The following is a 55,558-nucleotide window of genomic DNA, read 5'->3' as shown; positions in this document are numbered from 1 at the left end:
AGCAGGATCGCCGCAGTTTCGAAAATCGGACCTTGGGGTGTCTCCAGAACCGGGATTAACCCATTCGGATTCAGAGCGCGATACGCCACGCCATTTTGTTCGTTCCGGCTGCGGTCGACCAGAACGGTTTCGTACGGCAGGCCCATCTCCTCTAGCACCAGCCGGATCACCAGCGAGGCGTTGTCGGGGGCATAATGCAGGCGGTACGGCGAATCCATGAGCCTTATGTTAGACATGCGTACAATGGGCGAAGCCTTGATTGCGACGTTTCCAATCGGAAACGCGTATTTCAGCGACATGTTAACACAGCGCAGCCGCGAATTGTCTCTCGCAGTCGACCGGAGCATTCCGTATAACGCCGTCAGCAATCTGAGGGGAACCAGCCATGACCGGAGAAATGTCACCCATCGAGACAGCTAAATGTGTTGCCGCACGTCGCGCAGCCGAATTTGTTCAGGACGGGATGCGCGTTGGGTTGGGCACCGGTTCGACCGCGGCGTGGATGGTGCGCCGGCTGGGCGAGAGGGTGCGTGACAACGGATTGCAGATCAAAGGCGTCCCGACCTCGACCGCAACGGCGCAGCTGGCGCGCGAAGTGGGGATCGAGGTCGTCTCGCTGGATCAGGCGGGCTGGCTGGACCTGACCATCGACGGAGCAGATGAGTTTGACGGGGAATTCAACCTGATCAAAGGTGGCGGCGCTGCCTTGTTACAGGAAAAGATCGTGGCCACCGCCAGCGACCAGATGATCGTAATCGCCGATGCCGGCAAAGAAGTTGAGTCTCTGGGCGCGTTCCCCTTGCCGGTCGAGGTGATCCCGTTTGGATGGCAAACCACCCGAACCCTGATCGAAGAGGCGTTGGATGCGATGGACGTGCTTGGCACGTCGGTCACGCTGCGGATGAATGGTGAAGCGCCAAGGGTCACTGACGAGGGCAATCACATCCTGGACCTGCACCTCAAGCGCATCGGTAACGCACGCCATCTGGCATTGATGCTCAATCAGGTGCCGGGCGTGGTCGAGAACGGCCTGTTCATCGACATCTGCGACAAGGTTGTCATCGGTCACGGCGACGGACGGGTTGAAGTGCGCGATCTGAACGAAGGTACTGTGGAGACGGACCAGCCCAGCGACGGCACCGAGAATCTGTTTTCGAATCTGGCGGATTGAGAATCACGCCTCAAAGGTCTTCAGAAAAACGTTTTTTCGGCCCCTAGGGGTTGGCAATCGACATATTGCGCCCAGATATCCAGAGAATTTTGGCAAGTTGAACAAAGGAACCCAGCATGAGCTTTGACTACGATCTGTTCGTCATCGGCGGAGGCTCGGGCGGGGTCCGCGCGGCGCGCGTTGCTGCGGGTGAAAATGGCGCCAAGGTGGCATTGGCCGAGGAAGACCGCTATGGCGGCACCTGCGTGATCCGAGGCTGCGTGCCCAAAAAACTGATGGTTTTTGCTAGTGAATACTCGGGCATAGTCAGCGACGCACAGGCCTATGGTTGGGACATTCAGTCCGGTGCGTTTGACTGGAGTACCTTCCGTGGCAAACTTCATGCCGAGCTGGATCGGTTGGAAGGTATCTACCGCAACATTCTGAAAAATAATGGCGTCGAAAGCTTCGATCAACGCGCCCGCCTGTTGGATTCACACACAGTGGAGCTGACAGATGGCACCCGCAAGACGGCCAAGCATATTCTGGTGGCGACAGGCGGACGCCCGGTTGTACCAGAATTTCCGGGCTCGGATCTGGCAATCACGTCGAACGAGATTTTCCATCTGGAGAAACTGCCCGAAACGATGCTGATCGTTGGCGGCGGCTATATCGCCTGCGAATTCGCCGGGATTATGAACGGTATGGGGGTCCGAACGACCCAATTCTATCGCGGCGCCCAAATCCTGCGTGGCTTCGATGATGAGGCCCGCGGGCTGATCTGTGAAGAAATGTGCCAGAACGGTGTTGATGTGCATCTGGGCACCAATGTGCTCGAGATGAAAAAACAGGGCGACAAAATCTGGGTAAAGGCAACGAACGGTTCAGAGCAACTGTTCGATGTAGTGATGTATGCCACGGGCCGCGCACCGAATGCTGATGATCTCGGGCTGGAAAGTCTGGGCGTCGAACGCGGCCGCAAAGGCGAGATCATCGTGGACGAATACAGCCAAACTGCTGTGCCTTCGATCTATGCTATCGGTGACGTGACCGACCGGGTAAACCTGACGCCAGTTGCCATCCGCGAAGGCATGGCCTTTGTGGAAACCGTCTTCAAAGGTAATCCAACACCGGTGGATCATGAGTTGATCCCAACCGCGATCTTCACCCAGCCCGAGATGGGCACAGTGGGGCTGAGCGAGGAAGAAGCAGCCGAGCAGGAGCCGATCGAGGTTTATGCGACGTCGTTCAAGCCGATGCAGAAGGCGTTTGCCGGAGGCACACAGCGCGTGCTCATGAAGCTGATCGTCAGCCATGCGACGCGTAAGGTGCTGGGTTGTCATATCGTCGCGCCGGGCGCGGGTGAGATGATCCAACTGGCCGGGATCGCCGTGAAAATGGGCGCGACCAAGGAAGATTTCGACCGAACGGTTGCAGTTCATCCCGTGATGGCCGAAGAACTGGTGACAATGCGGCAACCTGTACGCACTGCTTGATTTGCAACTGCGCGCACACAAGTTACAAGGGAACCCGTGTTCACACGGGCCTAAACGAAGGAATTGAAAAACATGGCGGGCAACAGCGGCGGCCCCTGGGGGGGCGGAGGCTCATCCGGTGGCGGAGGAAATCGGGGAAACAACGGGGATGGGCGCAAGCCTCCCGAAGGTGAAGGCCCGCAGATCCCTGAGATCGATGAGCTGATGAAAAAGGGTCAGGAGCAGTTGCGCGTGCTGATGGGCGGGCGCGGCGGCGGTGGCCGTGGCAGCAACGGACAGGGATCCGGTGGCGGCGGACCGGTGTTTACCAAAGGGACCGTAGTGATTGGTCTGGTGGTCGCGGCAGGTCTTTGGGCGGCGGCAAGCTTTTACACCGTTAAACCGGAAGAACAGTCGGTTGAACTGTTTTTGGGAGAGTTTTCGGCAGTTGGGAATCCGGGTCTGAACTTTGCTCCTTGGCCTGTGGTTACCGCAGAAGTCATTCCTGTTACTCGTGAACAAACCGAAGACATGGGCGGCACGCGCGGCAGCGATGATGGTCTGATGCTGACCGGCGACGAAAATGTTGTCGATATCGATTATCAGGTCGTCTGGAACATCAACGACCCGGCCAAATACCTGTTCAACCTGCGCGATCCTCGTCAAACGATCCGCGCGGTGTCGGAATCGGCGATGCGCGAGATTATCGCGCAAAGCGAGCTGGCGCCGATCCTGAACCGGGACCGCGGCATCATTGCCGACCGTTTGCAGGAACTGATCCAGCTGACGATGGACAGCTACGACTCGGGCGTGAACATCATTCGTGTGAACTTTGACAAGGCCGACCCGCCGCAGGACGTGATCGCCTCGTTCCGCGACGTTCAGGCCGCCGCGCAAGAGCGCGACCGCCTACAGAACGTTGCTGATGCTTACGCCAACCGGGTCCTGGCTGAAGCGCGCGGTGAAGCCGCTCAGGTACTGGAAGAAGCCGAAGCCTATCGCGCACAACAGATCAACAGTGCACAGGGTGAAGCCAGCCGCTTTAGCGCTGTTCTCGAGGAATACTCTAAAGCACCGGAGGTGACTCGCAAGCGTCTGTACCTGGAACGGATGGAGCAGGTTCTGGGCGACGTGGACAAGATCATTCTGGACGAAAACTCGACTGGACAAGGGCAGGGCGTCGTTCCGTATCTTCCGCTCAACGAGCTGCGTCGCAATTCCGGTGAGGAGAGCAACTGATGCGTAAAACGACTTTCATTCTGCCGGTCATCGTGATTGCGGTTGTTGGTATTCTGTCTTCGATCTTTATCGTGGACGAACGCGAACGCGCGCTGGTTCTGCAATTCGGTCGTGTCGTCTCGGTCAAGGAAGACCCTGGCCTGGCGTTCAAGATCCCCCTGATTCAGGAAGTTGTCCGTTATGACGACCGTATCCTTTCAATCGACGTTCAGCCGCTGGAGGTGACGCCTCTGGATGATCGCCGTTTGGTGGTAGACGCGTTTGCCCGCTATCGGATCGCGGATTTGAACCAATTCCGACAGGCCGTTGGTGTTGGTGGTATACCTGTAGCCGAAGATCGACTGGATCGAATTTTGCGTGCTGAAACGCGTGAAGTGCTGGGTTCGGTTTCGTCCCGTGATATCCTGAGTTCGGATCGTGCCGCGCTGATGCTGCGCATCCGCAACAGCGCGATTGCTGAAGCACTTGCGCTGGGCGTAACCGTGATCGACGTGCGTCTGAAGGCAACCGACCTGCCGCAGGCGAACCTTGAGGCGACATTCGACCGGATGAAAGCTGAACGGGAACGGGAAGCTACCGACGAACGCGCACGTGGTAACGAAGCTGCCCAGCGTGTGCGCGCGCAGGCCGACAGGACCGTGGTTGAACTGGTGTCAGACGCGCGTCGCGAAGGCGAGATCATTCGCGGTGAGGCAGATGCCGAACGCAACTCGATCTTTGCCGAAGCTTATGGCGCGGACCCGGAGTTCTTTGAGTTCTACCGCTCGCTGACCGCTTATGAGAACGCACTGCAAGGCGGGAACAGCTCGTTGATTTTGAGCCCGGATTCGGAGTTTTTCAACTATCTCAGCTCTCCCACCGGGCGACGGGCACCGGCTGCTGCGGTACCTGAGTAATGGGCATGATCCTTCTGGCCTTCGGGCTGGTTCTGATTGTCGAGGGGCTGGCCTATGCGCTGGCCCCTTCGCTTATCGAGCGCATGCTCGAAGCCCTCAGAGCGATGCCGGAGCAGGCGCGGCGGCTGGTCGGACTGCTGTGCGTGGTCAGCGGTCTGGTGTTGTTGTGGGGTGCGTACCAGGTCGGGTTTTGAAGTAGTATCCTCACTTGCCAGTGATTTAACCGCGATCCCGTGTTGCGGGCTTTGACAAACTGACTACATTGTTTTGCAAGAACGGCTGTGAACACGGTCGACATGAATTCATAAGGAGATCCCCGGTGCAGGCACACGCACGCAGTATTTCCGTCCGGCAGGACGAGATGAGCACGAGGTTGCGGCTGATGTGGTTGGGATTTGCCACGATGTTGTTTGTCTTGGCGCAGACCCTTGCCGCACAGGCCCGGAGCGAAAGCTTGGCGCCGCTGGCCGAAAAAATCAGCCCGGCGGTGGTCAACATCACTACAAGCACTCTGATCGAAGGCCACACCGGTCCGCAGGGGATCGTGCCCGAGGGTTCTCCGTTCGAAGACTTCTTCCGAGAGTTCCAGGATCGGAACGGCGGAGAAGACGAAAACCGGCCGCGTCGCAGCAATGCGCTTGGATCGGGTTTTGTGATTTCCGAAGATGGCTACATCGTCACTAATAACCACGTTATCGCGGAAGCAGACGAAATCCTTGTCGAATTCTTCCCCGGGGATGGCCAGCCTGCGGAGGAACTGCCCGCCAAAGTGATCGGTACGGATGAAAAGACGGATATTGCTTTGCTAAAGGTCGAGGCACCAACGGCGTTGCAATATGTAAAGTTCGGCGACAGCGACACCGCACGGGTGGGTGATTGGGTCATCGCCATGGGTAACCCTTTAGGTCAGGGGTTCTCCGTTTCCGCCGGGATCGTTTCGGCCCGTAATCGGGCGCTGAGCGGGTCCTATGACGACTACATCCAAACTGACGCGGCGATTAACCGGGGCAACTCAGGCGGACCGCTGTTCAATATGGATGGTGAAGTTATCGGTGTGAACACCGCGATTTTGTCACCCAACGGCGGCTCGATCGGGATTGGTTTTTCAATGGCGTCGAATGTTGTTGTCAAGGTTGTCGATCAGTTGCGCGAGTTTGGCGAGACACGGCGCGGTTGGCTGGGCGTTCGCATTCAGGATGTCACCGAGGATATGGCCGAAGCGATGGGTCTGGACAAACCCGGTGGAGCGCTGATCAGCGACGTGCCGGAAGGCCCCGCCAAAGAGGCCGGTCTGCTGGCCGGGGACGTGATCATCAGCTTTGACGGGGTCGAGGTCGAGGACACGCGCGGTCTGGTTCGTCAGGTTGGCGAAACAACTGTAGGCAAGTCCGTGCGCGTTGTTGTTCATCGCGACGGCGGTACCCAAACTGTTTTGGTCACGCTGGGTCGTCGTGAAGATGCTGAGCGCGCCGAGACTAGTGAAGAAGAGGTCCCGCAAGCGGATGAGGGGGAAAACAAGGATATCCTTGGTCTGACGATCTCACCGCTGACAGAAACGTTGCGAGAGGATCTGGGCCTGGATGCTGACGCCGAAGGGTTGGTCGTGTCCAACGTCGACGAGGCGTCCGAAGCGTTTTCGAAAGGTCTGCGCGCGGGCGATGTGATCACCGAAGCGGGTCAGCAGAAAGTGACCTCGATCGATGATCTTGAGGCGCGGATGGACGAAGCGCGAGAAGCCGGGCGGAAGTCCTTGCTACTGCTGGTACGCCGCGGCGGCGAGCCGAGGTTTGTAGCGCTGAGCCTTCAAGAGTAAACGGGTTCATAAGAAACGAAAATCTAGGCCGGGGTTAGCACCTCGGCCTTTTTCATTTTTCAGTGCAGAGCATGATGAAATACGCCCTTAAAATGAGAGAAGCCATATGCCGGGGACGGCATATGGCTCTGGTACAGGGAGAGGCTGGTGGACAGATATCGGGGATGATAAAACCAACCTCCTACGGTAACGTCTACGACCATACGTCAAGAATGACGTCTGGTATGTGAAGCGGTTCACAAGGTCGGAACTTTTTTAAATCAAATCGGAATCGGCCAGCTGCTTCAGAGCATCGAAGTCATGGATTTGCAGGCCGCCGCGGGAAGCTTCGACCACGTTACTGCGTTTCCAGGTCGAGATTGTTTTCGAAACCGCCTCGCGCGTTGCGCCGACAAACTCAGCTAGTTCGCTTTGCGACAGGGTAATGCGCGCAGTTGGGTTATCCTGTTGCCCGGCCAACAGCAGCAGTTTTCGGGCTAGCCGCACCGGCATCGGCAAGAACACCTGCTCGTTCAACTGCGCTCCCATCCAGCGCATCCGCAGACCGGCCAGCCGGATCATGTCGACCGCAAGGTCTGGATGCCGCCGGATTTGTTCCATCACGTCATTCCGGCGCACGCGCAGGACCCGTGATGCCTCGGCAGCCGTGATCGTGGCTGTGCGCGGGCCATTGTCAAAAAGCGCGATTTCGCCGAAAACCTCGCCGGGTCGCATCAGGCTGAGGGACAGTTTGCGCCCGCTCATCGCAAGAAAAGACGCCTCGAGCGTGCCTTCCAGAATGGCGTAGAGCGCGTCGCCCTCATCGTCTTGCTCAAACAAAACGTCCCCGCGGTTCAACACGACTTCAACCGCTTGTGCGGCAAGCATTGCCCTCAGCCTTTCAGATGCTTCGGACAGGAAACCACTGCTGGGAAGGGCCATCATGATGCGAGCGGTACTCCGGTTGAGTGTTTTGAGTGGTCCCTCAACTTTCCACAGCTTTGGCACTAAGCCAAGGAATTTGTCTGATAATCTTGCAAGCGTTTGCTGCACTACTACTGGTCGGGGTCTTCCATATAGCGTTGCAACACGCTGAATTGCAGCATTAGAAAGGCCATAAGGGCGATGGGAAAGGCGAAGGTCTCGATCTTCACCCACAGGTCCGTCGACATGGTTCGCCAGACAAATTCGTTGGCCATGGCCAGCACTGCAAAACACGCGCAGAGACGGCGCGTCAGAATCATCCAACCTTCATTGCGCATCGGCAGCATCTCGTCCAACACGTAAGCCAGATAGGATTTTCCCTGCAGAAGGCCGATGCCGAGGATGATCGAGAAAAAGCCATAGACCAGCGTTGTTTTCATCTTGAAGAACCGCTCGTCATTGAACCAAGCCGTTAATCCGCCAAAAAATATCACCATGAATGCCGTGAAGATCTGCATCCGGCTGAGTTTGCCGGTCAGGTACCAAAGGATGCCCATGGCGGCCAGCATCAGCGGGACAAACAGAATTGTCGCCACGATGAACCCGGAATATTCGACCCCGCCAATCAGAAAACTGTCGTCGCGCAGACGCAGGTAAATGAAGAAAAAGGCCAGCGGAGGCCCAAGCTCCAGCACCTGCTTCAGAAATGGGTTGATGTCTTTTTTACCTGTCATGGTGTGCGTCCTGCTGCTTACCCGCCCATTTCAACTATTACGGCGCCGAGTGCAATCAATGCCATCAGTGCAATGCGTCTTGGACCGACGGTTTCTTTCAGCACCAACCAGCCGATCAATGCCGCGAAGACAGTCGATGTTTCGCGCAGAACGGCGGCCTCGCCGACCTTGTCCAGTCGGGTGGCCAGCATGATGGCGCCAAAGGAAAGTGGGGCGATGATACCCCCCACAAGGCCACGCAGCATCAGCGGGCCAAGCGCCGGGCGGTTGATCATGGCCCGCCATCTAAGCGCTGCATAAATCGGCATCGCCACACCGTCGATCATGAAGAACCAGGCCAGAAAGGTGAACGGGTCAGCGGTGGCGCGAATGCCGTAGGCGTCATAGGTCGTGTAGAGCGCCACGAACAGGCCGGTGGCAACGGCCAGAATCAGAGCGATGCCAAGCGTTTCTCGGTTGGTCTCGAGAAAGTGGAAGTTATATGCTGCCAGTCCGAAGATACCCGCCAGCAGTGTTGCCACACCTAGCCACTGAACCACCGAGAATGTTTCTCCGAACAACAGAAAAGCACCGATGACAGTAAACAGGGGGCCTGTACCGCGCACAACGGGGTAGACCACGGTATATGAGCCCTTGGTGTACGCCATGGCCTGAAGCATTTTGTAGGCGATGTGAATAAGCCAAACGACGGCGAAGATCGGCCACATATAGGGTTCGGGCCACGGAACCACGAAGAACGCCAGAGGAGCGGCCATCAGGCAATAGCAAGCGTCAATGGCGCCGCGCGACAACCAAGGGTCATGGCGCCCCTTTTGCAGTGCACCGAAGACCGCGTGCAGGAAAGCTGCCATCAGTGCCAGGCCAAGGGCCAGCCTGTGGCCGGCTTCTGTGCCTTCAAGGGAGATCAGCCAGTCGCTCAAAAATTGGCCTTTTGCTGGATTGATATGGTGGGGGCTATCTGGCTTTCATCCCTGATGGATACTCCGAACCGGATGAAGGTCAGATCAGGCTGCGTCCAAACCGGTCAAAGCAGCAGCGAAATCTTCTGGGTCGAAAGGGGCGAGATCGTCAATCTGTTCACCTACGCCGATTGCGTGGATCGGCAGTCCGAACTTGTCTGCGAGTGCCACCAGAACGCCACCTTTTGCCGTACCGTCGAGCTTGGTCATCACGAGGCCTGAGACATCGGCCAGATTGCGGAAGGTTTCCACTTGGCTAAGCGCATTTTGGCCAGTTGTGGCGTCCAGCACCAGCAGGGTGTTGTGGGGCGCAGTGTCGTCGACCTTGCGGATAACGCGAACGATTTTTGCCAGCTCTTCCATCAGGTCGGTACGGTTCTGCAAGCGGCCGGCAGTGTCGATCATCAGCAGATCAGCGCCCTCTTCCTGCGCCTTGGTCAACGCGTCGTAGGCCAGCGAAGCCGGGTCCGATCCTTCGGGCGCGGTCAGTACCGGCACACCGGCGCGGTCGCCCCAGACTTGCAGCTGTTCTACTGCTGCGGCGCGGAAAGTGTCGCCAGCGGCAATGACGACCTTTTTGCCTGTCGCCTTGAACTGGCTGGCCAGCTTACCGATGGTCGTGGTTTTACCGGAGCCGTTGACACCGACAACCAGAACCACCTGCGGGCGCTTGGGGTAAATGGGCAGAGGTTTGGCGACGGGCTCCATCACACGGGCCACTTCCTGTGCCAGAAGCTGCTTTATTTCCCGGGCCGAGAGTTTGCGGCCATAACGCCCCTCGGCCATATTGGCGGTGACGCGCAGAGCAGTGTCAACGCCCATATCCGAGGCAATCAGCAGCTCTTCGAGCTGTTCCAGCATGTCGTCATCCAGCGTGCGGCGAACCACTGCCTTGTCGTCGCCGCGGTTGAACAGGCGGCCCAGCAGGCCCTTGCTCTCGGGAACTTCCGGAGGTGTCGGGGCCGGTGTGGGGTCAGCCGGGATTGGCGCAGGAGGTTCAAGCGGTTGCGGGACCGGTTCCGGGGTGGGAACTTCGGGAACCGGCTGCGGCTCGGGCTCGGGATCGGGGATCACCGGGTCGGGTGCCGGGGTTTCTTCGCCGCCATCCTCAACAATCGCCTCAAGCCCTTGCTCGAGGCGCGATGAGGATTTGAACAGCTTGTCCTTCAGCTTGGAAAAAAACGCCATTTTTGGTCTCCGCAGGTGTTCCCTTCACCTAATGCGGAATTGCGGCAGTTGCAAAGGGTCACGAAAAGGCAAACAGGAATCCGGCCTGCGCACCCCAGTATAGCGGCCAGACCAGATAAGGCGTGAGCTTCAGGGCAGGGTGGTCAGCGGGTAACAGGAATTTTTCGGTCGCCAGAATCAGATCCGATGCGATGAAGGCAATTGCCGCAGGAAGCGCCCAGCGTAATGCACCAGCCTCGGGCACTGCCAGAACTGTTACACCCATGCCGAGGATGATCGGAATATAGGCCAGAACCGGCCCCTTTAGCTCACCGGCGCGAGGTGCGAGCAGAGTAGCCATGACGATGCCCAGCAGGATGAGAGACCAGGCGATGCCCGGGTTGTCTAAGATCAGAGTGGCGTCGCTGGCGGGAAAGGTCAGAAACAGTGCGATATAGGCAAGATGCCCGGCGGCAAAGGCACCGATTCCAGCCATAAAGGTCGCATCGGTTTCACGTGACAAAAGTGCATCCCCGACAGCGCACAACGCCAATGCCAATATCAACAGCCACGGTGCGGCTTGCATCAGAGCCAGTACCGCCAGCAGCGCTACCGAAACGGTTTTCGCGATGGTGCGCAACGAACTGGCCGGGCGTACCGTTAGTGGCAGGTAGGCTAGGGCGCAAAAGAAAGCTGCGAAAAAGAGTACCTGTGTCATTCCATCTAACCTTCGGGCTTCGGTGCGCTGCCTCACACTGTCACCCGGTGTGAGATGCAGACTCAAGCTGTGACGTAGAGTTAGCCGTCGGGTCAGGAAAAGGTTGAATGGTGCCGTGGCGCGGCATCTGACAGAATATGGTCATGTTCAAACGCCTGCTGATTCTTGCTCTTGTCTCGGCGCCAGCTGCTGGTGCGCAATCGCCAATGTCCGGTGCCGAATTCGACAGCTATACCAACGGTAAGACACTTTTTTATGGTTATGGTGGCCAGATCTATGGGGTCGAACAGTACCTGCCTAATCGTCGCGTAATCTGGTCGTTTCTGGACGGCGACTGCAAGAAAGGCGTGTGGTACGAACGCGAAGACCAGATTTGTTTTCTGTACGAAGACCGGCTGGACCCCCAATGCTGGGTCTTCACGCGGTCGAGCGGCGGGCTGATTGCTCAGTTCGAGGGTGATCCGGCAGCCACGGAGCTATATGAAGCCGAGGACGTCGAGGAAGAAATGGTATGCCTTGGCCCAGAAGTTGGCGTCTGAGGTTTGATCAGGTCACCTGAAGATCGCGATAGCTAATCATGACGTGTTCCTGAAACGCAGGCCGTTCGGTCAATGTGTCGTAGTACCGGCGCAGGGATTGAAGGCGCGCGCGTTGAATATCAATATCGTAGTAGCGAAACAGGATATGGCCAAGTTGAATATCCGCCAGAGTCAGGTCCGGCCCGGCTAGGTATGTGCTTTCCGCCAGTCGCTCGCCGGCGATTTTCAGTTTGCCTTCAAGGGCCGCGACGGCCTGCTTTACGGCGTCGGCGTCCTGCTTTGATGATGCCGTTCTAACAACCTGCCAAAAGACCGGAACCGTAAAGGCCATAGCAACGTTGATTTTTGCCCATTCGGCCCATTTGTCGATTTCGGCCCGCCGTACAGGGTCCTTGGGCCAAAACGCGTCGCTGCCATATTTGTCCGCGAGAAAACGCAAGATTGGTCCGGTTTCCCACAGTGGTGGGTTTTCACCATCCTGCAATACCGGGATGGTTCGGTTCGGATTAAGGTTCCGGAACTCTTCGGTATCGAGCCCACCGAAGCGGTACCCTACATCATGCCGCTGATACTCCAGACCAAGCTCACCAACACACCACATCAGGGCCTGCACGTTGGATGATGTTTTGCGACCCCAGATCGTCAGCATGGCTCAGAACAACGATCCCTGATCCGGAGTATTCGCTTTGGCTTTTTTCACGGAAGGTTTGGTTGGTGCACCTGTTTGGAGCCGGCCATCGGAGAATTCGATCTCAAGAACCGGATGCTCTGATGCTTGCGCTTTCGTCGTGACGACTTCTCCTTCGGCGCGCACGACAGCATAGCCGCGTTCCAGCGTCGCCTTGTAGCTGAGCGTTTCGCGCAGGCGATCCGTTGCCTCCAATTGTTGGCGCAGGCGGTCCAGGCGTGTGGCCTGGGCAGTGTTCATGCGGTCCGTCAGTTGGTTCAGCATATCGCGCCTGGTTGTCATTTCGCGCTGAATTGGACGGAGTGACAGGCGTGAGGACAAGTTACGCCACCGATCACGGCGGGTTTCCACTAGCCCGCGCAGTGTCGAAGGACGCAGATGCGCCGAAGTATCCAGCAAATTCAGACGGCGGGTCTGAACGCCCCGGAACAGGGCGTTGGGCAGGCGTTCAGACGCCTGATCCAATCGTTGACGCGGTGTGTCCAGCAAAGTTCCGGCGCGCGGCAGAGCGCGGGACAGGTCGCGCAGGCGCTGGCTGCGCCGTTGGACCGCGTCAGCTGCAGAGCGTGACAGGCGGGCGCCCTGTTCACCTGTCCAGGCCAGCAGCTCCATCCGCACAGGAACAGCCAGTTCTGCTGCCGCGGTGGGCGTGGGCGCGCGTCGATCTGACACAAAGTCGATCAGGGTGGTGTCGGTCTCGTGCCCGACCGCCGAAATCAGAGGGATTTCTGAAGCGGCTACAGCGCGGGCGACAATTTCTTCGTTGAAGCCCCAAAGGTCCTCGATCGACCCCCCGCCGCGGGCGACGATGATCAGGTCGGGACGCGGTAGCGCGCCGCCTGGGCTCAGTTGGTTGAAGCCTTCGATGGCGCGAGCAACTTCGGGGGCGCAGTTCGAGCCTTGCACAGCGACAGGCCAGATCAGCACCTTGCGCGGAAAGCGGTCGCGAAGACGGTGCAGGATGTCCCGGATCACAGCGCCGGATGGAGAGGTCACAACTCCGATGATCTGGGGAAGATAGGGCAGGGGTTTCTTGCGCTCGGGTGCAAACAGCCCTTCGGCCTCAAGCTGTTTCTTGCGCTTTTCCAGCAGCGCCATCAGCGCGCCTTGGCCAGCAACGGCGACCTCATCGACGTTCATATTGTATTTTGACTGCGCGCCAAAGGCGGTGAGGCGACCGGTGACAACCACCTCTAGCCCTTCTTCGGGGACAACAGACAGCCCGGAAACCTGACCCTTCCACGTGGTGCAGGCCAACACATTCCGGTCATCTTTGACATCGTAATACAAATGGCCCGATCGCGCCTTGAATACACGCCCGACTTCGCCGCGCACGCGGATTCGCCCGAACGAGCCTTCGAGCGTGCGTTTTACCTCGCCAGAGATCTCGGAGACTGTGTATTCGGGGGTATTTTGACCCGGAACAGGGTCGTCAAGCAGGTCGGACATTTCAGCGCCTTGTGTCAAATGCCTGCCCAGCTTAGAACGCCCCGCAAGCAAGGCCAAGCAGATCGGAGAGCATTCATGAATATCCTCATTCTCGGCAGCGGTGGGCGCGAACACAGCCTGGCCTGGGCGGTTATGCAAAACCCCAAATGCGACCGTCTGATTGTGGCGCCGGGTAATGCCGGGATCGCGCAGATTGCCGATTGCGCGGCGCTGGATATCGAAAACGGCGGGGCGGTTGTAAGCTTTGCTGAAGAAAATGCGATTGATTTTGTAATCGTCGGCCCCGAAGCACCCTTGGCAGCGGGTGTAGCTGATCGTTTGCGTGAAGCTGGCGTTTTGGTCTTTGGTCCTTCGGCCGAGGCTGCTCGGCTGGAAGCATCAAAAAGCTTCACCAAGGAAATCTGTGATGCTGCGGGCGCACCAACCGCGGCCTATGCGCGGTTTTCTGAGGCCAAGCCAGCCAAAGCCTATATCCAGGAACAGGGCGCTCCGATTGTGGTCAAAGCCGATGGTTTGGCGGCAGGTAAAGGTGTGATCGTTGCCATGGACGAACAGACCGCGCTGGATGCCATTGACGACATGTTCGGCGGTGCGTTTGGCGGCGCCGGGGCGGAAGTAGTCATCGAAGAATTCATGGAAGGAGAAGAGGCGTCGCTATTCGTGCTTTGCGACGGAGAGGATATTCTGTCCATCGGCACAGCACAGGACCACAAGCGTGTGGGCGAAGGTGATACAGGTTTGAACACCGGCGGCATGGGCGCCTATTCGCCGGCCCCGGTACTGAGCACGGAAGTCGAAACTCTGGCGATGAATGAGATCGTGCGTCCGACCATGGCCGAGATGAAACGTCGAGGTACGCCGTTTCAGGGAGTTTTGTACGCGGGTTTGATGATCAAGGACGGGCAGCCTCGACTGGTGGAATACAACGTCCGGTTCGGCGACCCGGAATGCCAGGTGCTGATGATGCGTCTGGGGGCTCAGGTGATGGACTTGATGCACGCAGCTGCAGAAGGGCGGCTGGGTGAGGCACAGGTAAACTGGGCTGATGACCACGCGATTACGGTGGTAATGGCCGCCAACGGGTATCCGGGACCGTATGATAAGGGTACTGTGATCAATGGGTTGGATGCTTTGGCTGAGGATAGCATGAATATGGTTTTTCATGCGGGAACAAAATCGGCTGACGGGAAAATTCAGGCGTCTGGCGGTCGTGTTCTGAACGTGACCGCACGGGGTGACACGCTGCACGAAGCCCGGGATCGGGCTTACGCGATGGTGGAAGGCGTCGATTGGCCAGACGGCTTCTATCGTCGCGACATCGGCTGGAGAGCTCTCTGATCGCAGGGCTCCCGCGTCTTGACGCTGCATCAAAGATGTGACGCCAAAGGCCTTTGTCCGGGCAGCCCGCTGATGCGGGCTGCGGTTGTTTAGGATGTGCAGGCCATTGCTTGGTCAATCGCGTCGGGTGTGAAGCGGCCTAGCGCGTTCTGCACCCAGTCCCCATTGAATTTCACACTGACAACGTTGCGCCAGTCAGCACTGGCGACGATAAGTTCCGGGCCTGCGCCACAATCCCGCACACCGCCGCTGATGAAATCTTCGCCGATCCGGTGGTTGGTCAGGCCAGGTAGGGTGGCGATCTCTGTCAGGTTGCCGTCCGCGAACCGCCAGATGCGCAAGGTCTTGGCCAGATGCGGGCGATCGATATAGGCAATTTCGATGTGCCCGTCGTCATCCAGATCTGCCGCACCGATCGGAGAGAGCCAGCGGAAACGGGTGCCGATATGTGGTGTCGAGGCGATCTTGTCTCCGCGGGCGTTGTATATCGCCAACTGAGCGCCCGTTTGGTTATGAGACTCGACAACGACAGCTTCGAACGTGCCGTCTTGATCAATGTCCACCAGTCGTGGGGCGAGATCTTCGAATACCCGGTCCAGTGGCAAACGAATTGTCACTATGGAGCGCTTCAGGACTGAGTTTGTGAGCAGTTCGGCTGTCGCTGATGCGTTTTTGACCGAGAGCTGAAGGGCTCCGTATTCGACATTGTCGCCCAGAACGCCATGTGCATAGCGCGTGGTAGGTTCAAAGTAGCGAGCACTGGTGATTGTATCGGCGACAGCTGCGGGGTTCGTCCCCGCGAGCCACATACACGACAGCAGCAGAGCGCCGCGTGCCCGGCATTGCCACAAGCAAGCGGGCAGGCGCGGCGCCTTGGAATGCATTAGATTTGCTTTTCGGGCATCTGCACGACCAGACCATCCAGCGCGTCGGTGACCTTGATCTGGCAGGTCAGGCGCGAGCGGGCAGGGTCAGGTTCAAAGGCAAAGTCCAACATGTCTTCTTCCATGTCATCCTTGGCCGGAACCTTCTCAACCCAGTCGGGGTGAAGATAGACATGGCAGGTCGAACAGGCACAGGCACCGCCGCAATCGGCCTCGATGCCGGGGATATTATTGTCACGTGCCCCTTCCATGACGGTCAGTCCGTTGGCGACCTCGACTGTATGCTCGGTACCGCCATGCTCGACATAGGTGATCTTTGCCATTGCGTGCGTCTTCCTTTTGCGATGTTCCGCATCTTCTTTAGTCAAGCATTCCGGGTCTTTCCAGCCTCATTTGCAGCCAGACGTAACGTGTTTGTTCAATGCGCGGCTGCGTTTTCCTTTTGTTTCGGTTCGGGCGGTTCATTGCCCGCTCGCGAACCTTGCTGATTGGCGTGAAGTGCAATTCGATTGTGACGTATTCTCTATGATTGAAACGGGAATGATATCTGGCGGTTGTCGGGTGGTTGGATTTGTGCTGATCATGCCCTGTTACGCTGACCAAGATGTGGAGGAAATTTATGGCACTTACGGTACAGGACGCGAAAATTGTTGTTGGAATGAATGATCGCGGTGATGAAGAACATGATATTGCCGCGTGGTTCGGCGAAAGCCAGGCAAAGATTGTCGATGTCATTGATGGCATCAGCCATGGCGCATTGACCGCTGCAAATGATGATGAGTTGCATCCGGTTGGAGCCCCGGGCCCGAAAGCGCTGCGATTGCGCAGTGACGTGATCAGGGCGCTGGACGCACTGGATGGTGATGACCTTGCCAAGGCCAAGATTGCGTTGCGGGAAGGTCTGGCCAAGTTCAATGCGCACGACGCCAAGTGAGTTTCCGCGCGCCGAGTGAATTTCTGTCGGCGCGCGACCTGGCCGCATAAGGGCAGTTTTCGCAGGGTGGTTTCGACTGGACTTCCTTGCCGTTTGTTCTATTTTTGTTCTTATGCTTGTGACTCTCGCTCGCCCTGCAACTCCGGACCGGAACTGGCCCCGCCCTCCCGCTTGTCTACCCGCCTGTCAGTTGGACGCCCCGCCCGAGGGCGCGCTTGTGGCGGTGGCGGGGCTGGTGATCCTGCGGCAGAGGCCGGGGACGGCGAAGGGGGTGATCTTTGTCACGCTTGAGGATGAGACCGGCATCGTGAACGTGGTGGTCTGGCGCAAGATCTACGAACGCTTCCGCCGTGCGGTGATCTCGGGGCGGCTTTTGCGGGTGACGGGCCGGATGCAGCGTGCGCATTCGGTGACCCATGTGATCGCGGAAGAAATCGAGGATATCTCAGGCATGTTGGATGTGCTGGTGCAGGGCGAGGGGTAGGAAAGGCCCCCAGCAATCCCACGCGCGCTAGCGACAAAGTGCTCCGCTGCGATGACGAGCCGTATCAAAATGGAAATGCCCCTTGTGAAACCGATCCGCGTCGGGACCAAGCACCGTGCCGAACAAACCGCAGGCGCCGCTGTGCAGCTTACGCATAACGTCGCTCGAATTTTCAGCGTTCCACCCGTCGCCAACAGTAATCACAGTGCCATCCATTAACACAAACGCAGAAATATCGATTGCTCGACCTCTGGCATGCTCAGAAAGACGCGCGCGAGGCTGATTGTTCTGCGTCCGGCAAGAATAGTGGCCAGCAAGACGCAATCCCTTTAAGCCCCCCCCATGGTCAGCAAAAGCTGGTTTGGCCGTGCCTTCAATCCATGTTTTGAGCGTAATAGCCGTCTCGCAATCCATAAGCGCTAACTGACTGAGCAAGATGTCAGACACCATATGAACCCGAATTGGGTTGGTGATTCCACATCCACGGTATTTTCCTGAAAAAGACTTGCGCTTCTCACCCAGAATTGTCCAATCGCCGCACACCGCGCCTCGTTTTTGCAATTTCTCACGTCCGAGTGCGATCAGACGAAACTTGCAGGGCCGCAACTCTGGCCTCAGAGAAACCACCACCTCCGGCCCTGGTGCAGCCGCGGCTGTCGCGGACGCGTTTACGGTGTGCACGTCACCGTCGCCGACCGGCTCGTATGCAATGAGATCGGAAGGTTGAATGTATGGTCTTTCAGCACAATCCGGCGCGGCACTCGCCATACCACCCGCGCACAGCATCAATATCGCGGTTAATATCCGCATCAAATCGATTTGTCTCGTATCATGACTGGTTCAATCCTACTCTGCCCGACCTAGGTAAACTCACAATGTTTGCTTCGATTTCGGATGGAATATTGATGCATCAGACAGTTTCCGATTTCGAGCGCCACACGCAACTATACTCCCCAATCAAACTATACACGCCATTGCCAGTGATCGCCAAAATTGAGCGATAAAGAAAATTAACGCTATAATCCAAAATGTTACCCGAAACAATTCATCAAGGCAGCCGAAGTCTGTTTCGCTGTAGGTGACAATGCAACTGGTGCCGCGCTCAAGGGAAGTTGGGAACCTGTTCAAAACTGTGAGTCGAGTGTGTTGCTTGTCCAACAGCTACGTAAATATTTGCTTTCGTTACCTATATCACCTCGGAAGAAATCAAGAAACGCATGGAAATGCTGGATTTGGTGGTTCGGAGGTAGGGACGCATAGCTTACGCGTTCACTTCTCACGCTGGTTTCATATGGATTGCGCAAGATCGCGGACCATATGCAGGTGAAGCCCAATTCCATGCGCATCGTCCAGGCTTGGTACACGTGTTTCAACCTCGACCTGAAATCCAACATGGCGATAGAAACCTACGGCTTGATTGTCGGCAGACACATCAAGACAGACCTGAGAACACCCACGCGCAAAAGCCTGCGCCTCGGCAGCCCTTAATAACTGGTTGGCAACGCCCGCACCTTGCATTTCAGGCTTCACAGCAAATTCCAGAATATAATAGGACCCATGCCGCGGCACAGGGAACAAGCGATCCATCCAATACAATGCAGATGTCAAATGTTCCGCCTCTTCGTCCCCCAGCGACTTTGCTTGGTGGACGACTGAAAAGTCGAAATTCGCCGCATATTCGTTTTCAGTGTGCCCAATAAGAAGCCCGACGATATTGCCATGGTTCAAAGCCACAAATGCCTGCTTATGCGAATACAGCCCCTGATCAGCAGGCCACTCGCATTCAATGATCTTGTGCAATACACCCATGTTTTCAAACATGTAGCCGTTTAGCTTTGGGTCTGTGCTCCAAAGAAGATCAGCCAATTCCGCCGGTGACGCAGATTGCAACGCAGGCTGAATCGAAACGGTCATGTTAGGTCCTTCTGCACACCGTGCCCTCAAAATCGGTTTCACGTCTGATGCTGCATAGACACTCAAATAGCATTGGTTTGGATTTAAAGGAAATTCTCCAGCATTGACCGTTGTAGGTATCCCTGTATCGACGTTTCCTTAGAGCGTGCAAAAGTTGGCATTTCCAGGCCGTTGCAATGCGGCCGCTTATTCACCGCTTGAACAGAATTCCTTGCGCCTGCTTGTCCCTGTGATCTCCGCGTAGCTCTGCATGCAGCGCGCGACCCGCTTGCACGCCGGGACGGGCACTTACGGTGTCCAGCCAGCGGGCGAAATGAGGCTTGTCCTCCAGTACCTGCTGCTGACCTTCCCATAGACTGGCCCAACCCCAGATCGACATATCGGCGATAGAGTAGAAATCGCCTGCGACGTACTCGTTTTCAGCCAACCGACGATCCAACACGCCATAAAGGCGCCCGACCTCGGTGCGGTAGCGGTCTTTGGCATAGGGAAGGTCTTGCGGCGGGTCCAATTGCGGCGCGTATTTAAGAAAGTGGTGTGCCTGACCGGCCATCGGACCGACGCCGCCCATCTGCCACATCAGCCATTCCTCGACTGCGATCCGGTCGCGTTCGGATTTACCATAATACCGACCAGTCTTGCGGGCCAGATACATCAGGATTGCACCGCTTTCGAAAACGGAGATCGGCGCCCCATCTGGCCCGTCGGGATCAACGATGGCAGGCATCCGATTATTGGGCGCGATCTTCAGAAACTCGGGGTCAAACTGTTCGCCCTTGCCGATATTGATCAGATGCGTGGTGTAGGGCAGCTCCATCTCTTCCAAAGCGATGGATGCCTTCCAGCCATTCGGCGTGGGCCAGAAATACAGATCGATCATGGTGCCTCCTCAAGTTGAACAGATCATGCGGTATTCTGCGCAATCGGCAAGAGGCGGTTACGAAAGCGTGACACAGGGCAACCGGGCTTGACGGGCAAGGACGCGCGGCGTATTTGCGTCGCAGAAGCTACGTGGCGATTTGTTACCGGATTGCGGGCCACGCTAAACAACACGCTAAAAGGTCAGGATGAAAGGCCCCTTTCGCTTGACCGCGTCTGGGGTTTTTTTGATGCCTTTGCCGGGCAAGGGCCGAGAGGAATGACATGAGCGAAAGCTGGAACAAACGCACCCAAGCCGTCCACGGCGGCATCCGTCGCAGCCAGTACAATGAGGTCAGCGAGGCGATCTATCTGACGCAGGGCTTCGTGTATGACACTGCCGAACAGGCCGAGGCCCGTTTTCTGGAGTGCGGACCTGACGAATTCATCTATGCCCGTTACGGCAATCCAACCGTTTCGATGTTCGAACAGCGCATTGCGGTATTGGAGGGAGGCGAAGACGCCTTTGCCACCGCATCCGGCATGGCGGCCGTGAACGGTGCGCTTGTGTCGATGCTGAAGGCAGGGGATCACGTTGTTTCGGCCAAGGCGTTGTTCGGGTCGTGCCTGTATATTCTGGAGAACATTCTGACCCGCTACGGCGTCGAAGTCACATTTGTAGATGGCACCGATCTGGATCAGTGGAAGGCCGCGATACGCCCGGACACCAAGGCGGTGTTCTTTGAATCCATGTCCAACCCAACGTTGGAGGTGATCGACATCGCCGCCGTGGCCGAGCTGGCACATGTTGCAGGCGCGGTCGTGGTTGTGGACAATGTATTCTCGACGCCGGTTTTTTCGCGTGCAATCGAGCAAGGGGCGGACGTTGTCGTCTATTCGGCCACCAAGCATATTGACGGACAGGGTCGTGCCCTTGGTGGTGTGATCATCGGCACCAAAGATTTTATCCGAGGAACTGTTGAGCCGTACCTTAAGCACACTGGCGGCGCGCTGAGCCCCTTCAACGCGTGGATCATGCTTAAAGGGCTGGAAACCATCGCGCTGCGGGTCAATGCACAGGCCGAGACAGCCCAGACTTTGGCCGAAGCGCTCGAGGGGCACCCGGCGCTGGTACGCACACTTTTCCCTGGTTTGAAAACCCACGCGCAAAACGCTCTGGTTCAGACCCAGTTGGGCGGCAAGGGTGGGACTGTCTTGTCGCTGGACATCAAGGGCGGTAAAGACGCGGCCTTTGCCTTCCTGAATGCGCTGACGATCCCAGTGATCTCGAACAATTTGGGTGACGCCAAGTCGATCGCAACCCATCCCGCAACCACAACGCATCAACGTCTGAGTGATGAGCAGAAAGATGAGTTGGGTATAACGCCGGGACTGATCCGCTTTTCTGTTGGCCTTGAGGATGCGGGCGATTTGCTCGCTGACATCAAAAAGGCGCTGGACGCGTCGCAGAAGTGAGCTTGTCCCTGGGTGGACCGACCGCCCAGGGATATGACCAACGTGCTGCAAGCGCACACGACGCTTTCGCACCGAAAAAGACGGTTTCGCACAGAAATACCTGATCTGGACTGATACTGTGGATGTATAGGGCTTTACTGGTGTATGGTCCGAAACCGTCTATAATCCGGCGGCGAATTCAAGGATACTCAGCGCATGAACCTACATTCCCGAGATTTGGACGACGCCCCTGACCGCGATGAGGCCGCCGTCGCGTTGAGTGTTTTGCGCAAATGGGCGTCTTCGGTATCTGAGGCAGAAATCAGCCAGCTCGATCCGGCGATCGCACGTCTTGTTCCTGGTTTGACGCCGGTCAACTATCCCTCTCTGTCGCGAGAATACCCGGAAGGGTTTGTGGCAGACGAGTCATACAAGGCCACATTGCCCGATCTGCAGAACGGACCTTCCAGCCTGATCCGGGGAGCCAGACAGCAGATTCAACATGTCGGGATTTCGAACTTTCGCCTGCCGATCCGGTTTCATCGCAAGCACGGTGACGATCTGACGCTCGAGACCTCTGTTACCGGGTCTGTCAGCCTGGAGGCCGAGAAAAAGGGCATCAACATGTCCCGGATCATGCGGTCATTCTATAAACACGCGGAACGCACCTTCAGCTTCGAGGTGATGGAGGCTGCGCTGGATGGCTATAAGACGGACCTCGACAGTTTTGATGCACGTATTCAGATGCGCTTTTCTTATCCAGACAAGATTAAAAGCCTGCGGTCCGGATTGGAGGGGTATCAGTACTACGACATCGCTCTGGAGCTGGTTGAGCGCGGCGGAGAACGCCTGAAGATCATGCATCTGGACTATGTCTATTCTTCGACTTGCCCCTGTTCGCTGGAACTGAGCGAACACGCGAGGTCGACGCGAGGGCAATTGGCGACGCCGCATTCCCAACGCTCGGTTGCACGTATTTCTGTCGTGGTGGATTGCAATGCGGATTGCCTGTGGTTCGAAGATCTGATCGCCCTGTGCCGTCGTGCGGTCCCGACCGAAACACAAGTCATGGTCAAACGTGAGGACGAACAAGCCTTTGCCGAGTTGAACGCGGCCAATCCGATTTTTGTCGAAGATGCCGCCCGCCTGTTCTGTGCCGAATTGCAGGGTGATCACCATGTAGGGGATTTCAGGGTAATTGCCAGCCATCAGGAAAGCCTGCACAGCCATGACGCGGTATCGATTCTGACCGAAGGCCCGACCTTTGATACCTCAAGTCTGGACCCGCGGTTGTTCACGACTCTGTTCCATGTTGGCTGATTGACCCTACGGAACCTTCTGAAATAACACCGCAATTTTGGTCATTGGCGCTTTATTGCCGCAATGCAGCGAGAAATGCTGCAATTGCTTGGATTTTTGCGTTAACCTCGGCCCGAGCGCAGCTGCTGCCTGCCATTGCGGTGGTGCAGCCAGAAAGGAAGCCGGGACGTGCGACGCCTTGGACAGCCAATCCCTGAAACCGCCCTCAAGATCGGGGCGGATAAGCCTCTTTTCCCTTTGTCCGACTGCCTCGCTTTCAAAGGAGAAATAAGTAATGAATCCGATTTCCTATCCATTTGAAGTTCAGGCGGCAGCCTTCCGTGTGGCGGGCTACGCAGTGACAAATCAGATGAGGATCATGCAGATCATAACCCGCTCGGCGTTGGAGCTTCCTATGGCGCCAATGAATGCACTGCACGCCGCATCCGCGACGCCGCGACCCGCCCCTGCGAAACCAGCGGCACGAAAGATCGCGGGCAAGCCCAAACCTCCGGCCTTTAAGCGTGCCAAGCCTGCGGAATCCTCGAAAAAAGTTGCGCCCGCTGCCGCCAAGCCCAAGGCTGCACCTGCCGCCACCAAACGCAAGTTGACAGCGGCTTCTCAGTCAAAACCGGCTGCGGCACAGTCAAAACCAGCTGCGGCACAGGCCAAACCGGCTGCGGCACAGGCCAAACCGGCTGCGGCACAGGCCAAACCGGCTGCGGCACAGGCCAAACCAGCTGTAGCACAGGCCAAACCAGCCGCAGCTGCAAAGCCTGTGGCAAAGAAGGCGCCCACTACCGCAAAAACGCAACCCGCCGCTGCGGCTAAACCGGTCCCCGTTGCGGCCGAAACTGCTGTCAAACCTACCGCATCTAAGGCGACGGTTGCCAATCCAATGCCGTCTTCCAAACCTGCGCCACAAGCGGTCCGTCGCTCGAACGCGCCATCTAAGGCCAAGCCAGCAGCGGTAAAAGCGGCCACCCCGACGACTGTGGCGGAACAGCCCAAAACGCCGACCAGACGCACGCGTTCGCCCTCGAATCCACCTGCGATGCCGACACCGACGAAAAAAACTGGCGAATAGCAGGGGATCATCTGCTTGACACGGTCGGGTAGGCGCGCCAACGCTGCCCGTCATGATGGATCTTCGTCCGGTCGGATATGTGATAGGCCTGCTGGTCGCCGTTCTCGGGGCGACCATGCTGCTGCCCATGGTTGCGGACCTGATCGACGGTCGGGGCGAATGGACCGTTTTTTTTGAAAGCGCCGTCATCACCATTCTGACCGGCGCGGTCCTCGCCATGAGCTGCGCAAACGGCGTAGGGGAAGGTCTGACCATTCGGCAAACCTTCTTGCTGACAACCGGAGTTTGGGTGGCGCTGCCGATATTCGGCGCCATCCCTTTCCTGTTCGGCGAGACCGAGCTGCGCTTCGTCGATGCTTATTTCGAGGCGATGTCCGGCCTCACAACGACGGGTTCTACCGTAATATCGGGATTGGATAATCTGCCCCGCGGCCTGCTGTTGTGGCGCGGGTTGCTGCAATGGCTGGGCGGTATCGGTATTATTGTGGTCGCGATGGTGTTTCTTCCCGAACTGCGCGTGGGTGGAATGCAGATATTCCGCTCGGAAGGTTTTGAGACTATGGGGAAAATCCTGCCGCGCGCACAGGAGATCGCTGGGCAGATTTCCCTGATCTACGTGTTTCTGACCTTAGTGTGCGCGCTTGTGTACGCTGGCTTCGGCATGAGCTTCTTTGATGCGACAGTCCACGCAATGACCACGATCGCAACGGGTGGGTTTTCGAATTACGACAGCTCGTTTTCTAGATTTTCCGGCGCGACAGAGTACGCGGCCTCGGTCTTTATGATTTTGGCGGCGTTGCCTTTCGTGCGCTACGTTCAACTTGCTAACGGTCACACCGGGTCTCTGTGGCGAGACAGTCAAATTCGGGCGTTTCTGGCGACGATCCTCGTTCTGGTGGTCGTCATGTCCGTGTTCCTGACCTCTGTGTTCCCCCATCACTGGGAGCAGGCCGTGAGGGAATCGCTTTTCAACATCACATCGATCATTTCAGGAACGGGCTATGCCAGCGTCGACTACATGGGATGGGGCAGTTTTCCGGTCATGATGTTCTTTCTGATCGGACTGATTGGCGGCTGCGCTGGATCCACCGCTTGTTCAATCAAGGTCTTTCGGTACCAGTTGCTGTTCGCTTCGATTAAAACTCAGATAAATCGGATCAGAACGCCGCATGGTGTGTTCATGCCGACCTATGATGGTCGGCCAATTGGTCGGGACGTTCTGACCTCGGTCATGAGCTTTTTCATGTTTTTCGTGCTGTCCATGGGCGTTCTGTCCTGGGCGTTGGCTTTTACAGGGCTGGATTTTATCACATCGGTATCTGGTGCTGCGACTGCGCTGGCAAATGTGGGGCCGGGCCTCGGGAATCAGATCGGCCCCGCCGGGAACTTCGGCGGATTGAACGACACAGCAAAATGGCTGCTTACAATCGGAATGTTGGTCGGCCGGCTTGAACTGCTGGCCGTCTACGCAATCTTTACCGTGCAATTCTGGAGAGGCTAATGAAAAGACCCCTTGGCGCGCAAATTTCGCACATGCTCAAGGATCGGGGAGTAGATGTGATATTTGGCATTCCCGGCGTTCATAATCAGGAGATGTATCGGGGAATTGAAGAGGCCGGGATCACCCATATTCTTGCCCGCCACGAGCAGGGCGCAGGATTCATGGCCGACGGTTATGCCCGTGCAACCGGCAAGCCGGGCGTGGCTTATGTGATCACCGGACCGGGCCTGTGCAATGTCATGACTCCGATAGGACAGGCTTACTCCGACTCGGTTCCGATGTTGGTACTGTCCTCGTGCCTGGATGAATCCCAGGCTACACGGGGCCAACTGCACCAGATGAAGGATCAGCGGCTGGCTGCAGGAACGGTCGCTGACTGGTCGCTTCAGGCTGACACCGCGCCCGCGGCCTATGGGCTCATTGAGCGGGCTTTTGAAGAATTCGAACTGTCTCGCCCGCGACCCAAACATATTCAGGTCCCAATTGCTCAACTTGAGGCAGACGCCGATTCCGCGCCCTTCCCAAATCAGCCTGCGCAGCGCAACCAGGTGCTGCCACCTGATGTCGCGCCGGTTCTGTCGCTGTTGAACATTGCAAAACGTCCGCTGTTCATTCTGGGCGGTGGTGCGCGTTCGAACCTGTGGCGACAGATACTGACGCAACTGGGGGCGGCATGTTTCACCACCTATGCTGGGCGAGGGATGGTGGGAACGGGTTATGCCCTGGACTTTGGTTCAATGTTGCCAAGGCCCAGCAGCGTGGATGTAATTTCATCAGCAGATCTGGTCGTCACCGTTGGCGCCGAACTGGGTGAGGTCGATCTGTGGCGCAGTGATCTGGGTCACACCGCCCAACACGTACGTGTCGATCTTGACCCCGAAGTACTGTCGGACCGTCACCGCGCGGCCGTAAAGCTGCAGGCGGACGCCGAAAGTTTTGCCCGTGCCTTGTGGGAGGCATCAGACAGGGTCAAACCCGCAACAGGCTGGAACCCGCAGGAGATCGCCGAAGCGCGCGCCAGGTGGCGTGCCGAGGTCGATGCAGAAAGGCCCGGTATCGTACCGGTTGCGGATGCCTTACGTGCCGCGATGCCTGCGGACACCATGATCTATTCGGATATGACCCAGTTTGCCTATGTTGCAAAAGAAATCTGGGACATGCCTTATCCCCATCATTGGCATCACCCGACGGGCTTTGGGACATTGGGTTATGCTTTGCCTGCCGGTATTGGCGGGGCAGTGGCCCGACGTGGCAAGCCCACGGTCGTTGTCGCCGGTGATTACGGTTTTCAATACACAATGCAGGAACTTGGGGCCGCGGTTGAGTTAAAACTGTCTTTGCCGATCATCCTCTGGGACAATGGTAAACTGAAAGAGATCGAAGACAGCATGGTGCGCGGCCAGATCGCTCCTAATGCCGTCGTGGCGCGCAATCCCGACTTCTGCAAGCTGGCAGAGGCGTATGGCGCACTGTCGGCGGCTCCGAAGGATCTGACAGAACTGCAATCGACTGTCCGCACGGCTTTGGACGCACCTGTGCCCACTTTGATCCGAGTGACGCCGGACATTCTGTAAGCCGGGAGAGAATGAAAAACGGCGCTGCGGAGATCGCAACGCCGTTTCCTGTTCGAGCCCGATGGTTTTAATCCCAGCAGTGAACCAGAACTGTCATGCCGCTGGCCCGCCGATTCAACTCATTGGGTGAGATCTGTGACGTTCCCTGACCGGGTTGGCCGGAAACACCGGCTTTGGCCAGGACTTCGGTCAAGCTGTCCACATTCGCCGCCAGGCTGACACTGGCCGGCAGTGTGCGCCCTTCTGAAGGGTTCGGCAAAAGCATGCCAACCACATTGCCGTTTTCGTCGAAGACCGGTCCGCCGGCGTCGCCCGGCTGAGCAGACAGTTCCAGACGTTTGACACCGGTCTCGCCATTTAGTCCGCGAATGTCGGCGATCTTGCCATAGGTCAATGTTGGCGCGCCCAACGCGCCCTCATAGGAATAACCGGACACGGCAATTTCGGACTGAAGACGCGGTTGTTCTGCTTGGAATTCCGCCACGCTGATTGGGGCGAGGGTCTGGTTGGGGCGCAGAACGGCGATGCCCTGGTCGGCGTCAGACCAGGCCACCTGCGCTTCCTGATCTCCATCCAACGTAATGCGGGCACAGCCGTCCGTGATTTCTGAAACGGTCAGGACCGAGCCATTTGCGTCTGCATAAAAACCGGAACGTGACAGGCGCGGCTTGCGAACCTGAAGGCCGGAGACAAGGTCAATCCTTTGTTCCGCATTGGCACCGGCTCCGGCATCCAGAACCGCGTCCGAGGTGTCTAAGCTGGCGCGCATGGCAGCCAGAACTCGCGCCCGGCGGGCGTCGTCCCCTTCGGGCCAGACCAGAGTGAAGCCTTTGATCTTGTCATCTTTAAGCGCTACCTGCGTATACGAGACGATACCGTTGCCACGGCCTTCGATGGTGAATGCGTCGCGGCGCAACTCACGCGGGCCGGTCAGCGGAACGATTTCAAGGGATTGCATCACCTCATACAGCGCGCGCAACGTGGCCCTGCTGCCTTCCTGACTGATCAGCAGAGCCTGCGCGCCCAGTTCCGAAGTTGAACTGAAGTGGGCAAAAGGAGCCTCGTACCGGTCGAATGAGATAACGCCCAAGGGCATGTCCATGGTGATACCGGCCTGTGAATCCACATGACGTTCCATGCCAGCACTGATCAACGGCGCATTATAGTCATCCATCAGGGTCTTGCGTTGCAGGGTGGTCAGAACTCCCGTGGGTTCGAACCCGTTGAACCGCTGCCAATCCGACATCGAGCGTCGGGTTCCTGCGCCAAAAGCTCCATCAATTGTTGAACTATAGAACCCCGCGGCCTGTAACGCGGTTTGCAAATCTCTGCGTTCCTTGGCGCTCAGCAGTCGTTCACCCTGAAGGGCCTGTGAACGGGTTTCTTCCGCCGGCTGCAACGACAGGCTGGTTACAGGTTGTTCGGGTTGTGGTTCCGCCGGTGGCGTGACCACACCCCGGTCCAGGATGTTCGCGCCGACAGGCCAGAACTGCTGTCCCAGCGCGCTGGTGAACGCAATGAAGCTGTCAGAGGGAATTTGGCCCTCGGCCCGGTAGACCCGCAATACCTGTTCGGCGTCCGATCGCAAATAGGGCCCGATAACAATAGCATACCAGCCGCTGGTCAGGCGAAACCCGTTCACATCAGGCAAGGATTGGGCATAGTTCTGCGCGCGGTCCTGAGCTTCGCGCAGCGAAGGCTGCGCCTCGACCTGAACCCAGACGCCCTGGTCCTGCTGGGCGGTCGCAGCGCGCAACCCAAAAAGTAGAAACAAAAGAATTGCCGTGAAAGTACGTGTCATATTCTGCCCGTTTTATGCAGCGTTTTTTCCTTGGTGCAGATTACGCGATTTAGGTGCCCAAACGCCATGCCTGCATTACGGGGAATTTCCGGTGTGGCTGCGCAGTGACAGCCTTGGATGATTGGCCCGTTGACGCCAATTGGCCCCTTGCATAGGAAGGGCAAAACCTACCGGAACCGGGCGCCGATGCGTCCAAAGGGAATGTCATGACCGAACCGTCCAACGCACCTCGTTCATTTCAGGAGATTATCCTGAGGCTTCAGACCTATTGGGCGTCGAAGGGATGCGCGATTTTGCAGCCATACGATATGGAGGTTGGGGCAGGGACGTTCCACCCGGCGACTACATTGCGTGCCTTGGGGTCCAAGGCGTGGGCTGCAGCCTACGTACAGCCCTCGCGCCGCCCAACCGACGGGCGCTATGGAGAAAACCCTAACCGGTTGCAGCACTACTATCAGTACCAAGTGCTGATAAAACCCAGCCCGCCTGACCTGCAAGAGCTGTATCTGGGTTCCCTTCAGGCCATCGGCATCGACATGGACCTGCATGACATCAGGTTTGTCGAAGATGACTGGGAAAGCCCCACTCTGGGTGCTTGGGGTCTTGGCTGGGAGGTCTGGTGCGACGGTATGGAAGTCAGCCAGTTCACCTATTTCCAGCAAGTCGGCGGTTATGATTGCGCCCCCGTGTCAGGTGAGCTGACTTATGGGCTTGAACGTCTGGCGATGTATGTATTGGGCATCGATCACGTAATGGATATGCCGTTCAATGATCCTCAGTCGCCCAGCCCGCTGACCTACGGTGATATCTTCAAGCAAACCGAAGAAGAATACGCCCGCTGGAACTTTGACGTGGCCAATACCGAAGTTCTGCTGCGCCATTTCGAAGAGGCCGAGGCCGAATGCGCCGCCATTCTGGCGCAGGAACACGACGATCCCAAGACCGGCAAACGTATCATCATGGCCCATCCCGCCTATGATCAGTGCATTAAGGCCAGCCATATCTTCAATCTGCTGGACGCGCGGGGCGTTATCTCGGTCACCGAACGGCAAGCTTATATCGGTCGCGTGCGGGCGCTGGCAAAGCAATGTGCGGACGCGTTCGTCCAGACCGAGGCCGCCGGGTTCGAGGTCTGATGGGGCGTTTAGGCCAATCCAGGAAGCAGTGCTTTAAGCCCATCGGCGATCATGCCGATCGCGATGGCCGACAGGATCATGCCCATGAAACGGCTCATGATCACGCGCGCGTTGTCCGACAGTCGTTCGGCAAGCCAGGAAGCGTTCCAGAAGGTCGCCAGCAACAAGGCGACCACGACCGCGAAGACGCCAGCGTAAACAACGGCTTCGAGTGGGGATTTGATGTGGTGCGCATAAAGGATAAGCGTCGTGATTGTGCCCGGACCGACCAATATCGGAAAGGCCAGCGGGTAAAATGCCACCGTTTCGGGCGCCGGGTAGGATTTCTTTTCCCCGTCAGTCCCGTGGTGCGAGCTGCTTTCGTTTCCGTTCAACATATTGAGGCCGATCATCAGTACCACCAATCCACCCGCGACACGCAGGTGGTTCACACTTATTCCGAACAGGCCGAGGGCCGGGCTGCCAACAGACGCAAACGCACCCCCAAGGATCAGGCAATACACCGCTGTTTTCACCGCAATTTTGCGTTGTTCCACAGCCGGCAGGTCTTGAGTGACGCTCAGAAACACGGGCAAGTTGGTGATCGGATTCATGATCGCAAACAGCGCGCCGAAAAACCCGACTGCAAGGGTCGTTTCCATGTGGGTGGCCTCGTTTCCGCCTGTATCAGATGGGACCCTGTCCGATTTTCCGCCAACTTGAAAGAGGCCGTGTGAGCAATGACAGGTAAACTGCTGGCAATCATTCTCGTTGTTTCTGCCGTTTTGGCAGGCGCAGGCATGTACTATCTGCAAGTTTACGGCTTTTATTATGAGGTCGAGCCACAACCCGGGCAAGACGTGGCTCTGCTGGCTAAAGGGGCAGAAGCGTCAGCGCCAATCGCATATACCGATTTTCAGGCGATTGATGCCGACAGCTCTCCGATCCGGTATCGGGCTTGTTTTGAGACCGATCTCACACCGGACTTGCTAAATGCATATATTCCGGTCGAAAAACCTGAGCCCCTGACCGCGCCCGACTGGTTTGACTGTTACGATGCCGTGTCATTGGCGGATGCGCTGAAGTCCGGTCAGGCGCGCGCTTTCGTAGGCACAAAGAACATTCATTACGGGGTCGATCGGATCGTGGCCGTAACCAATGATGGCAAAGGCTATGTCTGGCACGCGCTGAACAATTGCGGCGAAAAGGCCTATGACGGGACGGTCGTGGGCGAGGAATGTCCGACCCGGCCCGAAAGCTGAGGGTGTCATGACCGACGCAGCGCTTCACGTGCCCAGTTTTCTGACCGCCACGCTTGGCATCGCGGTCTACCTGATTGGGGCCGAGATCAACGCTCGGGTCGCACTGCTTCGGCAGTTCAATATCCCCGAGCCGGTCACCGGCGGGTTGATGGCGTCTCTTTTCTTGCTGTGTCTGTATCTTGTGGCGGGGCTTGAGCTGACTTTCGACCTTGCCTCGCGGGATTTCCTGCTGGTTGTGTTCTTTGCCGGGATTGGTCTGAACGCCCGGCTGGCGGATTTGATTTCCGGCGGTAAGCCATTGTTCCTGCTTCTCATTCTAACATTGGTGACAATCGTTGCGCAGAATGCCGTCGGTGCTGCCGGTGCTGTTGCCTTTGGGTATCCGGCCCAGGCTGGGGTTCTCTTCGGTTCGGCCTCATTGATCGGAGGGCACGGCACTGCCATCGCCTGGGCCCCCGAGGTCGGCGCGGTCACCGGGCTTGAAGGCGCGACCGAACTCGGCGTGGCCGTGGCGACGCTCGGGCTTGTGCTGGCTGCGCTGGTGGGCGGGCCGATTGCCCGGTTGCTGGTCGAGGGCAAGAATCTGACCCCGGAACGTCCGGACGAAGAGCACACGGTCGGGCTGCCGGATGATGCCACCGAGGCCGAGACCAAAATCGATCACCTGACCATCATGCGCGTGTTGCTCTATCTGCACCTGGCGATCATCTTCGGCGTTTTTCTGAACGAGGCAATCGTGGCCACCGGGCTGAAACTGCCCTTGTTCGTGCCCTGCCTGATCATGGGGATCGTCATCGCCAACCTGCGCACAGCCCTGGCACCCAACGCGCGGCCGGTGTCGCGGACGCCCTCACTGGCGCTGATTTCGGAGTTTTCGCTGGGTGCGTTTCTGGCCATGTCGCTAATGAGCCTGCAGCTCTGGACCATTGCCGAACTTGGTCTGGCCATCGTCGTCATCATGGGGGCCCAAACCCTGTTTGCGGTGGCGTTCGTGATCTGGGTTCTGTTCCCGGTGATGGGCCGCAATTACCGCGCTGCCGTTCTGTCCGCCGGGTTTGGCGGCTTTGCCCTGGGTGCCACGCCGACCGCTATCGCCAATATGACCGCCGTGACCAAGCGATATGGCCCTTCGCCTATTGCCTTTATCGTGCTCCCCCTTGTATCCGCATTCTTTGTGGATATCGCCAATGCCATCGTCATCCAGACGATCGTCAATTTCTAAGGACCGACTATGCCCGACCTGCTGATCGAACTGTTTTCCGAGGAAATCCCCGCGCGCATGCAGACCCGCGCCGGTGAAGACCTGAAAAAGCGGATCACCGATGGCCTGGTCGAGGCCGGTCTGACCTATGCCAACGCCGCGTCCCTGACCACGCCGCGACGTCTGACGCTGGCGGTCGAGGGGTTGCTGGCCCAAAGCCCGACCATCCGCGAGGAGCGCAAGGGGCCGAAAGTGGGCGCGCCGGACAAGGCGATCGAAGGGTTCCTGCGCGGCGCTGGCCTGACCCGCGATCAGCTGGAAGAGCGTGATACGCCCAAGGGCGCGGTGTATTTCGCCACCATCGAGAAAGCGGGACGTCCCGCAGCCGAGATCGTGGCCGAAGTGCTTGAGGCGACGATCCGCAATTTCCCCTGGCCCAAATCCATGCGTTGGGGCAGCGGCAACATGCGCTGGGTGCGCCCGCTGCATTCGATCCTGTGCATCCTGACCGACGAAACCGGCGCGCAGGTGGTACCGCTGGAGGTCGAGGGGATCAAATCCGGCGACACGACCGAAGGCCACCGTTTCATGGCGCCGGGCCGGTTTTCTGTTTCCTCTTTCGAGGATTACGCTGCCAAATTGAAACGCGCTTTTGTGGTGCTGTCGCCCGAAGAACGCGCTGAGCACATTTGGAACGACGCCCAGAACATGGCTTTTGCTTCTGGTTTGGAAGTGGTTGAGGACAAGGGCCTGCTGGCCGAGGTCGCAGGTCTGGTCGAATGGCCTGTCGTGCTGATGGGGCAGATCGATGACGAATTCCTCGAACTGCCGCCCGAGGTGCTGCAAACCTCGATGAAAGAGCATCAGAAGTTCTTCTCGGTCCGTAATCCGAAAACAGGCCGGATCGAACGCTTTATTACCGTCGCCAACCGCGAAACCACCGACAATGGCGCGACCATTCTGGCGGGGAACCAGAAGGTTCTATCGGCGCGTTTGGCCGACGCCAAGTTCTTCTGGGAGAACGACCTGCGCGTTGCCAAATCGGATATCGCCCAATGGACCCGTGCGCTGGAGAATGTGACCTTCCACAACAAGCTGGGCACCCAAGCTGAACGGATCGACCGTATCGCCGCGCTGGCCCGCGAACTGGCACCGGTGACGGGTGCCGATGCCGATCAGGCCGAGAAAGCCGCGCGTCTGGCCAAGGCCGATCTGAGTTCCGAGATGGTTTATGAATTCCCGGAACTTCAGGGGCTTATGGGGCGGTATTACATCGAAGCCGCAGGCGAAGACGCTGCTGTGGCCGCCGCCGCACAAGAGCATTACTCGCCGCTTGGCCCGTCCGATGACGTGCCGACCGCACCACTATCCGTGACCGTAGCGCTGGCTGACAAGCTGGACACGCTGACCGGGTTCTGGGCGATTGATGAGAAGCCGACCGGATCGAAAGACCCGTTTGCCCTGCGTCGTGCGGCGTTGGGGGTTATCCGGTTGATTTTGGGAAATAACCTTCGTCTGTCACTCAAACGAGATGTATCTGAGGCTTATACCCAACTTGTTTTGGCAGCAGGCATTGATAAATTTGAAGTCGTTCAAGACATCAGCGTATTTGAAGGCCACTACTCAACTGATATTCTGAATGATCTTGTTGCGAATTCGGCGTTGCTTGGTTTCTGTGAAGACCCCCAGAAGGCTAAGGGAGACCTGCTTGCACTTTCTGAGGCGATGCAAGCTGAAGAATACGACAGCAAAATAATAAGTGAATTGCGTGACAAGTGCATGGTTAGCTGGGCGCGAATAACTGGGTTGAAATTTATTCACGTTGATGTGCCGGAGTGGGGAGAGAGCGAAGCCGACGACGCTGTGCGCCAAGAGATGGTTGACGAGTACAAACCTTCTTTGGATCGTTTTGCTAATGACCTCCTGTCCTTCTTCCACGACCGCCTCAAGGTCTTCCTCCGTGACGAGGGCATCCGACACGACATCATCGACGCCTGTATCGCGATGGAGGGGAATGACGACCTCAACCTGCTGGTCAAACGCGCCCGCGCTCTGAATGCGGTGATCGCGACCGAGGATGGTGAGAACCTTGTGCAGGGCTTCAAGCGCGCCAACAACATCCTGACGCAGGCCGAGGAAAAGGACGGCGTCGAATACTCCTATGGCGCGGATGTGAAATTCGCCGAGACGGACAGCGAAAAAGCGCTGTTTGCCGCTCTGGATCAAGCTCAGTCCAAGATCGACCCGGCGCTGAAATCCGAGGATTTCCCGGCAGCCATGTCCGCCATGGCCGCGCTGCGCGGGCCGGTGGATGCGTTCTTTGAAGACGTGCAGGTCAACACCGACAATGACATTTTGCGCCGCAACCGTCTGAACCTGCTCAGCCAGATCCGGAAGGTCTGCTCCAGCGTTGCCGATCTGACCAAGATCGAAGGCTAACCTGCTGGGCGCGCGGCGATGCGCGCCCAGAACGCCCTTGCGCGAAGGGCGCAGGCGCTTATGCTGCGGTGAAACAAAAAGGTGCCGCAGTGCAGAATAACCCGCATACCACGCTGATCACATCCGATGCACCCGTCGCCGCCAACACCCATGGCGGGCGGGCAAAATGTCTGCAACGTCTGGTCCGGCTGGATATGCCGGTGCCACGTACGGTGGCGCTGTCCTTTGAATCCGTGCAGGCGATTGCGAACGGGCACGTGCCCGATCTTGCGGCCATTCTGGAACAGTTCGATCCCGCATCTTTGCTCTGCGTGCGCCCAAGTTCCGAGGATCCGGATTGGGGCGGGCCGGGCGCTGTTCTGAACATTGGCATGAACGATGCCAGTTATCTGGACCTGTCTGCTGAAATGGGCCGAGACGCGGCGGCCGCGCTGTATCTGCGTTTTGTTCAGAGCTATGCGATGCACGTCGCGCGACTGGACCCGGACGTCTTCGACGATATCGAAGCGGATGGCCGCGAAGGGTTGAGCCTGTCATTGCGCGCCTATGAAGACGAAACCGACGAGGTATTCCCTCAGGATCAGGGGGAGCAGCTGATTGCGGTGCTGCGGTCGATGGCGCGCGCATGGGACGGGACATCTGCGCGCCTGTTACGGCAAGCCAAAGGTGCGCCTGCGGATGCCGGGTTGGGCTTGGTGATCCAGGAAATGATTCCAGGTGTCGGTCAGGGTGAGTGCGGCTCGGGCGTGTTGCAGCTGGTGGATACAACAACGGGGATGCCCCAGATCACTGGTCGTTATCTGAGCCAGAGCCAGGGCAGGGACGCCCTGGGCGAGGGTGTGTCAGCGCTGTACCTTGAGAAAGACCTGCGTGGTCAGTCGCTTGAGGACGTAGCGCCCGAAGCGTTTGCCGATCTAAAAACGCATGCAGCTCTGATGCGGGAAAAGCTGCGCGAGGAAATGCAGGTCGAATTTGTCGTTCAGAACGGCGAGGTGCACATTCTGGATGGCGTTCGGGTTCAGCGTGGCTCGCGCGCGGCAATGCGGATCGCGGTAAGGCTGGCCGAGGACGGGATCATCCCGCCGCAAGAGGCGGTGATGCGCATCGATCCGCATTCTCTGAATGAACTGCTGCACCGTCAGGTCCATCCGGATGCCGAGCGCGATGTTTTGACCTCCGGTATTGCCGCCAGCCCGGGGGCCGCGACTGGAAAGATCGTTTTTACGGCCGCCGAAGCGCAAGCTAGTGCTGCGCGGGGTGAACCTTGCATTCTGGTCCGCCGCGAGACGTCGCCGGAAGACGTGCGAGGGATGCATGCAGCGGTCGCGGTGCTGACGGAAAAGGGCGGGATGACCAGCCATGCCGCGGTTATTGGGCGGGGCCTCGGTCTTCCTTGCATTGTCGGTGCGTCAGAAATGCGGTTCCAGAACAAGAAAAAGTTGCTGACCGCACCTGACGGTCGCGTGTTCAGAACCGGTGACACACTGACTATCGACGGCAGTTCCGGGCAGGTTCTGGCCGGACAGCCGGCCATGCTCGAAGCGGCGTTGGATGATTGCTTTCAGACGTTGATGGCCTGGGCGGATGCCGAACGCGACATTGAAATTCGTGCCAATGCCGATACACCAGCGGACGCGCAGACAGCCCGAAATTTTCAGGCGCAAGGGATCGGGCTTTGCCGGACAGAGCATATGTTCTTTGACCCCGGTCGCCTGACTGTGATGCGCGAGATGATCTTTGCTCAGACATCGTCGGGACGCGCTGCAGTGCTGGAACGGTTGTTGCCCATGCAACGACAGGATTTCGTGCAGTTGTTCCGCATCATGGAAGGCCAACCGGTCTGCATCCGTTTGTTCGACCCGCCTTTGCACGAATTCCTGCCGACGACCCGCACCGGCCAGCGCGAACTGGCCGAGGCACTGGACCTGCCAGTTTCGGACGTGGAACGCCGGGTCGCCGCAATGAGCGAATATAACCCCATGCTGGGTCTACGCGGTGTCCGGCTGGGCGTGACCGTGCCTGAAATCTACGATATGCAGGCGCGTGCCATTTTTGAAGCAACTCTCGAGGCCAGCAAAGACGGCGCGCCTGTGGTGCCCGAGGTGATGATCCCTCTGGTCTCGGCTAAGCGCGAAGTCGAACTGGTCAAGGCACGCATTGATGCAGTCGCGGCCGAGGTCGCGTCGGAACAGGGGCAGGAATTCGATTATCGCCTGGGCGTGATGGCCGAAACGCCACGTGCTTGTCTGCGTGCGGAAGAAATCGCACCGCATACCGCCTTTCTCAGCTTTGGAACCAACGACTTGACCCAGATGACCTATGGCCTGTCGCGAGACGATGCAGGACGGTTCATGTCTGCATATGTGCGGCTGGGTGTCTTCAACGAGGATCCGTTTCATGTACTGGATGCGGACGGCGTGGGTGAGTTGCTACGGCTGGGGGCCGAACGTGCGCGGGCATCACGGCCTGACGTGACCCTGTCAGTTTGCGGTGAGCACGGCGGTAACCCCGAATCAATAGCGATCTGTAGGGACCTGAGCTTTGACTATGTGTCCTGCTCCCCGTTCCGGGTGCCGGTCGCTCGGCTGTCTGCCGCTCAACTGGCGATTTCGTCCAAACTTGGGGGTTGACTTAGCCCAATAGCCCTAGGATTAGTGGGTTTGGGATGGACCTGCGGCCAAAAGTTTTTGGCCTCGCGGGCAAGATTCCACTTGCATTTTTTTCAGAACTGGACGTTTGGCCTCGTCTGGGTTATGAGCCTCGTCGCGCCCGCCGGGGGAGGGTTAGGCGCGGTTTTGTGCCTGTGCGAGGTTATCTGATGAAACGCTACATAGTGGCTGTTGCCGTAATGGCAGCAACCGTGCTGCCGAATTTGTCCTATGCCGAAAGGCAGGACGTAGAAGTTACAAAAGATGAGTTGGTTGCCCGCAATGAGTTGCCGGGGCAAAGCTTTCGCGACTACTTGAAACTCTTCAAGCCGCGCAAGCAGCCTGAGCAAAAAATGTCCTTTACAAAGGACTGGTTGGACCAGCAACCAAAGGCCACGGGCGATGACGATTTCCGCTGCCTTGCCGAGGCGTTGTATTTTGAGGCCCGCGGTGAAAGTGTTCGTGGACAGTTCGCCGTTGCTGAAGTGATCATGAACCGTGTCGACAGCAGCCGATTTCCTAATTCGTTGTGTGGTGTAATCAAACAGGGGACCGGTAAGAAATACCAGTGCCAGTTCACCTATACCTGCGACGGACAAAAAGAAGTTATTCATGAAAAGCGCGCATACGAGCGTGTGTCTAAAGTCGCTCGTGCCGCGCTCGACGGCAGGGCCGACGAAATGACCGCTGGCGCCACTCACTACCATACCAATGCGGTTCGCCCGTCTTGGTCCCGCGTGTACAAGGAAACGGCACGGATTGGCGTGCATATTTTCTACCGGCACAACTATCGGACGGCCAGCAATTGACCGACGCAGCCGCGCTGGAAGCTAAATGGCGCAGGTCGCGGTGCAGCCAAATTTGCGAGCCGGGAGGCCCGCGAAGACTTTTGAAATAGGGCAAATCCCAAGATCAGCGGCAGCGTTTGCGCTGCTGCATTGTCACACGCTTTGCTATGCAGAATCTGGTATGATGAGCTGGTTCAGCGTCACTTAAGGACGCATTCGGCGGGTAGAATGGCGTTTGCATGAGTGTTATAGGCCCCCGAAACACCTAAATTAGGTGAGCAGTTCCACAGAGCCCGAGAAAGCACGCTCATGAGTTCAGAAATCCGCCTCGCCTTTGCGCATCCTTCCGAACGATCCGAGGCGACCGCATCGCGAGGTCCGCTCGACCGCATATCCTTGCGCGATCATATCGTCGAAGTTGAGATCGGCGCCTTTCAGGCTGAACGTGGCACGACCCAGCGAGTTTGCTTTAATATCGTGGTCGAGGTGCGCCCGCTGACCGACCCGATTGACGATGATGTGGACCGCATCCTGTCTTACGACCGTGTGACCGAGGCGATTGCCTTCGAGCTGGCTGCGGAACGTCTGAACCTTCTGGAAACGCTTGCCGACCGGGTGGCTGAACGAATTCTGCTTGAGCCTCAGGCGGTAAGGGCTTTTGTTCGCATAGAAAAGTTGGATCGTGGTCCGGGCGCCTTGGGTGTGGAAATCGTGCGCGGCAAAGACGATTTGCACCACGATGTCACCGAAGAAGAACGCCCGCATCCTCGCCTGGTGTTCTTGTCGAATGAGGCGATTGCCTCGGGCAATCTAACCGGTTGGATTGATCAGCTGGAAAACCGGGCGCGTCCATTGATCCTGTGCGTTGGCGCCTCTGAGCTTGCTGTTTCACAGACCGGGCATGCGATGACGCAGCGCCGGATCGATTTGTTAGCTATAGAACAGAACGCCTGGGTTCTGGCCGCACGGGACCATCGTTGCGTCGTCGTTTCGACCCGGACCGAGTTGGACTGGGCCATGAAGAATGGCCAGATCTGCGTCTGGGCCCCATCCAAGATCGTGTTGGATGCAGTGGATGGGCCATCGGCGGCTCCTTCTGACGCCGTCGCCCTTGCGGCTTGGTTTGCTGCCACTTTTGAGGCCAGCGAAATGTTGGTCATCGGTGGCGACCTGCCAAAAGAACCCAAAACGCCACTGCGCGCAATTCCGGTGACGCAGGCGCAATTGTGACGGAATATTACCGACCACTGGTCCAGCATGGCCCGTCGCGTCCTAAAAACGCGATGTGCTTGGCAGGTCAGGATTTGTGGTTCACTCATGCCGAACGTCTGATCCGTGGCGCGCCAGGCGACGTCGTTGAAACTTGTGATATTCCACGCGATTGCCTTGCTCTCCTAACCCGGTCTCGCGGCGTTGTTGCCGGGTTGGACATGGCAAGCCCGCATATCATGGGAATTCTAAACGCAACGCCAGACAGCTTCTCGGATGGCGGCGTTCATAACTCCATCGACGCGGCGCATGCTGCGGCCATCGACATGGTTTCGCATGGGGCAAGCATTCTGGATATCGGCGGAGAGTCGACCCGGCCAGGTGCGGCTTTTGTTCCTGAAGACGAAGAAATCGAACGAACCTTGCCGTTGATCCAGATGATCCGGGCGGAAACGGACGCGTTAATCTCAATCGACACGCGTAAGGTCAAAGTCGCCAAAACGGCCTATGAGGCTGGTGCTGGCCTGATCAATGACGTGTCCGGATTTACCTTTGATCCGGCGTTAGCGCCGTATTGCGCTGAGATCGGTGCGCCTGTCTGCGTCATGCACATGCAGGGAGACCCGGCCACGATGCAGGATGATCCGCAGTACGACGATGTTCTGCTGGATGTATACGATTTCCTTGCCGCGCAGGTGTTAAAGCTGGAAGCGATGGGGTTGAAACGAGAGCTGATCTTCGTCGATCCCGGTATCGGCTTTGGCAAAACCGATGAGCACAACCTGACTCTGCTGCGCAATATCAGCCTGTTTCACGGTCTGGGCTGCCCGGTCTTGTTGGGGGTGTCCCGCAAAGGGTTCATTGGCCAGATTGGGAAAGAGCCGCGCAAAGACGCCCGCGCGCCGGGATCAATAGCCGTCGCATTGGCGGGATTGTCGCAAGGTGTGCAAGTTCTGCGCGTTCATGACGTGGCCGAAACAGCTCAGGCCTTGCGCCTCTGGGCCGCTGTCCGGTAATCCGGACCCAGAAAGAGTTCATGGAGTTCATTTGATGCGCAAGCTGTTCGGAACTGACGGAGTGCGGGGAACCGCCAATACGTACCCGATGACGGCCGAAATGGCCCTGCGCATTGGGGCGGCGGTGGGGCGGTATTTCCGCAGGGACTCATCAAGCGCGCACCGTGTAGTGATCGGCAAGGATACCCGCCTTTCGGGCTATATGCTGGAAAACGCGCTGACGGCGGGATTGACCTCGACGGGGATGAACGTGCTGTTGCTGGGTCCGGTGCCAACCCCAGCCGTGGGGCTGATGACGCGGTCGATGCGGGCCGATCTGGGTGTGATGATCTCGGCCAGCCACAACCCGGCCGAGGACAACGGCATCAAATTCTTCGGTCCCGACGGGTTCAAACTGTCTGATCAGGCTGAGATCGAGATTGAGCGATTGATCGAACAAGGCGTGAAGCCGGCGCAGGCGCAGAATATTGGCCGTGCCCGCCGTGTGGATGATGCGCGGTTCCGTTATGGAGAGCGAGTGAAATCTTCGCTGCCACGCGATCTGCGGCTGGACGGGCTGAAGGTGGTGATCGACTGCGCCAACGGGGCGGCGCACCGGACTGCGCCTGAGGTCCTGTGGGAATTGGGCGCGGAGGTCATTCCCGTTGGAATTGCACCTGACGGCAAGAATATCAACCTGGGCTGTGGCTCGACCCAGCCGCGGGTGGCGGCCGAGACTGTTGTCGCTCATGGAGCGGATGTTGGCATTTGCCTTGACGGAGACGCTGACCGGGTCGTCGTGATTGACGAAACGGGACACGTTGCCGATGGCGACCAGCTAATGGCCCTGCTGGCGTCTGCTTGGTCACGAGCTGAGCAGCTGAAGGGTGGCGCTCTGGTGGCCACTGTTATGTCCAATCTTGGTCTTGAACGCCATCTGGACGGGCAGGGGTTGCGGTTGGAACGCACAGCTGTAGGCGACCGTTACGTTGTCGAACGAATGCGCGAGGGTGGGTTCAATCTGGGCGGCGAGCAGTCAGGCCATATCGTGATGAGCGACTTTGCCACAACCGGAGACGGTCTGATGGCCGGTCTGCATTTTCTGGCCGAGATGGTATTGACTGGGCGCAAAGCTTCGGAGCTTTCGCGTCAGTTCGAAACGGTGCCGCAGCTGCTGAAAAATGTGCGCTACGATGCCGGGCAGGCGCCACTCGAGACTGCCAGCGTCAGGGCCGTTATCGCCGATGCCGAGGCAAAGTTAATCGGGCAGGGCCGTTTGTTGATCCGGAAGTCCGGCACCGAGCCGCTGATCCGCGTGATGGCTGAATGTGAGGATGACGTTCTTCTGGCACAGGTCGTAGATGGCATTGTGGCTGAGGTCGAAGCAGCTGCGGGCTAACGCCCAAACAGAGTCCTTCGCAGGCTGAACCATTGGCTGATGGCCATCCCCGTAAGGATAAGCGTCAGAGCGATATAAAATCGCAATGGAATAGCCTCTGACAATATCCAGGCACCGAAGAGCATTGACCAGATCGGTACCTGATAGTTCACCAGAGTCATGAACACCGATCCTGCGCTACGAACGATAGTGATCCGCAGAAGAGTAGCAAAAGCGGTTGGTAACAAGCCCAAAGCGATCAGAGCAAGCCCGGGACGGGCTCCTTGCCAACCAGGTACGCCTTCGGTCATTAGCATGATCGGCAGCAGTATAACCGCGCCTACTAGCAGTGTCAGGGCTGCCAATGATACGGGATCGATAGGCGGGCAGCGGCGTGTGAAGATCGCCGCGCAGGCATAGCAGAGCGCAGCCCCGATACAGGCGAGTTGTGCCAATGGCTCCGCGCCTTGCCCCAATTGTGCCAGGCCGGGGCCGATCAGAACGAGAGCCCCGGAAAACCCCAGCGAAACACCAAACAAACGACGCAAATTCAGGGGCTCGTCGGAAAAGAAATGCGCCAAGGGTAAAACCATCAAAGGGATTGCCGCCATTGAAAGCCCCGCAAAGGCTGAGGGCACGAATTGCTGGCCCCAACTGAGTAACATAAAGGGCAGGGCAGAGGACAAGACGCCTATCACAATGATCGAGCCCCATAACCTGGCGTCTGGATTGGGAAACCTTCGCCCCGTGAAGCGCATCATAACTAACAGGGTGACCGCGCCTAAGGTTGTTCGCGCGGTCGCGACCGTCACTGGTCCATACCCTTCCAATGCCATGGCGACGACCATGAACGTTCCGCCCCAGATGAGGCCGAGCAGCAATATGCCGCTCCAATCTTGCTTTGTGGGTTGTTGAACCATTTCACCCCCTTATCCCGCGTTTTTGCCAGTGTCACGCGGCGAAATTGACGCAAAGTAAGTAAACGTTTACGGTAAGTAATAGCTTACGGAACTGTATTTTCCGCTTTGGGTGATCCGACCCGCCGTCAGGTGTTTGAAGCCGTGGCAGAGCGGCCCCGTGCGGTCGGAGAATTGGCTGTCGACTTGCCGGTCAGCCGACCAGCAGTTTCACAACATCTTCGGGTTCTTTCTGACGCGGGGCTGGTGGTGTGCCGGGCCGAGGGGACGCGCCGGATTTATACCGCGCGACCCGAGGGGCTTGCGGAATTGCGTGCCTGGTTAGAGCGGTATTGGACAGAGGTTTTGGACAGCTTTGCAGCCGAGATGGATCAGCAGGGGAGGGAAACGTGACGGATCCCATCGTCAAAACTGTGATCGTGAACGCCACTCCTGCGCGTGCATTTGATGTTTTCGTGAACCGGATTGCCAAATGGTGGCCGCTGGACGGTCATGCCGTGTCAGCGTTGCGCGGAAAGCCCGCGTTGGCAGTGGTGATTGAGCCATACGTGGGCGGCGCTGTCTACGAGACAATGTATGATGGCACGCGCGCCGAATGGGGTGAGGTTTTGGTCTTTGAGGATAGTCAGCAGTTGGTGCTCAGTTGGCATCCGGGTACCGACAAAGATCGCACCACTCGGGTTGAAGTCTCGTTCGAAGATTACGGAGTAGGACAAACCAAAGTGACGCTGATCCATTCCGGCTGGGAAGTATGGGCGGCAGAAGCCCTCGGCAAGCGTGGTGGCTACGACACCGGTTGGGACTTCGTGCTGGGTGAGTGTTTTTTGCGTTCAGTGAATACATAAAAAGGGCGGCCACATGTGCCGCCCTTTTCACTGACTTAAGCCAGGCTTAGTTCTTTTCTTTGTCGACCATTTTGCCGGCAGAAATCCAGGGCATCATGGCGCGCAGTTTTGCGCCGGTTTCTTCAATCTGATGCTCGTCATTGGCGCGACGGGCCGCTTTGATGGTAGGCTGGCCAACAGCGTTTTCCAACATGAAGTCACGGACGAATTTGCCCTGCTGGATGTCGTCCAGAACCGCTTTCATACGAGCTTTGGTCTCGTCATACTTAAGGATACGCGGGCCGGTCACGTACTGGCCGTATTCTGCCGTGTTCGAGATCGAGTAATCCATGTTGGCGATGCCACCTTCATAGATCAGGTCAACGATCAGTTTCACTTCGTGCAGACACTCGAAATAGGCCATCTCGGGCGCGTAGCCCGCTTCGACCAGAGTTTCAAAGCCGCAGCGGATCAGTTCAACCAGACCGCCGCACAGAACAGCCTGTTCGCCGAACAGGTCGGTTTCACACTCTTCACGGAAATTGGTCTCGATGATGCCGGAACGACCGCCACCAATGGCCGAGCAGTACGACAGACCGATTTCCAGTGCTTTGCCGGTTGCGTCGTTATGCACAGCCACCAGGCAGGGCACACCGCCGCCTTTGGTATATTCGCCGCGCACGGTGTGGCCGGGGCCTTTGGGGGCCATCATGATGACGTCGACGCCTTCTTTCGGCTCAATGAGCCCGAAGTGAACGTTCAGGCCGTGAGCGAACGCAATCGCGGCGCCGGGCTTGATGTTGTCGTGGACGTATTTCTTATAGGTCTCGGCCTGCAATTCGTCGGGCATGGTGAACATGATGACGTCACACCAGGCAGCCGCTTCGGCGATACCCATCACCTGCAGACCTTCACCTTCGGCTTTCTTGGCCGATGCCGAGCCTTCGCGCAGGGCAACAACAAGGTTCTTGGCACCCGAGTCCCGCAGGTTCAGCGCGTGGGCGTGACCCTGCGAACCATAGCCCAAGATGGCTACTTTTTTGTCTTTGATCAGGTTGATGTCGCAATCGCGATCGTAATAGACGCGCATTTGGCCGGTCCTTTCAGTTTCGATTGCAGTGCTTTTACCCATGCATTTTGCTATTGGCGAGTAGTATGAGGTTAAGTAATTTGGAAATTGGCGAAGAATAATTCGCCAAACTTAATGAAAGTGAGAAAATCATGCTTGATGATCTGGATCGACGTATCCTGCGGCATTTTCAGGCTAACCCCAGCCTGTCTGCGGCGGAACTTGCGGACCTGTGCCGGATTAGCTCAGGGGTTTGTTGGCGCCGGATCGAAAAAATGCAGGCCGCCGGGGTCATTTTGGGGCAAGAGGCCGTGATCGACTGGGCCGCGCTGGGTTACGCGGTCGAAGTTTCCCTGCGGATCACATTGGACAAGACACAACCACGCGCATTTGACGAATTCACCGCCGCCGCACGCCTAGTGGCTGAGGTCATCGAGATACAGACTTTCCTGGGGCGCGTTGATGTACGCCTGTCTGTACTGGCTCGCGATATGCCCCACTATCAGCAGGTGTACAGAGACCGTATTCTAACATTGCCGCATATCGCGGATATCGAAGCCCTGATGCATATTGCGCGGCTCAAGCGGGATGAGGTTTTGCCGGTATGATCGATCTGGATGAAATTGACCGTAAGATTCTGCGCGCATTGATTCAGGATGCAACGCAGAGTGCCGGGGCGCTGGGCCGTCGGTTCGGTCTGAGCCAGCCTGCTACGTGGCGGCGTATTCGACGGCTGGAGCAGGCCGGGATCATCAAGGGGCGTCGATTGCGGCTGAATGCCGAGGCTTTGGGATTTGGGGTCACTGTTTTCCTCGGTGTGAAGCTGGCGCGAAAGGGCCACGTCAGTCTTGAGGATTTTGAACGCGCCGTCAGCGCCATTCCTGAGGTTCAGACCGTCGAGCATGTATTGGGGCTATATGACTATCGTTTGCGGGTGGTCGCCCGCGACCTGTCCGACTTTGAACGGGTGCTTAGGCGGAGGATCATGACCCTGCCCGGGGCAGGGGATGTCGAAGCAAATGTCTTGCTGAGCGAAGAACGCCTACCGGGACCGATAGCCTGACCGCCGTCAGTAGCTGGTACGGATACAATACCCCGGGTGATGCGTCATACGCGCAAATGTCATCGGCTGCCCGTCTTTCCAGGTAGTGCGCTCCAGCTGGATCATGGAAGCACCGGTTGTGGTGCCCATGTACTCGGCCAAGCGACTGTCAGCCGAGATTGCGCAGAACGCGATTTCGGCTTCGGTAAAGGGGGACGCGTTCAGCAACCATTCATGCGGGCCGCTTTTGCTCAGGTCGGCATGCTCTACGTCAGGAACGGCTTCGATATTGATCCAACGCTCTTCCAGTTGAAACGGGCGGTTGTCCGCATAGTGCATACAGATCACGTGCAGCACGCGGGCGTCAGGCTCAACGTTGAGTTGTGAGGTCAGCCAGCCAGGGCTGTAGACAAGGTTACGTTCGACCAGCGCGTAGCGGTAAGCGGAATTTTGGCTTTCAACGGCTTGACGGGCCAGAGAAATTTCCAGCTTGGCCTGCTTTCGCGGCTCTTTCTTGACGCGGGTCCCGCTTTTGCGTTTACGTTCGACAAACCCTTGGTCTGCAAGTTCGCGCAAGGCACGATTCACGGTGGCGCGAGCGCAATTGAATTCCTCGGCCAATTGTGTTTCCGTTGGCAAAAGCGATCCCTGAGGCCACACGCGCGCCTCGATCCGCCTTTTCACCTCGTCCCGAACAACCTGAAAACTAATCCGTTTTTGCGAAGTCACGTAGAACAATACCTTTTCTATTTCAAAGTGTGCGTATCTGGTCAGAAACACGCCATGGTGTAAAGAGAGGGTGACACTATTTGGCGTCATTTCTTCATATTGTGGCTTAAGAAATATCAAATTAATACTGACAGTTACCATTGACCTCGGGTCAACGCATCGGGTTTGTCTGGCTTTACCTTCGCGACGAGACGGTGCAGAAACGAACAAACGTCAGGAAAGGACAGGAAATGCCTGCATTGCTGGAACATGTTGACCCGGATGGTCTCGAAGAGTTTTCGGTTGTTTTTACGGACCGGTCACTCAATCACATGTCGGCGAGCTTTCAGCAGGTGATGCGTGATATATCGGGGTTACTGCGCGAGGTGTATAACGCCGACGGGGTGGCTGTCATTCCGGGCGGCGGTTCATATGGGATGGAGGCCGTTGCCCGACAGTTTGCGCGTGGGGCCAATGCTCTGGTAGTACGCAACGGTTGGTTTTCCTATCGCTGGAGTCAGATCCTTGAAACCGGGGGGCTGACAGCGAATGCAACGGTGCTGAAGGCGCGGGAGACCGGTAACAGCAGTCCGTCCCCCTTCGCCCCCGCACCGATCGAAGAGGTTGTGGCGACCATTCGCGAGCAGCGTCCTGACATCGTCTTTGCGCCGCATGTCGAAACCGCTGCCGGGGTGATTTTGCCGGATGACTACGTGACCGCCATGGCCGCCGCCGCGCATGAGGTCGGCGCGTTGATGGTTCTGGACTGTATTGCTTCGGGTTGTGCCTGGATTGACATGAAAGCGACCGGCGTAGACGTTCTGATCTCGGCCCCGCAAAAGGGGTGGAGCGCATCGCCCTGTGCCGGACTGGTGATGCTGTCGGAACGGGCCGAGGCGCGTCTGGCCGAGACGACATCAGACAGTTTTGCCATCGACCTGAAGAAATGGCGTCAGATCATGCAAGCCTACGAAAACGGAGGCCACGCCTATCACGCGACCATGCCGACGGACGCATTGCGCGCGTTCCGCGATACAATGGTTGAGACACGGGATTACGGGTTCGAAAAGCTGCGTGCAGCGCAATGGGCTCTGGGAGATGGCGTTCGGGCGGTGCTCAAGGATATGGGCATCATGTCAGTTGCCGCCGATGGGTTTGGCGCGCCGGGCGTGGTGGTCAGCTATACGTCGGATCCCGAGATCCAGAACGGCAAGAAATTCGCCGCTCTGGGCATGCAGATTGCGGCCGGGGTACCGCTGCAATGTGACGAGCCCGAAGGATTCAGCACGTTCCGTCTGGGCCTGTTCGGTCTGGACAAGCTGTATGATGTCGACGGCACGATTGCACGGTTGAAACGCGTGCTGGATCAGGTTCTGTAACGCCCAGCGGGCTTCAGCGCACGCCGAGGCCCATCTGCATCAGAGTCTTCCGTACAGGTGGCAGGGAATAGAGCGCATTCAGTCCCATGGCCCGCGCATCCCGCAAAGGGCGCGCTTCGATCATCGATGCGCGGTTCAGCAAGTCGATGCCTCTGACGCGCAGCGCAATCTCGTTGTGGCGGGCCTTGTGATACGCCTCGAGCATCTGTGCGTCTCCCAGCCCTTCGGGGCGGGCTTGCGCCTGGTCCAGCAGACTACGCAGATCGCCAAGTGACATGTTCAAACCCTGCGCACCAATCGGGGGCACCACATGGGCAGCTTCGGCCATCAGGGCGACACGCTCGCCCGACAGGTGTTCAGCTGACTGGCTGATGATTGGCCAGATCGTCCGGCGTGAGGCCAATTTCAGCGGACCAAACAACCCGCAAGACCGTTCGGTCATTGCGGCCTCGAATGCCTCTGGTTTGGTGTTCAGCAATTCCACAGCGCGCGGACCGCGTTCCATCCAGACTATGGCCGAGGAGGGCTGGCCCTTCCAATCGGGCAACGGCACCAGTGTGAACGGGCCGCCCGAGCGATGGATTTCGGTTGAAACATTGTCATGAGGAACCGGGTGTGTGACGGCAAAGGCCAGCGCTTTCTGACCATAACGTGTGGTGTGGACATTGATACCCGCAGCCTCGCGCATGGGCGAGGCACGACCATCGGCTGCTACCACCAGCTTACATCGGACACGAGATCCATCACCCAGGCCCACACGCGCCTCGGCTGTGCGGGTGAACAGACTGACGGTGCCGGTGCCGGGCCGGAAATCGACGTTTGGCAATTCGGAAAGTCGCGCCACCATCTCGCGCCGCAACAACCAGTTGGGCAGGTTCCAGCCAAATGGGTGTTCGGAAATGTCAGACGCGTTGAAATCGCGCACGACACGAGGTTCGGGTACCTCTCCGCCCGCATCTACGATGCGCATGATTTGAAGCGGTGCCGCGTGGGCCTCCAGCCGCTGCCACAAACCGCATTGATTCAACAGCCCTTGGGCCGGTTGCAGAAAGGCCGTCGTACGCAGGTCCGACCCATCAACATCCCGTTCCGTGATCGGAGGCGCGGGGTCGACGCAAATCACGTCGAACCCGGCGGCACCAAAGGCGGCAGCTGCGGTCAGCCCGGCGATACCGCCTCCGGAAATCAGGATGTCACAGCTGTCAGTCATGGCGAGTATCTCCGTTGCAGGCAGACACTAGTTCCGAACTGCTGGGTGTGCCAAGTGACATCCTGTCCCGTATCTTACCCGCGTGAAATCAGGATGAGGATCAGGAACATCATCGGGACCATGGCCAATGCCGGCAAGTACAAACCCGGTATACCGAACAACATCACCGAACAGCCCCACATGCTGACGATTGCGGCGGCAGTATAAAACCAATCTCTGGCTGTTCCGTTGGCGGCATCACGTGCCAACCATCCAAACAGGGGGATTGCAAAAAACAGGCGCTGCCAGATGGGCAGGCGCCGAGGCATCTCGATCGCGCTCATGGGGGTCTCCGTTCTGTTCGCTGCTGATGCGCATATAGGGAGGATGCTGCACGTGCAGAATGAGCAGAATGTCGCAGTGCGTCAGCCTATCGCAGCCGGGCAAGAAACGCGGTCAAATCATCTGTGTGATGGTGAATGTGATCTGCCTCGTGCGGGTCCGGGGACACGTGCACAGTACGCATTCCCATAGCGTGCGGCGCAGCCAGATTGCGTGGATCGTCTTCAAACATGGCGGCAAGTTCAGTCTGTATGCCGTCCTGAGAAAAAATCGACTCAAATGCCGCCTTTTCGGGTTTGGGGCGATAACCCGCGTGTTCCACACCATAGATCGCGTCGAACAATCCGTTCAGGCCACGAGCCGCCAAAACGCGTTCTGCGTAAGGGGCCGAACCGTTGGTGTAGACGATGCATCGACCCGGCAAAGCGCGGATATGATCGGCTAACGCCACGTCGGGTTCCATATGACTCATGTCCACCTGATGTACTGCGTGCAAATAGGGAACGGGGTCCAGGTCATGTTCGGCCATCAGCCCGGCCAGCGTGGTTCCATATTGACGCCAATAGTGACTGCGCAGCCGATCCGCCTCGGGGCGGTCCACACCAATGGCCTGCACCACGTAATCCGTCATCAGCACCTCGATTTGATCGAACAGGCGCATATGCGGTGGGTACAGCGTGTTGTCGAGGTCGAACACCCATTGGGTGACGTGATCAAAGGCTTGTTTCACCATGAGTTCGGTTTAGGCCGCGCCGGTGCGGTTTTCAATGCCTGCTCTTGATCGTGGCCCCCTGTGACGGATAGACATGTCCGAACGAGGAGACAAAGACCCCATGCCCCAGAGCAAACAGTCGAACAGGGACGCCTACAGCCTGATACTCGAAGCGATTGATGTAGGTGTCTACAAGCCGGGCGACCGTCTGGTTGAAAGCGAGCTGGCCGAGCGGTTCGGCGTGTCGCGAACTCCGATCCGCGAGGCGCTGCAGAGACTCGAGACGCAATCGCTGTTGGAACGGGATGGGCGATCCCTAATTGTGGCGTCGCTGGATCACAACCAGATGGCCGAACTTTATGTGGTGCGGCGCGAGCTTGAGGGGCTGGCTGCGCGGTTGGCTGCCCGTCATGCAACCGTAGAAGAGATCAAAGTGCTGCAGGACATGGTCGCGGCCGATGACGCGTTGGTGGATGATCCAACGGCCCTGTCGCGTGCCAATCGGCGGTTCCATGAGCAGATCCATCTGGCTTCGCACAACCGATACCTGGTACAGCAGCTTGACCTCGTGCATAGGACAATGGCGTTGATGGCGACAACGTCGCTGGCCGTTCAGGGGCGCGGTGAAATTGCACAGGGCGAACACAAGGGCATCGTCGAGGCTATTGCTGCCCGCGACGAAGATGCAGCAGGGCTGGCGCTGAAAGACCATATCTCGGTCGCCTTCATGACCCGCCTGAAACAGGAAGCGGTGCAGCGCGAGAAATAAGGTGTTTGGTGGTCGGAAATTCCTCGGCTGCGTGGCCGTGTTGTGTCTTGTCCCAGAAAAATGGTTTGACGGCCAGCTCCCACAACCCCTTGTACGCAGCCAGAACTCCTAGCGGGAAATAAAGTATCATTGTCGGAACCCACGGGATCAGGAATTTTCTGTTCCCGGCCGCAACCCCCAATGTCCCGACCAGAAAATTTGCCGCCTCAGCCAGAAAAAACAGGTAGAAGCATACCGACATTAAATCGTTTTGGATGATGGCCTGAAATGGGTGGGGCAGCCCCAAATAGGCGAGCCAGAGCACCCACAAAACCGGTGCTAGCAGAAATTGTCCTACTGTTCCGAGAAAGAATGCCTGAACGCCCAGAAACCGGAGCGCCCCCAGTTCGCACAGCAAACGGCGTGGTGATCTCATGTGTACCAAATAAGTGACCATAAACCCTTTGAGCCAACGTGAGCGTTGTTTGACCCAAGGCCAGGCACGAAAATTTGCCTCTTCATATGTTGCCGTATTCACGATTTCGGTGCGATAGCCCGCGCGGCTGAGGCGGACACCCAGATCGGCGTCTTCAGTTACGTTGTGGGCATCCCAACCGCCGAGTTCCAGCAGCTTGTCACGGCGAAAAAAGAACGTCGTACCGCCCAGCGGAACGACCAGACCCAGCCTGGCGATGCCGGGCAGAACGACCCGGAACCAGCCACTGTATTCTATGGTAAAACAGCGCGACCGCCAGTTGGTGCGCGGGTTGTAATAATCCAATGCACCTTGAAGGCAGACGACGTCTTCAGGGGCCTTGGCAAAGTGGCGAACAACCGTTTCGATCTGATCCGGCATTGGCGCATCTTCCGCATCCCAAACGCCAAGGATATCACCCCGACAAAAATCCAGCGCATAGTTCATGGCACGCGGCTTGGTCGTCAGGTCGCCCCTCTTTGGAACCTCGATCACACGTATCCAGCTCGGTAATTCCACATTGGATAAGGTCAGTCGCGTTATTTCGTCCCGTTCTTCAAGTACCAGAATTACATCCAGCAATGCCTTGGGATAGGTCAGCCTTTGAAGCCGCGAGATCAGCGCATCAGCGATTTCCTTTTCCTCAAATAATGGCACCAGAATTGAGACGCAGGGCAGGCCGGATTCGACCTTCTCCGGTGGCTCTGACGGTTTGGTGCGCGGAAGCAGATAGACGATCAGCCCAGCCAGTCGGAGAACCAGAAACATGACCAACGTCAAAACCGTTGCTCCCAGCAAGAGCGCCAAACCGAAATGGGGCAGCATGGCGCATATAGTGCAGAGCAAGATCAGCAAAACGCCCGGTCCCAACCGCGAGCGAGCTGTCCATGTGCGACAGCTTTGTTCTTGGTCCACGCGCGCCTCCGCAGCCTGTGCCAGCGGTTCCGCAAATACATCTGCCAGCGCCTTGTCGATCTGACTATTGCTGGCTAGCACCGGAATGGCGGAAAGGCTTTGTTCGCGCAGCGCGTTGGCAACAGTATCAAATCGGTCGGGCCGCCAAGTGGCAACCAGAAGCAAAGGCCCGACGCGCATCCAGGGAATGACGTTGTGCTCAAGCCAGAATTCGACTGGTTTGATCGCACAAAGGGCCGGGTCTGGGGATGTTTTCGAGAAATCAGCGATTTGCAGTCCACTTTGGTCAGAAAGGGCCGCAAGGATATCTTGTCGTCCGACCCAGCCCTCGCCCACCAGTATCTCGCCCAACAGTGCGTTTTGTCGGCGCTGCAGGTGCAGGGCTTTCGCCAATTGCTCCGGTGTTATGACGCCCTGTTCCAGCAGCCGCGCGCCCAGTGGTTTTCGGGCACGGGGACTGGGAACGGGACGTGCCGGTGCCAGACGTTGAAAATTCAGTTCGACCATAAAGAAACCCTGCCGCCGGTACTGTGCGACAGGGTTGCTGAATCAGGGTTAATGTCAGGTTAACACTGAACGATAGCCAGACTAGGCTTGCGCCTTTCTGCCTGCCATGGCGTTTGCAAAGCGTTCGAACAAATAGAAACTGTCTTGCGGGCCGGGAGAGGCTTCCGGGTGGTATTGTACTGAATAAACCGGACGATCAGACATTCGGATGCCGCAGTTCGACCCGTCAAACAGCGATCGGTGCGTTTCCACGACACCGTCTGGCAGGGACTGCGCATCCACAGCAAAGCCATGGTTCATCGAGGTGATCTCGACCTTGCCGGTCTCCAGATCCTTGACCGGGTGGTTGGCGCCGTGGTGGCCGTGGTTCATCTTGACGGTCTGACCGCCCAGTGCGAGCGCCAGCATCTGGTGGCCTAGGCAGATGCCAAAAACGGGCAGGTCAGTCGTGTCCAGAACCTCTTTGATCATTGGAACGGCGTATTCGCCGGTCGCTGCCGGGTCTCCGGGGCCGTTCGACAAAAATACCCCATCCGGATTGTGCGCCAGAACTTCCGCCGCTGTTGCAGTGGCAGGCAGGACGGTCACATCGCATCCGGCCGAAGCCAGACAGCGCAGAATGTTCCGCTTAGCGCCGAAATCCAGCGCCACGACCTTGTGCACTGGTGACTCTTGTGGCTGATAGCCATCGGGCCAGGCCCAACGCATCTCATCCCAGCGATAGCTTTGGGCGCAGGTGACGTCCTTGGCCAAGTCCATACCTTCCAACCCGGCAAAACCGCGTGCAGCAGCGACCAAAGCTTCGATGTCAAAATTGCCATCCGGATCATGGGCCAGCGACACGTGGGGTGCGCCCTGCTGGCGGATCGCCCGTGTCAGGCGGCGAGTGTCAACTCCGCCAATGGCGATACGACCGCGGCGTGCCAGCCAGTCCTTCAATTCTTCGGCCGAGCGCCAGTTCGACGGTTCGGTCGGGTTCCATTTGACCACCATCCCCTCGGCGACCGGATCACCGGTTTCGTCATCCTCGGGGTTCACACCGACATTGCCGACATGTGGAAAAGTGAAGGTCACGATCTGCCCCGCGTAAGACGGGTCTGTCATGATCTCTTGATAACCTGTCATCGCGGTGTTGAAGCACAGCTCGGCCACGGTCTGGCCGATTGCGCCGAACCCGATGCCGTAGAACAGTGTTCCGTCGGCCAATGCCAGACATGCGGTGGGCTTTGACGGGGCGTTCTGGGCCATGGCGCGACTCTCCTGTTGGGTAAACCGGCGCATTCCTAAGGGGGATACGCCGCTGGGTCAAGTCTGTTCAAATTTTAGGCTATTGTTGAATTTCAATAACTTAGCACTATTTGTATCCTGTTGTGTCGCGCTTTTTGTTTAGATATGTTCGGGGTTCCGTTGCCATGGGGATGGACAGACCAAATGGATATGCGATCAAGGGTGAATGCCGCCCTGAAGCAAGCAATGAAAGATAAGCAGGCGATGCGCCTGTCGACTCTGCGCCTGATCAATGCCGCGATCAAGGATCGCGATATCGCTGCGCGAGCCTTGGACAATGAAGAGGCCAAGGGCTGCGGCGATGCCGAGGTACTTGAAATTCTTGGCAAAATGACCAAGCAGCGCAAAGAAAGTGCGCGCGCTTATGAGGAAGGTGGACGCCTGGATCTGGCCGAGCGTGAGATGCGCGAGGTTGAGGTGATCGAGGAGTTCCTGCCCAAGCAGCTGGACGATGACGAGGTGGCTAAAGCCATCCAGACGGCCATTACTGCCACCGGCGCGGGATCGATCCGCGACATGGGCAAGGTGATGGGTGAGCTCAAGACCCGGTACACCGGCCAAATGGATTTCGGCAAAGTGGGTCCTATGGTCAAAGACCATCTGTGCGCAGCGTCGAACGGCAACTAAAGATAGTTTACTGCGCGGCGGATTCGCGCAGTTTTCGCATCAACTCGTCATAAAGAGCGATGCGTTCGTCTTCGGACAGAAATGCCCCGATTTCGACTTCGCGGCCATCTCCGATGAGGGTTACATAATGTGGCACAGGTCCTCCGGTCTTGTGCATTTCCGTTCGTGCCCAATGACGGTTGCAGGACCACTCCTGATCGCCGGTTCGGGGGTCGTGATGAACCAGCCGGGCGTGGTTTCTGTTTAGCGTAAGAACTTCGAATACGCTGCGCGCGCGATAGTTCATTTCAAAGGCCAGACAAAGGCCCAGGACTGTGATCAGCAAAAAGGGCAGAAGCCCCCATAGCAGAACCGAGCCCAGGACCGCGAAAAGGGGTATCAGTCCAAACAGGAACACAGCCAGCACCACGCCCATCGCGGCGCGTGGCGGCAAGGAATTATGCGGCCAAAGACGCAGTTCCTGCTCGGCTTCCGACATCTGTTTCCAACGGTAAGGCATGGTTTGTCACATATCGCAGCGCGCACCAAAGTCGAAGGATTATTCGTCAGACGACGTGGCCAACCCGGGCCCAAGACAGGGCGTCCTCGAGCCTGTCATCGCCCCAGAACACTTCGTTCCGAACAACAAAACTGGGTGCGCCGAAGACCCCCAGTTTGATCGCAGACGCAGTTTCCGTTTCCAGCGCCTCAATTGTGTCCGGGCTGCGTGCACGGGCAAGGGTCAGCCGTGGGTCCTGCTGGCAACGATGCAGTGCTTCTGAAATTGCTTCTTCTCCGCCTGCTTCGACACCGTCCTCGAACCAGACGCGATAGAGAGACTGTGTAAACGACTTACCCCAGCCTTCTGTCATACCCAGCAAAGCAACCTGGTTGGCCAACGGGAGGTCGGAAATCGGATAGGGCGCGGGTAGTTTTGCGTGAAT

56 protein-coding genes and 1 riboswitch (2 of these 57 running past the window's edge) are annotated in these 55,558 nt (G+C 57.7%); of the genes, 31 read left to right on the top strand and 25 right to left on the bottom strand.

The window, feature by feature from the left end; genetic code table 11:
- Window positions 1–218 carry the start of a glutathione S-transferase family protein gene (locus AC2TCY_RS05995; protein WP_480846171.1) on the bottom strand. It extends 484 nt beyond the left edge of the window, so only the first 218 of its 702 coding nucleotides appear in the window; its start codon is at window positions 216–218; its stop codon lies beyond the left edge, outside the window.
- 167 nt (window positions 219–385) lie between these two features.
- Between AC2TCY_RS05995 and rpiA the strand changes: the two genes are divergently transcribed.
- From rpiA to AC2TCY_RS05965, 6 genes are all read left to right on the top strand, one after another.
- Window positions 386–1,171: a ribose-5-phosphate isomerase RpiA gene (rpiA, locus tag AC2TCY_RS05990; RefSeq protein ID WP_480846170.1), complete on the top strand. Its 786-nt coding sequence runs from the start codon at window positions 386–388 to the stop codon at window positions 1,169–1,171.
- Between the two features lie 116 nt (window positions 1,172–1,287).
- Window positions 1,288–2,646: a glutathione-disulfide reductase gene (gene gor, locus AC2TCY_RS05985; RefSeq protein ID WP_480846168.1), complete on the top strand. Its 1,359-nt coding sequence runs from the start codon at window positions 1,288–1,290 to the stop codon at window positions 2,644–2,646.
- A gap of 72 nt (window positions 2,647–2,718) precedes the next feature.
- Window positions 2,719–3,864 (top strand): FtsH protease activity modulator HflK, encoded by a 1,146-nt coding sequence (hflK, locus tag AC2TCY_RS05980; protein WP_480846167.1) that lies wholly within the window; start codon window positions 2,719–2,721, stop codon window positions 3,862–3,864.
- Window positions 3,864–4,760 (top strand): protease modulator HflC, encoded by an 897-nt coding sequence (gene hflC / locus AC2TCY_RS05975; protein WP_480846165.1) that lies wholly within the window; start codon window positions 3,864–3,866, stop codon window positions 4,758–4,760. The genes hflK and hflC overlap by 1 nt, the downstream gene beginning before the upstream one ends.
- Window positions 4,760–4,954 (top strand): DUF2065 domain-containing protein, encoded by a 195-nt coding sequence (locus tag AC2TCY_RS05970; RefSeq protein WP_480846164.1) that lies wholly within the window; start codon window positions 4,760–4,762, stop codon window positions 4,952–4,954. The genes hflC and AC2TCY_RS05970 overlap by 1 nt, the downstream gene beginning before the upstream one ends.
- A gap of 167 nt (window positions 4,955–5,121) precedes the next feature.
- Window positions 5,122–6,573, top strand: a complete 1,452-nt coding sequence (locus AC2TCY_RS05965) for a Do family serine endopeptidase (RefSeq protein WP_480846365.1) — start codon at window positions 5,122–5,124, stop codon at window positions 6,571–6,573.
- 255 nt (window positions 6,574–6,828) lie between these two features.
- On the opposite strand, the gene AC2TCY_RS05960 is transcribed toward AC2TCY_RS05965, so the two are convergent.
- The 5 genes from AC2TCY_RS05960 to AC2TCY_RS05940 all read right to left on the bottom strand — a co-directional run bounded on the left by AC2TCY_RS05960 (window position 6,829) and on the right by AC2TCY_RS05940 (window position 11,054).
- Entirely contained in the window at window positions 6,829–7,497 is a 669-nt protein-coding gene (locus tag AC2TCY_RS05960) for a Crp/Fnr family transcriptional regulator (protein ID WP_480846163.1), read from the bottom strand.
- 110 nt (window positions 7,498–7,607) lie between these two features.
- Window positions 7,608–8,210 carry an inner membrane-spanning protein YciB gene (locus AC2TCY_RS05955; RefSeq protein ID WP_480846161.1) on the bottom strand — a complete coding sequence of 201 codons (603 nt, stop codon included), beginning with the start codon at window positions 8,208–8,210 and terminating at the stop codon, window positions 7,608–7,610.
- A gap of 17 nt (window positions 8,211–8,227) precedes the next feature.
- On the bottom strand, window positions 8,228–9,130 hold the full coding sequence (locus AC2TCY_RS05950) for an EamA family transporter (RefSeq protein ID WP_480846159.1): 903 nt from the start codon (window positions 9,128–9,130) through the stop codon (window positions 8,228–8,230).
- An 84-nt stretch (window positions 9,131–9,214) separates the two neighbouring features.
- Window positions 9,215–10,357 (bottom strand): signal recognition particle-docking protein FtsY, encoded by a 1,143-nt coding sequence (ftsY, locus tag AC2TCY_RS05945; RefSeq protein WP_480846157.1) that lies wholly within the window; start codon window positions 10,355–10,357, stop codon window positions 9,215–9,217.
- 58 nt (window positions 10,358–10,415) lie between these two features.
- Entirely contained in the window at window positions 10,416–11,054 is a 639-nt protein-coding gene (locus AC2TCY_RS05940; RefSeq protein ID WP_480846155.1) for a lysoplasmalogenase, read from the bottom strand.
- Window positions 11,055–11,197: 143 nt separating this feature from the next.
- Between AC2TCY_RS05940 and AC2TCY_RS05935 the strand changes: the two genes are divergently transcribed.
- On the top strand, window positions 11,198–11,593 hold the full coding sequence (locus AC2TCY_RS05935; RefSeq protein ID WP_480846153.1) for a hypothetical protein: 396 nt from the start codon (window positions 11,198–11,200) through the stop codon (window positions 11,591–11,593).
- Between the two features lie 7 nt (window positions 11,594–11,600).
- Here AC2TCY_RS05935 and AC2TCY_RS05930 read toward each other — a convergent pair whose 3' ends face one another.
- Window positions 11,601–12,242, bottom strand: a complete 642-nt coding sequence (locus AC2TCY_RS05930) for a glutathione S-transferase family protein (RefSeq protein WP_480846152.1) — start codon at window positions 12,240–12,242, stop codon at window positions 11,601–11,603.
- Between the two features lie 3 nt (window positions 12,243–12,245).
- Window positions 12,246–13,730, bottom strand: a complete 1,485-nt coding sequence (gene xseA / locus AC2TCY_RS05925) for an exodeoxyribonuclease VII large subunit (RefSeq protein ID WP_480846150.1) — start codon at window positions 13,728–13,730, stop codon at window positions 12,246–12,248.
- Between the two features lie 75 nt (window positions 13,731–13,805).
- Here xseA and purD point away from each other — a divergent pair, with 75 nt between their 5' ends.
- Window positions 13,806–15,068: a phosphoribosylamine--glycine ligase gene (purD, locus tag AC2TCY_RS05920; RefSeq protein WP_480846149.1), complete on the top strand. Its 1,263-nt coding sequence runs from the start codon at window positions 13,806–13,808 to the stop codon at window positions 15,066–15,068.
- A gap of 89 nt (window positions 15,069–15,157) precedes the next feature.
- Here the strand turns inward: purD and AC2TCY_RS05915 are convergent, their stop codons facing one another.
- Together AC2TCY_RS05915 and AC2TCY_RS05910 are read right to left on the bottom strand one after the other, a co-directional pair.
- A complete protein-coding gene (locus AC2TCY_RS05915) occupies window positions 15,158–15,952 on the bottom strand; it encodes an FG-GAP repeat domain-containing protein (RefSeq protein WP_480846148.1) in 795 nt (264 codons plus the stop codon).
- A complete protein-coding gene (locus AC2TCY_RS05910) occupies window positions 15,952–16,275 on the bottom strand; it encodes a 2Fe-2S iron-sulfur cluster-binding protein (RefSeq protein WP_037307538.1) in 324 nt (107 codons plus the stop codon). Before AC2TCY_RS05910 ends, AC2TCY_RS05915 begins: the two co-directional genes overlap by 1 nt.
- A 296-nt stretch (window positions 16,276–16,571) precedes the next feature.
- Between AC2TCY_RS05910 and AC2TCY_RS05905 the strand changes: the two genes are divergently transcribed.
- Both AC2TCY_RS05905 and AC2TCY_RS05900 read left to right on the top strand, forming a co-directional pair.
- A complete protein-coding gene (locus AC2TCY_RS05905) occupies window positions 16,572–16,886 on the top strand; it encodes a hypothetical protein (RefSeq protein WP_480846146.1) in 315 nt (104 codons plus the stop codon).
- A gap of 112 nt (window positions 16,887–16,998) precedes the next feature.
- A complete protein-coding gene (locus tag AC2TCY_RS05900) occupies window positions 16,999–17,370 on the top strand; it encodes an OB-fold nucleic acid binding domain-containing protein (RefSeq protein WP_480846144.1) in 372 nt (123 codons plus the stop codon).
- Between the two features lie 27 nt (window positions 17,371–17,397).
- On the opposite strand, the gene AC2TCY_RS05895 is transcribed toward AC2TCY_RS05900, so the two are convergent.
- The 3 genes from AC2TCY_RS05895 to AC2TCY_RS05885 form a co-directional block, all read right to left on the bottom strand.
- The gene (locus AC2TCY_RS05895) at window positions 17,398–18,180 is read right to left on the bottom strand and encodes an extensin-like domain-containing protein (protein WP_480846142.1); all 783 of its coding nucleotides are present in this window, start codon (window positions 18,178–18,180) and stop codon (window positions 17,398–17,400) included.
- 477 nt (window positions 18,181–18,657) lie between these two features.
- Entirely contained in the window at window positions 18,658–19,284 is a 627-nt protein-coding gene (locus AC2TCY_RS05890; RefSeq protein ID WP_480846141.1) for a GNAT family N-acetyltransferase, read from the bottom strand.
- 190 nt (window positions 19,285–19,474) lie between these two features.
- The gene (locus tag AC2TCY_RS05885; protein WP_480846139.1) at window positions 19,475–20,164 is read right to left on the bottom strand and encodes a glutathione S-transferase N-terminal domain-containing protein; all 690 of its coding nucleotides are present in this window, start codon (window positions 20,162–20,164) and stop codon (window positions 19,475–19,477) included.
- Between the two features lie 121 nt (window positions 20,165–20,285).
- Window positions 20,286–20,362, top strand: a riboswitch (SAM riboswitch).
- Window positions 20,363–20,427: 65 nt separating this feature from the next.
- On the opposite strand from AC2TCY_RS05885, the gene metZ reads away from it, so the two are divergent.
- The 5 genes from metZ to AC2TCY_RS05860 all read left to right on the top strand — a co-directional run bounded on the left by metZ (window position 20,428) and on the right by AC2TCY_RS05860 (window position 27,058).
- Window positions 20,428–21,618 carry an O-succinylhomoserine sulfhydrylase gene (metZ, locus tag AC2TCY_RS05880; RefSeq protein ID WP_480846138.1) on the top strand — a complete coding sequence of 397 codons (1,191 nt, stop codon included), beginning with the start codon at window positions 20,428–20,430 and terminating at the stop codon, window positions 21,616–21,618.
- A gap of 195 nt (window positions 21,619–21,813) precedes the next feature.
- Window positions 21,814–22,917: a GTP cyclohydrolase FolE2 gene (gene folE2 / locus AC2TCY_RS05875; RefSeq protein ID WP_480846136.1), complete on the top strand. Its 1,104-nt coding sequence runs from the start codon at window positions 21,814–21,816 to the stop codon at window positions 22,915–22,917.
- Between the two features lie 274 nt (window positions 22,918–23,191).
- Window positions 23,192–23,983, top strand: a complete 792-nt coding sequence (locus AC2TCY_RS05870) for a hypothetical protein (RefSeq protein ID WP_480846135.1) — start codon at window positions 23,192–23,194, stop codon at window positions 23,981–23,983.
- Between the two features lie 52 nt (window positions 23,984–24,035).
- Window positions 24,036–25,484: a TrkH family potassium uptake protein gene (locus AC2TCY_RS05865; RefSeq protein WP_480846134.1), complete on the top strand. Its 1,449-nt coding sequence runs from the start codon at window positions 24,036–24,038 to the stop codon at window positions 25,482–25,484.
- Window positions 25,484–27,058, top strand: coding sequence for a thiamine pyrophosphate-binding protein (locus AC2TCY_RS05860; protein ID WP_480846133.1), 1,575 nt, complete (start codon window positions 25,484–25,486; stop codon window positions 27,056–27,058). Before AC2TCY_RS05865 ends, AC2TCY_RS05860 begins: the two co-directional genes overlap by 1 nt.
- 67 nt (window positions 27,059–27,125) lie before the next feature.
- Here the strand turns inward: AC2TCY_RS05860 and AC2TCY_RS05855 are convergent, their stop codons facing one another.
- Window positions 27,126–28,859: a serine protease gene (locus AC2TCY_RS05855; protein WP_480846132.1), complete on the bottom strand. Its 1,734-nt coding sequence runs from the start codon at window positions 28,857–28,859 to the stop codon at window positions 27,126–27,128.
- A gap of 206 nt (window positions 28,860–29,065) precedes the next feature.
- On the opposite strand from AC2TCY_RS05855, the gene AC2TCY_RS05850 reads away from it, so the two are divergent.
- On the top strand, window positions 29,066–29,995 hold the full coding sequence (locus tag AC2TCY_RS05850; protein ID WP_480846131.1) for a glycine--tRNA ligase subunit alpha: 930 nt from the start codon (window positions 29,066–29,068) through the stop codon (window positions 29,993–29,995).
- A gap of 8 nt (window positions 29,996–30,003) precedes the next feature.
- Here AC2TCY_RS05850 and AC2TCY_RS05845 read toward each other — a convergent pair whose 3' ends face one another.
- Window positions 30,004–30,636, bottom strand: coding sequence for a MarC family protein (locus AC2TCY_RS05845; RefSeq protein ID WP_480846130.1), 633 nt, complete (start codon window positions 30,634–30,636; stop codon window positions 30,004–30,006).
- A 78-nt stretch (window positions 30,637–30,714) separates the two neighbouring features.
- Between AC2TCY_RS05845 and AC2TCY_RS05840 the strand changes: the two genes are divergently transcribed.
- From AC2TCY_RS05840 to glmM, 8 genes are all read left to right on the top strand, one after another.
- Window positions 30,715–31,236, top strand: a complete 522-nt coding sequence (locus AC2TCY_RS05840; RefSeq protein ID WP_480846129.1) for a DUF6446 family protein — start codon at window positions 30,715–30,717, stop codon at window positions 31,234–31,236.
- Between the two features lie 7 nt (window positions 31,237–31,243).
- Window positions 31,244–32,458, top strand: coding sequence for a sodium/glutamate symporter (gltS, locus tag AC2TCY_RS05835; protein ID WP_480846128.1), 1,215 nt, complete (start codon window positions 31,244–31,246; stop codon window positions 32,456–32,458).
- A gap of 9 nt (window positions 32,459–32,467) precedes the next feature.
- Window positions 32,468–34,876 (top strand): glycine--tRNA ligase subunit beta, encoded by a 2,409-nt coding sequence (glyS, locus tag AC2TCY_RS05830; protein WP_480846126.1) that lies wholly within the window; start codon window positions 32,468–32,470, stop codon window positions 34,874–34,876.
- 68 nt (window positions 34,877–34,944) lie between these two features.
- Window positions 34,945–37,506: a putative PEP-binding protein gene (locus tag AC2TCY_RS05825; protein WP_480846125.1), complete on the top strand. Its 2,562-nt coding sequence runs from the start codon at window positions 34,945–34,947 to the stop codon at window positions 37,504–37,506.
- A 188-nt stretch (window positions 37,507–37,694) separates the two neighbouring features.
- Window positions 37,695–38,333 (top strand): cell wall hydrolase, encoded by a 639-nt coding sequence (locus AC2TCY_RS05820; protein WP_480846124.1) that lies wholly within the window; start codon window positions 37,695–37,697, stop codon window positions 38,331–38,333.
- 288 nt (window positions 38,334–38,621) lie between these two features.
- Window positions 38,622–39,542 carry a dihydroneopterin aldolase gene (locus AC2TCY_RS05815; protein ID WP_480846123.1) on the top strand — a complete coding sequence of 307 codons (921 nt, stop codon included), beginning with the start codon at window positions 38,622–38,624 and terminating at the stop codon, window positions 39,540–39,542.
- The gene (folP, locus tag AC2TCY_RS05810; RefSeq protein ID WP_480846121.1) at window positions 39,539–40,537 is read left to right on the top strand and encodes a dihydropteroate synthase; all 999 of its coding nucleotides are present in this window, start codon (window positions 39,539–39,541) and stop codon (window positions 40,535–40,537) included. Before AC2TCY_RS05815 ends, folP begins: the two co-directional genes overlap by 4 nt.
- Before the next feature lie 34 nt (window positions 40,538–40,571).
- Window positions 40,572–41,915 (top strand): phosphoglucosamine mutase, encoded by a 1,344-nt coding sequence (gene glmM, locus AC2TCY_RS05805; RefSeq protein ID WP_480846119.1) that lies wholly within the window; start codon window positions 40,572–40,574, stop codon window positions 41,913–41,915.
- Here glmM and AC2TCY_RS05800 read toward each other — a convergent pair.
- The gene (locus tag AC2TCY_RS05800; protein WP_480846117.1) at window positions 41,912–42,814 is read right to left on the bottom strand and encodes a DMT family transporter; all 903 of its coding nucleotides are present in this window, start codon (window positions 42,812–42,814) and stop codon (window positions 41,912–41,914) included. The two genes, glmM and AC2TCY_RS05800, sit on opposite strands and share 4 nt — an antisense overlap.
- Window positions 42,815–42,955: 141 nt before the next feature.
- Here AC2TCY_RS05800 and AC2TCY_RS05795 point away from each other — a divergent pair, with 141 nt between their 5' ends.
- Window positions 42,956–43,204 carry an ArsR/SmtB family transcription factor gene (locus AC2TCY_RS05795; protein ID WP_480846116.1) on the top strand — a complete coding sequence of 83 codons (249 nt, stop codon included), beginning with the start codon at window positions 42,956–42,958 and terminating at the stop codon, window positions 43,202–43,204.
- The gene (locus AC2TCY_RS05790) at window positions 43,201–43,656 is read left to right on the top strand and encodes an SRPBCC domain-containing protein (RefSeq protein ID WP_480846114.1); all 456 of its coding nucleotides are present in this window, start codon (window positions 43,201–43,203) and stop codon (window positions 43,654–43,656) included. Before AC2TCY_RS05795 ends, AC2TCY_RS05790 begins: the two co-directional genes overlap by 4 nt.
- A 46-nt stretch (window positions 43,657–43,702) precedes the next feature.
- Here the strand turns inward: AC2TCY_RS05790 and ilvC are convergent, their stop codons facing one another.
- On the bottom strand, window positions 43,703–44,725 hold the full coding sequence (gene ilvC, locus AC2TCY_RS05785) for a ketol-acid reductoisomerase (protein WP_480846113.1): 1,023 nt from the start codon (window positions 44,723–44,725) through the stop codon (window positions 43,703–43,705).
- A 131-nt stretch (window positions 44,726–44,856) separates the two neighbouring features.
- Here ilvC and AC2TCY_RS05780 point away from each other — a divergent pair, with 131 nt between their 5' ends.
- Together AC2TCY_RS05780 and AC2TCY_RS05775 are read left to right on the top strand one after the other, a co-directional pair.
- Window positions 44,857–45,312: an Lrp/AsnC family transcriptional regulator gene (locus tag AC2TCY_RS05780; protein WP_480846111.1), complete on the top strand. Its 456-nt coding sequence runs from the start codon at window positions 44,857–44,859 to the stop codon at window positions 45,310–45,312.
- Window positions 45,309–45,767 (top strand): Lrp/AsnC family transcriptional regulator, encoded by a 459-nt coding sequence (locus AC2TCY_RS05775; protein ID WP_480846109.1) that lies wholly within the window; start codon window positions 45,309–45,311, stop codon window positions 45,765–45,767. The genes AC2TCY_RS05780 and AC2TCY_RS05775 overlap by 4 nt, the downstream gene beginning before the upstream one ends.
- 6 nt (window positions 45,768–45,773) lie before the next feature.
- On the opposite strand, the gene AC2TCY_RS05770 is transcribed toward AC2TCY_RS05775, so the two are convergent.
- Entirely contained in the window at window positions 45,774–46,475 is a 702-nt protein-coding gene (locus AC2TCY_RS05770; protein ID WP_480846108.1) for a histidine utilization transcriptional repressor HutC, read from the bottom strand.
- 230 nt (window positions 46,476–46,705) lie between these two features.
- Here AC2TCY_RS05770 and AC2TCY_RS05765 point away from each other — a divergent pair, with 230 nt between their 5' ends.
- Entirely contained in the window at window positions 46,706–47,833 is a 1,128-nt protein-coding gene (locus tag AC2TCY_RS05765) for an aminotransferase class V-fold PLP-dependent enzyme (protein WP_480846107.1), read from the top strand.
- A gap of 13 nt (window positions 47,834–47,846) precedes the next feature.
- Here the strand turns inward: AC2TCY_RS05765 and AC2TCY_RS05760 are convergent, their stop codons facing one another.
- The 3 genes from AC2TCY_RS05760 to AC2TCY_RS05750 form a co-directional block, all read right to left on the bottom strand.
- A complete protein-coding gene (locus AC2TCY_RS05760; protein ID WP_480846106.1) occupies window positions 47,847–49,043 on the bottom strand; it encodes a UbiH/UbiF family hydroxylase in 1,197 nt (398 codons plus the stop codon).
- Between the two features lie 74 nt (window positions 49,044–49,117).
- Window positions 49,118–49,366: a hypothetical protein gene (locus tag AC2TCY_RS05755; RefSeq protein WP_480846105.1), complete on the bottom strand. Its 249-nt coding sequence runs from the start codon at window positions 49,364–49,366 to the stop codon at window positions 49,118–49,120.
- 86 nt (window positions 49,367–49,452) lie between these two features.
- Window positions 49,453–50,097, bottom strand: coding sequence for a pyrimidine 5'-nucleotidase (locus AC2TCY_RS05750; RefSeq protein WP_480846103.1), 645 nt, complete (start codon window positions 50,095–50,097; stop codon window positions 49,453–49,455).
- Window positions 50,098–50,197: 100 nt separating this feature from the next.
- On the opposite strand from AC2TCY_RS05750, the gene AC2TCY_RS05745 reads away from it, so the two are divergent.
- Window positions 50,198–50,845 (top strand): GntR family transcriptional regulator, encoded by a 648-nt coding sequence (locus AC2TCY_RS05745; protein WP_480846102.1) that lies wholly within the window; start codon window positions 50,198–50,200, stop codon window positions 50,843–50,845.
- Here the strand turns inward: AC2TCY_RS05745 and AC2TCY_RS05740 are convergent.
- Together AC2TCY_RS05740 and carA are read right to left on the bottom strand one after the other, a co-directional pair.
- Window positions 50,802–52,721, bottom strand: a complete 1,920-nt coding sequence (locus tag AC2TCY_RS05740; RefSeq protein ID WP_480846100.1) for a glycosyltransferase family 2 protein — start codon at window positions 52,719–52,721, stop codon at window positions 50,802–50,804. The two genes, AC2TCY_RS05745 and AC2TCY_RS05740, sit on opposite strands and share 44 nt — an antisense overlap.
- Window positions 52,722–52,802: 81 nt before the next feature.
- Window positions 52,803–53,969 carry a glutamine-hydrolyzing carbamoyl-phosphate synthase small subunit gene (gene carA, locus AC2TCY_RS05735; RefSeq protein WP_480846099.1) on the bottom strand — a complete coding sequence of 389 codons (1,167 nt, stop codon included), beginning with the start codon at window positions 53,967–53,969 and terminating at the stop codon, window positions 52,803–52,805.
- 183 nt (window positions 53,970–54,152) lie between these two features.
- On the opposite strand from carA, the gene AC2TCY_RS05730 reads away from it, so the two are divergent.
- Entirely contained in the window at window positions 54,153–54,635 is a 483-nt protein-coding gene (locus tag AC2TCY_RS05730; protein ID WP_480846098.1) for a GatB/YqeY domain-containing protein, read from the top strand.
- A gap of 7 nt (window positions 54,636–54,642) precedes the next feature.
- Here the strand turns inward: AC2TCY_RS05730 and AC2TCY_RS05725 are convergent, their stop codons facing one another.
- Both AC2TCY_RS05725 and AC2TCY_RS05720 read right to left on the bottom strand, forming a co-directional pair.
- On the bottom strand, window positions 54,643–55,134 hold the full coding sequence (locus AC2TCY_RS05725; protein WP_480846096.1) for a DUF2244 domain-containing protein: 492 nt from the start codon (window positions 55,132–55,134) through the stop codon (window positions 54,643–54,645).
- 46 nt (window positions 55,135–55,180) lie between these two features.
- On the bottom strand, window positions 55,181–55,558 hold the 3' portion of the coding sequence (locus AC2TCY_RS05720; RefSeq protein WP_480846094.1) for a DsbA family protein. Its footprint extends 222 nt past the window's final position; only the last 378 of its 600 coding nucleotides appear in the window; its start codon lies beyond the right edge, outside the window — the gene reads right to left on this strand; it ends in the stop codon at window positions 55,181–55,183.

The organism is Ruegeria sp. HKCCD7181, assembly GCF_057221055.1.
This window is presented reverse-complemented; position numbering and strand designations above follow the sequence as displayed.

Excerpts from the sequence above, each read along its gene's own strand:
- rpiA (WP_480846170.1), top strand. The coding sequence starts at position 386 with ATGACCGGAGAAATGTCACCCATCGAGACAGCTAAATGTGTTGCCGCA.
- gor (WP_480846168.1), top strand. The coding sequence starts at position 1,288 with ATGAGCTTTGACTACGATCTGTTCGTCATCGGCGGAGGCTCGGGCGGG.
- hflK (WP_480846167.1), top strand. The coding sequence starts at position 2,719 with ATGGCGGGCAACAGCGGCGGCCCCTGGGGGGGCGGAGGCTCATCCGGT.
- hflC (WP_480846165.1), top strand. The coding sequence starts at position 3,864 with ATGCGTAAAACGACTTTCATTCTGCCGGTCATCGTGATTGCGGTTGTT.
- AC2TCY_RS05970 (WP_480846164.1), top strand. The coding sequence starts at position 4,760 with ATGGGCATGATCCTTCTGGCCTTCGGGCTGGTTCTGATTGTCGAGGGG.
- AC2TCY_RS05965 (WP_480846365.1), top strand. The coding sequence starts at position 5,122 with ATGAGCACGAGGTTGCGGCTGATGTGGTTGGGATTTGCCACGATGTTG.
- AC2TCY_RS05960 (WP_480846163.1), bottom strand. The coding sequence starts at position 7,497 with ATGATGGCCCTTCCCAGCAGTGGTTTCCTGTCCGAAGCATCTGAAAGG.
- AC2TCY_RS05955 (WP_480846161.1), bottom strand. The coding sequence starts at position 8,210 with ATGACAGGTAAAAAAGACATCAACCCATTTCTGAAGCAGGTGCTGGAG.
- ftsY (WP_480846157.1), bottom strand. The coding sequence starts at position 10,357 with ATGGCGTTTTTTTCCAAGCTGAAGGACAAGCTGTTCAAATCCTCATCG.
- AC2TCY_RS05940 (WP_480846155.1), bottom strand. The coding sequence starts at position 11,054 with ATGACACAGGTACTCTTTTTCGCAGCTTTCTTTTGCGCCCTAGCCTAC.
- AC2TCY_RS05935 (WP_480846153.1), top strand. The coding sequence starts at position 11,198 with ATGTTCAAACGCCTGCTGATTCTTGCTCTTGTCTCGGCGCCAGCTGCT.
- AC2TCY_RS05930 (WP_480846152.1), bottom strand. The coding sequence starts at position 12,242 with ATGCTGACGATCTGGGGTCGCAAAACATCATCCAACGTGCAGGCCCTG.
- xseA (WP_480846150.1), bottom strand. The coding sequence starts at position 13,730 with ATGTCCGACCTGCTTGACGACCCTGTTCCGGGTCAAAATACCCCCGAA.
- purD (WP_480846149.1), top strand. The coding sequence starts at position 13,806 with ATGAATATCCTCATTCTCGGCAGCGGTGGGCGCGAACACAGCCTGGCC.
- AC2TCY_RS05915 (WP_480846148.1), bottom strand. The coding sequence starts at position 15,952 with ATGCATTCCAAGGCGCCGCGCCTGCCCGCTTGCTTGTGGCAATGCCGG.
- AC2TCY_RS05910 (WP_037307538.1), bottom strand. The coding sequence starts at position 16,275 with ATGGCAAAGATCACCTATGTCGAGCATGGCGGTACCGAGCATACAGTC.
- AC2TCY_RS05905 (WP_480846146.1), top strand. The coding sequence starts at position 16,572 with ATGGCACTTACGGTACAGGACGCGAAAATTGTTGTTGGAATGAATGAT.
- AC2TCY_RS05900 (WP_480846144.1), top strand. The coding sequence starts at position 16,999 with ATGCTTGTGACTCTCGCTCGCCCTGCAACTCCGGACCGGAACTGGCCC.
- AC2TCY_RS05895 (WP_480846142.1), bottom strand. The coding sequence starts at position 18,180 with ATGCGGATATTAACCGCGATATTGATGCTGTGCGCGGGTGGTATGGCG.
- AC2TCY_RS05890 (WP_480846141.1), bottom strand. The coding sequence starts at position 19,284 with ATGACCGTTTCGATTCAGCCTGCGTTGCAATCTGCGTCACCGGCGGAA.
- AC2TCY_RS05885 (WP_480846139.1), bottom strand. The coding sequence starts at position 20,164 with ATGATCGATCTGTATTTCTGGCCCACGCCGAATGGCTGGAAGGCATCC.
- metZ (WP_480846138.1), top strand. The coding sequence starts at position 20,428 with ATGAGCGAAAGCTGGAACAAACGCACCCAAGCCGTCCACGGCGGCATC.
- folE2 (WP_480846136.1), top strand. The coding sequence starts at position 21,814 with ATGAACCTACATTCCCGAGATTTGGACGACGCCCCTGACCGCGATGAG.
- AC2TCY_RS05870 (WP_480846135.1), top strand. The coding sequence starts at position 23,192 with ATGAATCCGATTTCCTATCCATTTGAAGTTCAGGCGGCAGCCTTCCGT.
- AC2TCY_RS05865 (WP_480846134.1), top strand. The coding sequence starts at position 24,036 with ATGATGGATCTTCGTCCGGTCGGATATGTGATAGGCCTGCTGGTCGCC.
- AC2TCY_RS05860 (WP_480846133.1), top strand. The coding sequence starts at position 25,484 with ATGAAAAGACCCCTTGGCGCGCAAATTTCGCACATGCTCAAGGATCGG.
- AC2TCY_RS05855 (WP_480846132.1), bottom strand. The coding sequence starts at position 28,859 with ATGACACGTACTTTCACGGCAATTCTTTTGTTTCTACTTTTTGGGTTG.
- AC2TCY_RS05850 (WP_480846131.1), top strand. The coding sequence starts at position 29,066 with ATGACCGAACCGTCCAACGCACCTCGTTCATTTCAGGAGATTATCCTG.
- AC2TCY_RS05845 (WP_480846130.1), bottom strand. The coding sequence starts at position 30,636 with ATGGAAACGACCCTTGCAGTCGGGTTTTTCGGCGCGCTGTTTGCGATC.
- AC2TCY_RS05840 (WP_480846129.1), top strand. The coding sequence starts at position 30,715 with ATGACAGGTAAACTGCTGGCAATCATTCTCGTTGTTTCTGCCGTTTTG.
- gltS (WP_480846128.1), top strand. The coding sequence starts at position 31,244 with ATGACCGACGCAGCGCTTCACGTGCCCAGTTTTCTGACCGCCACGCTT.
- glyS (WP_480846126.1), top strand. The coding sequence starts at position 32,468 with ATGCCCGACCTGCTGATCGAACTGTTTTCCGAGGAAATCCCCGCGCGC.
- AC2TCY_RS05820 (WP_480846124.1), top strand. The coding sequence starts at position 37,695 with ATGAAACGCTACATAGTGGCTGTTGCCGTAATGGCAGCAACCGTGCTG.
- AC2TCY_RS05815 (WP_480846123.1), top strand. The coding sequence starts at position 38,622 with ATGAGTTCAGAAATCCGCCTCGCCTTTGCGCATCCTTCCGAACGATCC.
- glmM (WP_480846119.1), top strand. The coding sequence starts at position 40,572 with ATGCGCAAGCTGTTCGGAACTGACGGAGTGCGGGGAACCGCCAATACG.
- AC2TCY_RS05800 (WP_480846117.1), bottom strand. The coding sequence starts at position 42,814 with ATGGTTCAACAACCCACAAAGCAAGATTGGAGCGGCATATTGCTGCTC.
- ilvC (WP_480846113.1), bottom strand. The coding sequence starts at position 44,725 with ATGCGCGTCTATTACGATCGCGATTGCGACATCAACCTGATCAAAGAC.
- AC2TCY_RS05780 (WP_480846111.1), top strand. The coding sequence starts at position 44,857 with ATGCTTGATGATCTGGATCGACGTATCCTGCGGCATTTTCAGGCTAAC.
- AC2TCY_RS05775 (WP_480846109.1), top strand. The coding sequence starts at position 45,309 with ATGATCGATCTGGATGAAATTGACCGTAAGATTCTGCGCGCATTGATT.
- AC2TCY_RS05765 (WP_480846107.1), top strand. The coding sequence starts at position 46,706 with ATGCCTGCATTGCTGGAACATGTTGACCCGGATGGTCTCGAAGAGTTT.
- AC2TCY_RS05760 (WP_480846106.1), bottom strand. The coding sequence starts at position 49,043 with ATGACTGACAGCTGTGACATCCTGATTTCCGGAGGCGGTATCGCCGGG.
- AC2TCY_RS05755 (WP_480846105.1), bottom strand. The coding sequence starts at position 49,366 with ATGAGCGCGATCGAGATGCCTCGGCGCCTGCCCATCTGGCAGCGCCTG.
- AC2TCY_RS05750 (WP_480846103.1), bottom strand. The coding sequence starts at position 50,097 with ATGGTGAAACAAGCCTTTGATCACGTCACCCAATGGGTGTTCGACCTC.
- AC2TCY_RS05745 (WP_480846102.1), top strand. The coding sequence starts at position 50,198 with ATGCCCCAGAGCAAACAGTCGAACAGGGACGCCTACAGCCTGATACTC.
- AC2TCY_RS05740 (WP_480846100.1), bottom strand. The coding sequence starts at position 52,721 with ATGGTCGAACTGAATTTTCAACGTCTGGCACCGGCACGTCCCGTTCCC.
- carA (WP_480846099.1), bottom strand. The coding sequence starts at position 53,969 with ATGGCCCAGAACGCCCCGTCAAAGCCCACCGCATGTCTGGCATTGGCC.
- AC2TCY_RS05730 (WP_480846098.1), top strand. The coding sequence starts at position 54,153 with ATGGATATGCGATCAAGGGTGAATGCCGCCCTGAAGCAAGCAATGAAA.
- AC2TCY_RS05725 (WP_480846096.1), bottom strand. The coding sequence starts at position 55,134 with ATGCCTTACCGTTGGAAACAGATGTCGGAAGCCGAGCAGGAACTGCGT.